49 protein-coding genes (2 of these 49 cut by a window edge) are annotated in these 57671 nt (G+C 43.3%); 25 read left to right on the top strand and 24 right to left on the bottom strand.

Features of this window, described 5'->3' with window-relative positions; genetic code table 11:
* The 6 genes from ACAM39_RS04260 to leuA form a co-directional block, all read right to left on the bottom strand.
* Positions 1 to 72, bottom strand: the beginning of a protein-coding gene (locus ACAM39_RS04260) for a vWA domain-containing protein (RefSeq protein WP_369628329.1). It extends 1116 nt beyond the left edge of the window; only the first 72 of its 1188 coding nucleotides appear in the window; its start codon is at positions 70 to 72; the stop codon falls past the left edge of the window.
* A gap of 9 nt (positions 73 to 81) precedes the next feature.
* Positions 82 to 411: a hypothetical protein gene (locus ACAM39_RS04255; protein WP_369628328.1), complete on the bottom strand. Its 330-nt coding sequence runs from the start codon at positions 409 to 411 to the stop codon at positions 82 to 84.
* A 52-nt stretch (positions 412 to 463) separates the two neighbouring features.
* Positions 464 to 1366, bottom strand: coding sequence for an AAA family ATPase (locus tag ACAM39_RS04250; RefSeq protein WP_369628327.1), 903 nt, complete (start codon positions 1364 to 1366; stop codon positions 464 to 466).
* Between the two features lie 148 nt (positions 1367 to 1514).
* A complete protein-coding gene (locus ACAM39_RS04245; RefSeq protein ID WP_369628326.1) occupies positions 1515 to 1970 on the bottom strand; it encodes a resolvase in 456 nt (151 codons plus the stop codon).
* Positions 1971 to 2036: 66 nt separating this feature from the next.
* Complete coding sequence (locus tag ACAM39_RS04240; protein ID WP_128678142.1) at positions 2037 to 2357, bottom strand: YcgL domain-containing protein; 321 nt, start codon at positions 2355 to 2357, stop codon at positions 2037 to 2039.
* 190 nt (positions 2358 to 2547) lie between these two features.
* A complete protein-coding gene (gene leuA / locus ACAM39_RS04235) occupies positions 2548 to 4278 on the bottom strand; it encodes a 2-isopropylmalate synthase (RefSeq protein WP_369628325.1) in 1731 nt (576 codons plus the stop codon).
* Between the two features lie 164 nt (positions 4279 to 4442).
* Here leuA and ACAM39_RS04230 point away from each other — a divergent pair, with 164 nt between their 5' ends.
* Positions 4443 to 4913 carry an Lrp/AsnC family transcriptional regulator gene (locus ACAM39_RS04230; protein WP_036601597.1) on the top strand — a complete coding sequence of 157 codons (471 nt, stop codon included), beginning with the start codon at positions 4443 to 4445 and terminating at the stop codon, positions 4911 to 4913.
* A gap of 65 nt (positions 4914 to 4978) precedes the next feature.
* Here ACAM39_RS04230 and ACAM39_RS04225 read toward each other — a convergent pair whose 3' ends face one another.
* On the bottom strand, positions 4979 to 5788 hold the full coding sequence (locus ACAM39_RS04225) for a hypothetical protein (RefSeq protein WP_369628324.1): 810 nt from the start codon (positions 5786 to 5788) through the stop codon (positions 4979 to 4981).
* A 477-nt stretch (positions 5789 to 6265) separates the two neighbouring features.
* Here ACAM39_RS04225 and ahcY point away from each other — a divergent pair, with 477 nt between their 5' ends.
* The gene (gene ahcY, locus ACAM39_RS04220) at positions 6266 to 7654 is read left to right on the top strand and encodes an adenosylhomocysteinase (RefSeq protein WP_369628572.1); all 1389 of its coding nucleotides are present in this window, start codon (positions 6266 to 6268) and stop codon (positions 7652 to 7654) included.
* Positions 7655 to 7820: 166 nt separating this feature from the next.
* Positions 7821 to 8663: a methylenetetrahydrofolate reductase [NAD(P)H] gene (gene metF / locus ACAM39_RS04215; RefSeq protein WP_036590585.1), complete on the top strand. Its 843-nt coding sequence runs from the start codon at positions 7821 to 7823 to the stop codon at positions 8661 to 8663.
* A gap of 227 nt (positions 8664 to 8890) precedes the next feature.
* On the opposite strand, the gene dld is transcribed toward metF, so the two are convergent.
* From dld to mdh, 4 genes are all read right to left on the bottom strand, one after another.
* Positions 8891 to 10594, bottom strand: coding sequence for a D-lactate dehydrogenase (gene dld, locus ACAM39_RS04210; protein WP_369628323.1), 1704 nt, complete (start codon positions 10592 to 10594; stop codon positions 8891 to 8893).
* 9 nt (positions 10595 to 10603) lie between these two features.
* Positions 10604 to 11623, bottom strand: coding sequence for an IS701 family transposase (locus ACAM39_RS04205; RefSeq protein ID WP_282841997.1), 1020 nt, complete (start codon positions 11621 to 11623; stop codon positions 10604 to 10606).
* Between the two features lie 236 nt (positions 11624 to 11859).
* Positions 11860 to 12129, bottom strand: a complete 270-nt coding sequence (locus ACAM39_RS04200) for a hypothetical protein (protein WP_369628322.1) — start codon at positions 12127 to 12129, stop codon at positions 11860 to 11862.
* 140 nt (positions 12130 to 12269) lie between these two features.
* On the bottom strand, positions 12270 to 13442 hold the full coding sequence (gene mdh / locus ACAM39_RS04195; RefSeq protein WP_369628321.1) for an iron-dependent methanol dehydrogenase: 1173 nt from the start codon (positions 13440 to 13442) through the stop codon (positions 12270 to 12272).
* A 520-nt stretch (positions 13443 to 13962) separates the two neighbouring features.
* Here mdh and lldP point away from each other — a divergent pair.
* The 3 genes from lldP (at position 13963) to lldD (ending at position 17715) form a co-directional block, all read left to right on the top strand.
* Positions 13963 to 15669 carry an L-lactate permease gene (gene lldP / locus ACAM39_RS04190; protein ID WP_369628320.1) on the top strand — a complete coding sequence of 569 codons (1707 nt, stop codon included), beginning with the start codon at positions 13963 to 13965 and terminating at the stop codon, positions 15667 to 15669.
* Between the two features lie 13 nt (positions 15670 to 15682).
* On the top strand, positions 15683 to 16456 hold the full coding sequence (locus tag ACAM39_RS04185) for an FCD domain-containing protein (protein WP_369628319.1): 774 nt from the start codon (positions 15683 to 15685) through the stop codon (positions 16454 to 16456).
* 110 nt (positions 16457 to 16566) lie between these two features.
* On the top strand, positions 16567 to 17715 hold the full coding sequence (gene lldD / locus ACAM39_RS04180; RefSeq protein WP_128678054.1) for an FMN-dependent L-lactate dehydrogenase LldD: 1149 nt from the start codon (positions 16567 to 16569) through the stop codon (positions 17713 to 17715).
* A gap of 253 nt (positions 17716 to 17968) precedes the next feature.
* Here lldD and exaC read toward each other — a convergent pair whose 3' ends face one another.
* Positions 17969 to 19480 carry an acetaldehyde dehydrogenase ExaC gene (exaC, locus tag ACAM39_RS04175; RefSeq protein WP_369628318.1) on the bottom strand — a complete coding sequence of 504 codons (1512 nt, stop codon included), beginning with the start codon at positions 19478 to 19480 and terminating at the stop codon, positions 17969 to 17971.
* A 193-nt stretch (positions 19481 to 19673) separates the two neighbouring features.
* Between exaC and ACAM39_RS04170 the strand changes: the two genes are divergently transcribed.
* The 6 genes from ACAM39_RS04170 to ACAM39_RS04145 all read left to right on the top strand — a co-directional run bounded on the left by ACAM39_RS04170 (position 19674) and on the right by ACAM39_RS04145 (position 29463).
* Positions 19674 to 20849: a helix-turn-helix domain-containing protein gene (locus ACAM39_RS04170; protein WP_369628317.1), complete on the top strand. Its 1176-nt coding sequence runs from the start codon at positions 19674 to 19676 to the stop codon at positions 20847 to 20849.
* A 401-nt stretch (positions 20850 to 21250) separates the two neighbouring features.
* Positions 21251 to 22618 carry an adenosylmethionine--8-amino-7-oxononanoate transaminase gene (bioA, locus tag ACAM39_RS04165; RefSeq protein ID WP_369628316.1) on the top strand — a complete coding sequence of 456 codons (1368 nt, stop codon included), beginning with the start codon at positions 21251 to 21253 and terminating at the stop codon, positions 22616 to 22618.
* Positions 22619 to 22882: 264 nt separating this feature from the next.
* Entirely contained in the window at positions 22883 to 23743 is an 861-nt protein-coding gene (locus ACAM39_RS04160) for a 16S rRNA (uracil(1498)-N(3))-methyltransferase (protein WP_369628315.1), read from the top strand.
* A 2-nt stretch (positions 23744 to 23745) separates the two neighbouring features.
* Positions 23746 to 25590: a putative bifunctional diguanylate cyclase/phosphodiesterase gene (locus tag ACAM39_RS04155; RefSeq protein WP_369628314.1), complete on the top strand. Its 1845-nt coding sequence runs from the start codon at positions 23746 to 23748 to the stop codon at positions 25588 to 25590.
* 150 nt (positions 25591 to 25740) lie between these two features.
* On the top strand, positions 25741 to 27534 hold the full coding sequence (locus tag ACAM39_RS04150; protein ID WP_128678062.1) for an acyl-CoA dehydrogenase C-terminal domain-containing protein: 1794 nt from the start codon (positions 25741 to 25743) through the stop codon (positions 27532 to 27534).
* A gap of 144 nt (positions 27535 to 27678) precedes the next feature.
* On the top strand, positions 27679 to 29463 hold the full coding sequence (locus ACAM39_RS04145; protein ID WP_369628313.1) for an acyl-CoA dehydrogenase C-terminal domain-containing protein: 1785 nt from the start codon (positions 27679 to 27681) through the stop codon (positions 29461 to 29463).
* A gap of 59 nt (positions 29464 to 29522) precedes the next feature.
* Here the strand turns inward: ACAM39_RS04145 and ACAM39_RS04140 are convergent, their stop codons facing one another.
* The 3 genes from ACAM39_RS04140 to clpB all read right to left on the bottom strand — a co-directional run bounded on the left by ACAM39_RS04140 (position 29523) and on the right by clpB (position 33244).
* Entirely contained in the window at positions 29523 to 29765 is a 243-nt protein-coding gene (locus ACAM39_RS04140) for a hypothetical protein (RefSeq protein ID WP_007116248.1), read from the bottom strand.
* Positions 29766 to 29965: 200 nt separating this feature from the next.
* Entirely contained in the window at positions 29966 to 30541 is a 576-nt protein-coding gene (gene dcd, locus ACAM39_RS04135; RefSeq protein ID WP_007116249.1) for a dCTP deaminase, read from the bottom strand.
* A gap of 105 nt (positions 30542 to 30646) precedes the next feature.
* Complete coding sequence (gene clpB / locus ACAM39_RS04130) at positions 30647 to 33244, bottom strand: ATP-dependent chaperone ClpB (RefSeq protein ID WP_369628312.1); 2598 nt, start codon at positions 33242 to 33244, stop codon at positions 30647 to 30649.
* Positions 33245 to 33935: 691 nt separating this feature from the next.
* Between clpB and ACAM39_RS04125 the strand changes: the two genes are divergently transcribed.
* The 8 genes from ACAM39_RS04125 (at position 33936) to ACAM39_RS04090 (ending at position 41232) form a co-directional block, all read left to right on the top strand.
* Positions 33936 to 35099, top strand: coding sequence for a zinc-dependent alcohol dehydrogenase (locus ACAM39_RS04125; RefSeq protein WP_369628311.1), 1164 nt, complete (start codon positions 33936 to 33938; stop codon positions 35097 to 35099).
* Positions 35100 to 35148: 49 nt separating this feature from the next.
* Complete coding sequence (gene otsB / locus ACAM39_RS04120; RefSeq protein ID WP_369628310.1) at positions 35149 to 35982, top strand: trehalose-phosphatase; 834 nt, start codon at positions 35149 to 35151, stop codon at positions 35980 to 35982.
* Positions 35970 to 37385, top strand: coding sequence for an alpha,alpha-trehalose-phosphate synthase (UDP-forming) (locus tag ACAM39_RS04115; RefSeq protein ID WP_369628309.1), 1416 nt, complete (start codon positions 35970 to 35972; stop codon positions 37383 to 37385). Before otsB ends, ACAM39_RS04115 begins: the two co-directional genes overlap by 13 nt.
* 54 nt (positions 37386 to 37439) lie before the next feature.
* A complete protein-coding gene (locus ACAM39_RS04110; protein ID WP_369628308.1) occupies positions 37440 to 38537 on the top strand; it encodes an acyl-CoA dehydrogenase in 1098 nt (365 codons plus the stop codon).
* Entirely contained in the window at positions 38525 to 39346 is an 822-nt protein-coding gene (locus tag ACAM39_RS04105; protein WP_369628307.1) for a PIG-L deacetylase family protein, read from the top strand. The genes ACAM39_RS04110 and ACAM39_RS04105 overlap by 13 nt, the downstream gene beginning before the upstream one ends.
* Positions 39339 to 39941: a class I SAM-dependent DNA methyltransferase gene (locus ACAM39_RS04100; protein ID WP_060994691.1), complete on the top strand. Its 603-nt coding sequence runs from the start codon at positions 39339 to 39341 to the stop codon at positions 39939 to 39941. Before ACAM39_RS04105 ends, ACAM39_RS04100 begins: the two co-directional genes overlap by 8 nt.
* 14 nt (positions 39942 to 39955) lie before the next feature.
* A complete protein-coding gene (locus ACAM39_RS04095) occupies positions 39956 to 40675 on the top strand; it encodes a glycosyltransferase family 2 protein (RefSeq protein WP_369628306.1) in 720 nt (239 codons plus the stop codon).
* Between the two features lie 344 nt (positions 40676 to 41019).
* The gene (locus ACAM39_RS04090) at positions 41020 to 41232 is read left to right on the top strand and encodes a cold-shock protein (RefSeq protein ID WP_050324216.1); all 213 of its coding nucleotides are present in this window, start codon (positions 41020 to 41022) and stop codon (positions 41230 to 41232) included.
* A 208-nt stretch (positions 41233 to 41440) separates the two neighbouring features.
* On the opposite strand, the gene ACAM39_RS04085 is transcribed toward ACAM39_RS04090, so the two are convergent.
* Positions 41441 to 42001 (bottom strand): response regulator transcription factor, encoded by a 561-nt coding sequence (locus ACAM39_RS04085; protein WP_369628305.1) that lies wholly within the window; start codon positions 41999 to 42001, stop codon positions 41441 to 41443.
* A 9-nt stretch (positions 42002 to 42010) separates the two neighbouring features.
* Entirely contained in the window at positions 42011 to 43318 is a 1308-nt protein-coding gene (locus ACAM39_RS04080) for a sensor histidine kinase (protein ID WP_369628304.1), read from the bottom strand.
* Between the two features lie 239 nt (positions 43319 to 43557).
* On the opposite strand from ACAM39_RS04080, the gene msrAB reads away from it, so the two are divergent.
* Complete coding sequence (gene msrAB / locus ACAM39_RS04075) at positions 43558 to 45369, top strand: bifunctional peptide-methionine (S)-S-oxide reductase MsrA/peptide-methionine (R)-S-oxide reductase MsrB (RefSeq protein WP_369628303.1); 1812 nt, start codon at positions 43558 to 43560, stop codon at positions 45367 to 45369.
* A 129-nt stretch (positions 45370 to 45498) separates the two neighbouring features.
* Here msrAB and ACAM39_RS04070 read toward each other — a convergent pair whose 3' ends face one another.
* The 5 genes from ACAM39_RS04070 to ACAM39_RS04050 all read right to left on the bottom strand — a co-directional run bounded on the left by ACAM39_RS04070 (position 45499) and on the right by ACAM39_RS04050 (position 50848).
* On the bottom strand, positions 45499 to 46311 hold the full coding sequence (locus ACAM39_RS04070; protein ID WP_369628571.1) for an SDR family oxidoreductase: 813 nt from the start codon (positions 46309 to 46311) through the stop codon (positions 45499 to 45501).
* A 413-nt stretch (positions 46312 to 46724) separates the two neighbouring features.
* Positions 46725 to 47528: an SDR family oxidoreductase gene (locus ACAM39_RS04065; RefSeq protein WP_369628570.1), complete on the bottom strand. Its 804-nt coding sequence runs from the start codon at positions 47526 to 47528 to the stop codon at positions 46725 to 46727.
* Positions 47529 to 47628: 100 nt separating this feature from the next.
* Positions 47629 to 48405: a histidine phosphatase family protein gene (locus tag ACAM39_RS04060; protein WP_369628302.1), complete on the bottom strand. Its 777-nt coding sequence runs from the start codon at positions 48403 to 48405 to the stop codon at positions 47629 to 47631.
* An 8-nt stretch (positions 48406 to 48413) separates the two neighbouring features.
* Positions 48414 to 49481 (bottom strand): phosphotransferase family protein, encoded by a 1068-nt coding sequence (locus tag ACAM39_RS04055; protein ID WP_369628301.1) that lies wholly within the window; start codon positions 49479 to 49481, stop codon positions 48414 to 48416.
* A 128-nt stretch (positions 49482 to 49609) separates the two neighbouring features.
* Complete coding sequence (locus ACAM39_RS04050; protein ID WP_369628300.1) at positions 49610 to 50848, bottom strand: acyl-CoA dehydrogenase family protein; 1239 nt, start codon at positions 50846 to 50848, stop codon at positions 49610 to 49612.
* Between the two features lie 173 nt (positions 50849 to 51021).
* On the opposite strand from ACAM39_RS04050, the gene ACAM39_RS04045 reads away from it, so the two are divergent.
* The gene (locus ACAM39_RS04045; RefSeq protein WP_369628299.1) at positions 51022 to 51969 is read left to right on the top strand and encodes a LysR family transcriptional regulator; all 948 of its coding nucleotides are present in this window, start codon (positions 51022 to 51024) and stop codon (positions 51967 to 51969) included.
* A gap of 40 nt (positions 51970 to 52009) precedes the next feature.
* Here ACAM39_RS04045 and gmk read toward each other — a convergent pair whose 3' ends face one another.
* Entirely contained in the window at positions 52010 to 52627 is a 618-nt protein-coding gene (gmk, locus tag ACAM39_RS04040) for a guanylate kinase (RefSeq protein WP_062334573.1), read from the bottom strand.
* Positions 52628 to 52823: 196 nt separating this feature from the next.
* Between gmk and ispH the strand changes: the two genes are divergently transcribed.
* Both ispH and htpG read left to right on the top strand, forming a co-directional pair.
* A complete protein-coding gene (ispH, locus tag ACAM39_RS04035) occupies positions 52824 to 53792 on the top strand; it encodes a 4-hydroxy-3-methylbut-2-enyl diphosphate reductase (protein ID WP_369628298.1) in 969 nt (322 codons plus the stop codon).
* Positions 53793 to 54029: 237 nt separating this feature from the next.
* Positions 54030 to 55997 carry a molecular chaperone HtpG gene (htpG, locus tag ACAM39_RS04030; RefSeq protein ID WP_369628297.1) on the top strand — a complete coding sequence of 656 codons (1968 nt, stop codon included), beginning with the start codon at positions 54030 to 54032 and terminating at the stop codon, positions 55995 to 55997.
* Positions 55998 to 56133: 136 nt separating this feature from the next.
* Here the strand turns inward: htpG and ACAM39_RS04025 are convergent, their stop codons facing one another.
* A complete protein-coding gene (locus tag ACAM39_RS04025) occupies positions 56134 to 57081 on the bottom strand; it encodes a pilin (protein WP_239741893.1) in 948 nt (315 codons plus the stop codon).
* A gap of 124 nt (positions 57082 to 57205) precedes the next feature.
* Between ACAM39_RS04025 and trmB the strand changes: the two genes are divergently transcribed.
* Positions 57206 to 57671, top strand: partial view of a tRNA (guanosine(46)-N7)-methyltransferase TrmB gene (gene trmB, locus ACAM39_RS04020; RefSeq protein WP_369628296.1) — the 5' portion only. It continues 371 nt past the right edge of the window; the window shows 466 of its 837 coding nt (coding positions 1-466); it begins with the start codon at positions 57206 to 57208; the stop codon falls past the right edge of the window.

Below are 57671 nucleotides of genomic sequence, written 5' to 3'. Positions count from 1 at the left end.
AAGATCTAGCAATTCCCGGGTGGAAACTGGCACGCCATAAGTGCGTAAGGTATAAAATAAATTAAGAAACACTTTTTTTACTCAATTTTTAATTTTCTGTTTGCTTTCTTTCATCGCTTGTAAAATATTATCTATAAATTCTTCTCGTCTTTGATTAACATCATTCTGCACTATTTGCTTTAGTAAACTTAATAAAATAGATTCTTCTAAAAACTCTGGTTGGCTAAACCAAGTTGGGTTTCTACCTTGATTTGGATAGCCAACATAATTTTTATCTCCATTCCAACGAATTGCCAACTCTCTAAAATTATTACTTTCTCTTCTGCCCCAAATGGCTGAAAAATCTCCATTGTCGAATAAATCTAAAACGTCTTCCCAAATTTTGGGTCTTACTTCTGAAACGCTTGGCATAGTCAAAATCCTATTTTAATCAAATTTATTTAAATTTTTTAAGATAATACAATCAGCGATTTAACCGAAGCATAAAGCCTATACGTTCAAGTAAGCTCAAGTCATTTTCATTTTTGAGTAACGCCCCCGCCATGGGTGGTAAGTTATCGCTTGGATTTTTCAACCGCTCAATCGCATTTTGACTGCCCGCTTGCAACTCATCTGCCATGAGCAAACTAATCCAATCTACCAATTCAGAAGTGGATGGCGGTTTTTTTAAGCCTTTGACTTCTCGTAGACCGTAGAACACCTTGAGCGCTTCATCTACCAATTCTGTTTGTAGATTGGGGAAATGCACATCCACAATTTCGCGCATGGTTGCTTGGTCAGGAAAATCAATATAATGAAAAAAGCAACGACGCAAGAAGGCATCAGGCAGTTCTTTTTCATTGTTTGATGTGATAATAACGACGGGACGATGATCGGCGGTAATCGTTTCGCCAGTTTCATACACATAAAACGACATTTTATCAAGCTCATGCAGCAAGTCGTTGGGGAACTCGATATCTGCTTTATCAATCTCATCAATGAGCAGTACCACACGCTCAGGACTGGTAAATGCTTGCCATAGCTTGCCTGCCTTGATGTAGTTGGCAATATCATACACGCGGTCATCACCCAATTGACTATCGCGCAAGCGTGATACCGCATCGTACTCATACAAGCCTTGTTCGGCTTTGGTGGTTGATTTGATGTGCCAAGTTAAAAGTGGCATACCTAAACTTTTTGCCACTTCTTCAGCCAGTAGCGTTTTACCCGTGCCAGGTTCCCCTTTGATGAGTAACGGTTTTTGCAATTGAATCGCAGCGTTGACGGCAAGCTTTAAGTTGTCAGTGGCGATATAACTATCGGTGCTTTTAAAACTGCTTTGGGTCACGCTATTTTGGATGGCAGCATTTGGCTGATGGTCAGACATAAAAAAACCTATGATAATCGTCAAAAATGAGTTTCAGACTATCATAAGTTTTAGCGAAAGTTAAGCTATAAGTAAAAGGTTAAGCGGTAAAAGATTAAGCTATAAAAATTCAAGCCGTAACAGCTTGTTGGCTTATCACTATCATAACTTAGCGGCTAGGCTGGCTGATATTGGCGTTATTTAGCGCATTTTTTTTGTTGGTTTTATCGATGCCCATTCGAAGAATTTGCCAAATAAAACCCAAAATACAGCCCACTGTAATGACAACCATAATTGGTAGCAACCCATTAAAGATAATTGCTGGATCTTTGAGTAAAATCCCATAAATCACTGAAATACTCGCTGGTGCGATGTCAGGCGGGGTGCCAAGGGAAGTGGTTGGCGTGAGCAAAATCGCAAATAGAATAATCCAACTCAAACCTGCAAGCGTTTTTGGCAAAATCCGTACCACTAAAATCCAAAGCAGTAATACGACAATGGAAAATCCTACATAGGCATATAGGGGTAATTTGTCTGGCGGCACACCTTGAACCAGCTGCGCCCACCAAATGATGATTTCGCCTAGCACATTACCGATTTGGTCGAGTGATAAAAATGCAAACATAATTTTGCCTTGCCAAAAATAGATAGATTATTTTAGCATGATTCAAATCATTTGGTTAAAATTTTGCTACTGCCACTTGTTCTGCTGCGCTTCTGCCATATTCAATTTTGCTTGGCGTAACAGCACATCTTCAGGCGGCATTTGCACAAAATATCCCTGACTTTGCAGTTTTTCTAACACTTCTGCTTTATTAACTCGTGCAAGCTTTGGCGTATTCGCCAAATCCAAATGCATCAAAAAGGTTTCGCGCCCAATCGCTTGACGAAAATCCTTAGGCAGCACTGACAACCAGTCACGAATCTCATCCGTGTCGTTGGGATAATCTGGGCGAGCAATGTACACATACAGGTCATCTTTTTTGCTAAATTTATAAATATCGCAATGCATCATACAACTCTATTCTTACTGTAAAATTTAAAGTGCCTCTATCATACCATAAAATAGTATGTCTGGAATTGCACTCCTTTTGCTATTAGCTTGGGCATGTTAGATGTAGCTCATAAAAAAAAGAGCAACTAGGATAATTGCTCTTTTGGTGATAAAAGCTACTGATAAATTTACTCTTTATAAAAGCTAATTAATGATGTTCAGTATCGGCAATCTGCGCTTGTGCCAACGCAGATAAGGCGGCTTTTAACATCGCTGATACGGTGCTTGAGCAAGTGCCAATACCTGAATAAATCTCACCTTCAATATTCAACTGTAAGTAAGCAACGGCATTGGCATCACTGTTGTTTTGGGTGAGCGGGCTTTGACTTTCAACCGTTAACGCATGCTCTGCATAGTTGATAACGTGAATATTTTTGTTCAATTTGGCAGAGATGGCATTGATAAAGGCAGACAACGGGCCATTACCATTACCGACGACCTCTATAATATCATCCCCCATGCGCACAGAGCCTGTAAAGCTTACTGAGCCAGCGGTGTTTTTGATTTCATAATCTTGCAATGCCAAAGTAGATTGGTTTAAATAGGTGTTTTCAAACACGCTAATAACATCATCTGATGTCAATTCTGTCTGGCGGCTCTCGGCCTCCTGCTGAATGACACGGCTAAAGTCAATTTGCGTCCAACGTGGCAAATGAAAACCAAAGTCACGTTGCAAGATATAAGCAACACCGCCTTTACCTGACTGGCTATTGATACGCACGACATCCTGATAGCCGCGTCCGATATGAGCAGGGTCAATCGGCAAATATGCCACATCCCATAAGCCTTGGGTGGTTTCGGCATTTTGCTCGTTATAATCTAACGATTTTTTAATGGCATCTTGGTGCGAGCCACTAAAAGCGGTAAATACCAATTCGCCCACATAAGGATGGCGTGGATGAATCGGCAACTGATTGCACTCACTCACTACTTGGGCGATTTCGCTCATGTTACTAAAATCAAGCTGTGGGTCTACGCCTTGGCTATACATATTCATCGCCATAACCATGATGTCCATGTTGCCTGTGCGCTCGCCATTGCCAAAAAGCGTGCCTTCAATACGGTCAGCCCCTGCCATCAAACCCAACTCACTGGCAGCCACGGCACAGCCACGGTCATTGTGGGTGTGAAGACTCACAATCACATGCTCACGCATGGGTAAGTTTTGGCAAAAATATTCAATCTGATCGGCATAAATATTGGGTGTTGAGCTTTCTACGGTTGATGGCAAGTTAAAGATTACCTTCTGACCTAAGTCCGGGCGCCAAACTTTACACACCTCATCACAGATTTTGACCGAAAAATCGACCTCGGTTTGTGAGAAACTTTCAGGAGAATATTCAAAAATCCATTCGGTTTCAGGGTAATCTTTCGCCAAATCACGCAACAATGTCGCGCCTTCAACCGCAATCGCAATGATGTCATCATAATCTTTTTGATACACTTTTTCGCGTTGCACTTTTGAGGTTGAGTTATACACGTGGACGATGGCACGTTTGGCACCCTTTAACGACTCAAAGGTACGGCGAATCAAATGCTCGCGTGCCTGCACCAATACTTGCAAGGTCACATCGTCGGGTACGTGTCCGCCTTCGATCAATTTGCGGGTAAAGTCATACTCGACCTGCGCCGCTGAGGGAAAACCAATCTCAATTTCTTTGAAACCCACTTGCACCAACAAATCAAAGAAGCGCATTTTTTGTTCAATGCTCATCGGCTCAATCAAGGCTTGGTTACCATCTCGCAAATCCACCGACGTCCATATGGGCGCTTTGGTGATCGTTTTATCGGGCCAAGTACGCTGGGTCATCTTTGGTGCAAACGCAAAGGGTTGGTATTTTTTATGATTAAAAGCCGCGTTTTTGGGTTGTATCGACATGCTAATGCTCCACATTTAATTTTGCTTAAAATTCTATAATAAAATTATACCCATTTTTTTGTAGTTGAAGTAACTAAATTTTGCTATAAAAAACATAGAATTTGATATTTATGGCTACTATAATTATAGTATTTAGTTAAAATCACTAATTTTGAGAGTTTACCATGGCTTCATTAGATAAAATAGACAGACAAATTTTAGCGCTATTAAGAGAAAATGCCCGCATGAGTAACCTTGAATTGGCAGAAAGCGTAAACTTAAGCCCTACCCCCTGTGCGCGCAGAGTCAAGCAATTAGAAGATGCCGGTGTTATCACGGGTTATAGTGTCACCACCGACCCTAGAAAATTAGGTTATCAACTGTCAGTCTATATTGCCATTAGCATGGATAAACATACGGCAGAACGCTTTAGCAATTTTGAAAAAAAACTACGAGAATTTCCTGAAGTGGTAAGCTGTAGTATTGTGACAGGGCGCAGCGAAGACTATCTTATCAAAGCTTTGGTCAAAGATATGGCGCATTATGAAGAATTTTTATTGCATCGTCTAAACCGTATCGAAGGTATCGCACAAGTGCATACCAGTTTTGAATTACGAGAGGTATTCTCTCTTCCCATTATCACAGATACTATATGATGCTGTATTTAGCGTATAAAAAAAGATACCCACGAAGGAGTATCTTTTTTAGTAATTGACTGAAGTTAGAAACGGTAAGTTGCACCGATTTTAGCGATTGGGTACCATTTTGAATAATTTGAATCATCCAAATCTTGTTGTAAATCAGATTTTAAACGATTATTGTCAAATTTTGCAATTTCTTCACCATTGGCATTTAGAACTCGTGTGTTAGCATCAGTAACTTTTAAGCCACCAGTATAAGCTGCACCGATTTCGCCAAATACACCAAAGTTATTAGTGATATTAGGACGGAAACCAATAGTTAAGTATGGGTTCATAGTGTTTTTGTTTTCAGCTGACGCTTCAATGTTACCATAGTAAGTGTTACCATTGATGTTAACTGGTTTGGTTTCAGTCGCTTGTTTTTTCAAGGTGATTTCGTTGTCACCAAAAATCGTACCAACACCAACAGTGAACCAATTTCCAGCTGGGCGTAAATTTACACCAATATATGGGTTGCTTGAATCTGTTTCTAAGTCATATTCAACATCTTCAATTTCGATGGTGTCTTTTAAATCACCAATATCGCCGCCAGCCCAACCAACTACAAGCTCAGTTTTATCATTTAAACCCCAACCAATATTGGCACCATAACCTAAGGTACCTACTTCGGCACTGATAGCAGCAGGATGTGTTACGGTATCAAAAAACGTTCTAGTACCAGTAACCAATTGAGTTGTTGTGTTTTTTACTACACCTAAGTTTGGATCGTAGGTGGTAGTAGATACGGCAACAGGCTGTGCAACAATTTGTTGATCAACAACGACAGTTTCAGCAAAAGCAGAAGTTGCGATTAAAGCAGCAGGAATAGCAGCTAGTTTCAAAACTTTCATATAAATCTCCTAAGGACAGGATAAGGTAAATTTACCATTTCTCTTAAAAATCTAAAAGACTTTCAAGCGATGAATGACATATAAAGAAAAAGTAAATTAGTTGACATATTTTGTTACGTTTCTCTTAGGTATATTAAAACGTAATTTTTCAGCAATGTCTTTTAATTTTGTATAACTTTTCTATATGTTTATGTAATTACATAGGATGAAGTGTAATATTTTATCAAAAATGTTGCTTTTTTAAAAGACTTAAGTTGATGTTGCAATTAACAGAATGACTTTTATGTTAATTTTTTTTACAATACGCCTATCGAGAGATGCTGCAGCTCAAGGTTCGCTTAATTTATATTTGCTTGCCTGCGCTAGGCTCGTTTTTTGTATTTTAACCAAAATAAATCCAAAATAAATAACCGCATCTGCGTTTTTACTTTAACTTTTTTTACTAGTTATTAAGGAGTGGACGCAGTGTCCCTGTCTATCAATTCTACCGATTCAAATTTTTCTGATTATAAAGTTGCCGATATTAGCCTTGCCGACTACGGTCGCAAAGAAATCAAACTGGCGGAAACTGAAATGCCTGCTTTGATTGGCTTACGCCAACGCTACCAAGCCGAGCAGCCTTTAAAAGGCGCCAAGATTGTGGGCTGTATCCACATGACCATCCAAACTGCTGTCCTCATTGAAACGCTCGTGGCGCTGGGTGCTGAAGTACGCTGGACTTCTTGTAATATTTTTTCAACCCAAGACCATGCTGCTGCCGCTATCGCAGCAGCCGGTATTCCTGTATTTGCTTGGAAAGGCGAAACTGAGGAAGAATACGAATGGTGTCTTCGCCAGCAGATTTTTGAAGGCGGTGAAGCCACGGGCAAGCTGTGGGATGCCAATATTATTTTAGATGATGGCGGTGACTTGACGGCGCTGATTCATAGCGACTACCCGCAAATGCTCGACAACATTCACGGTATCTCAGAAGAGACAACAACAGGGGTACATCGTCTAATTGAAATGCTCAATGCACGCACGCTAAAAGTACCCGCCATTAATGTCAATGACGCAGTGACCAAATCAAAAAATGATAACAAATATGGCTGTCGCCATAGCCTAAACGATGCCATCAAACGTGGTACCGATATGCTTTTAGCAGGTCGTCGTGCACTTGTTATCGGTTATGGCGATGTGGGTAAAGGTTCTGCGCAAAGCCTACGGCAAGAAGGCATGGTAGTACGAGTGACGGAAGCTGATCCAATTTGTGGTATGCAAGCTTGTATGGATGGCTATGAATTGGTCTCGCCATTTGTGGAAGGTGACCCTGCCAAAGGTGTCAACAACACCCTTATGCAAGATACTGACTTGGTGGTCACTACCACTGGTAACTACCATGTCTGTAATAGCGATATGCTAAAAGCCTTAAAAGCCACCGCAGTGGTTTGTAATATTGGTCACTTTGATACTGAGATTGATACCCAGTTTATGCGTGACAACTGGAAATGGGTGGAAGTGAAGCCTCAAGTACACCAAGTGTATCGATCAGACGATGAAAACGATTACTTGCTTTTATTGTCGGAAGGTCGTTTGGTGAATTTGGGCAATGCCACAGGTCATCCCTCACGTATTATGGATGGTTCTTTTGCCAACCAAGTATTGGCGCAAATGCACTTATTTAAAGAAAAATTTGCTGATTTGCCGGCGGACAAAAAAGCGGATAATTTATATGTCAAAGTATTGCCCAAAAAACTTGATGAAGAAGTGGCAGCAGCCATGGTCGCAGGCTTTAACGGGGTACTGACTAAATTGACGCAGCAACAAGCCGATTATATCGGTGTGCCAGTTGAAGGTCCATTCAAACCTGATAGCTATAAATACTAATAGCTATAACTACTATTTGTTAAAGGTTTAATCAAAGTCATGCCCATGTGCATGACTTTTTTATGCAGTTTAACTCAATATTTATGCCAAAAAATTCAATTTTTTTACTGTTATACCCGTTATAATGGTGCTATTTTTTATCATTTTGGATACTTTTATGACCACCATGACAACGCCGTTTTCTTTTGAATTTTTTCCCACCAAGACCGATGACGGTCAAACCAAATTATTGGCAACCTTTGATGAATTAAATGCTTTAAAACCTCAATATTTTAGCGTGACTTATGGCGCAGGTGGGTCAACCCGTGAGCGCACCTTAGGTATCGTTAAGGCACTGAGTGAAAAAAGTGATACGCCTATCACCCCGCATTTATCCTGTATTGGCGATGATAAAGCCAAAATTGGCGAGTTATTGGATTATTATAAATCGTTAGGTATTAATCGCTTGGTGGCGCTGCGCGGTGATTTGCCATCGGGTATGGTGGGTCTTGGCGAGCTGCCGTTTGCTGTCGATTTGGTTAAATACATACGTGAGCATAGCGGTGATTATTTTCGTATCAAAGTCGCTGCTTATCCAGAAATGCACCCGCAAGCCAAAAGCTTTGATGCCGATATCCAAAACTTGCTCAATAAATACCACGCAGGCGCGACTGAAGCGATTACCCAGTTTTTCTACAACGCTGACAGCTATCTATATCTGCGGGATGCCCTTGCCAAAAAAGGGGTGACTCAAGATGAGTTCCCGATCATTGCAGGCATTATGCCTATCACCAATGCGTCAAATTTGATTCGATTTGCCGATGGCTGCGGGGCAGATATTCCACGTTTTATCCGTAAACAGCTTGCCGACTATGGCGATGACAAAAAAGCCATTCGTCAATTTGGGTTTGAAGTGATGGTCAATCTATGTGAGCGTTTGATTGCCGAAGGCGTGCCGTCAATGCATTTTTACAGCATGAACCAAGTCAGCCCAAATAAACAACTGATTGAAGCGCTCGGATTGGTTTAATTGAGGATAGACCTTACGCACTATCTGAGAGCAAACAAAAAATGAGCATGACGATGTTAAACTGTCTGTTCAACATCGTAAAATTGGGGCATCGCAAAATAACGCTTATCTTAAACATTTTATCTGGAACAGTTTATCTTGAGCAGCTACTGTTCGGTAAAATTTTATCATGCGATTGCCCTGATGGTCGGATGCTTACCTAATTATACTTACCTAGTTAAATGTCGTCATGCGTTAGGTTTGCGCCAGTATTTTAACTTTGAAGTGTGACCAATCCCCACATTAAAGGTGTTGGTAGGATCTAGCTTTCGATAAAAATTGGCTAATGCTGGCTTAGCAACATATAAATGACCCACATTGTGTTCTGCGGGATATTCTGCCCTACGCTCGTCTAGCAGCTGCCACATCTGATGCTCAATATCCAGTGGATTAGTGCCTTTCTTGACAATGTAATCTTGGTGAAATACATGACAAAAAAAGTGCCCATAATATAATTTATGCAACATATGTTGTTCGAGATCGGCGGGGATTTTTTCCACCCATTCTCTATCATTACGTCGTAACGCAATATCCAATGCCACAATATCCTCAACCTCGGCTCGATGGGTATCACGATATCGTATCGCCGCCCCGGCAACAGCAAAACGGTGTAAGAAAGCTTTGCGACCTTCTTCCTCCGTACAAGCAAAATACGAGCCAGTAGAATGTACGGCAAAATACTCATTTAAAAACTGCTGTGTCTGTTCTGCGCTTTGCTCGTCCACTCGTAGAATCAAATGATGCTCAAAACGCTGATGAAACGCTAGCATGCGCTGCGGTAAATGACTGGGTAAGAAAAACGTGATAGCTTGTAAAATTTGATCAGTCAGACCCCGTATCTTGATTTTCTCTAACCACCCATCAATGCGATCTTTGAGGGCTAATGCTCTGGGTATATTCACCGTGCCAAAACGCTCAATAAACAAGAAAGTGTCTTTGCCATACTTTGCGCCAATACTAAAGGCATCCCGATGAATATATTCTCCAGCAATCGGCAAGCTGGGTAACGATGTCAGCAAATAACGACGTATTGCCGTTAAGTCATTATGGTCATTTGAGCCGATATAAAAAACCCTACTCTCAACTTTTTCAAAGGTGTCGAGTCGTACCGCAAACACACAGACTTTACCCGCTGAACCCGATGCTTCATATAATCGTGTCGGATCTGCATTAAATCTAGCAGGACTATCTGCATCGACTTGTTTAACGTCATGCGCATAACGATTGTCTGATGCCAGCTGAGTGGTTTGCGTGGTTACCTGACCGGTTTCATAGTCTTGTTTTTGCAGTCTGGTGAGTATTTCTTCGGCCGTGTTGCCCAAATCAATACCTAGATGATTAATCAATTGTAATTCACCCGATTCATTGACACGGGCATACAACGCCATTTCAGTATAAGCAGGTCCACGACGTACCAGTGCGCCCCCTGAGTTGTTGCACACCCCACCTAAAACTGAAGCGCCAATACAGGATGACCCAATCACAGAATGTGGTTCACGATTATAAGGTTTTAAAGTACGCTCAAGATTATCCAAAGTAGCGCCAGGTAAACACACGACTTGTTTGCCATCTAAAATCACTTGAATGCCTTGTAGACGCCGAGTGCTCATAATAATAACTGGACGATCATATTCATCCCCATAAGGTGTAGAGCCGCCTGTCAATCCTGTATTGGCAGCTTGCATAATTACCACACAATCTGCCTCAATAATTGTTTGTAGCGCCTGCCACTGCTCAAGTAAAGTACCGGGGCATACCACAGCCAACACTTTTCCCTCACCAAAACGTATACCTTGTCGATAATGACGGGTATCTTGTTCATCGATGAGTACATAAGACTTCCCTACGATCTTCGTTAATTTATCGAGTGTCGGCTTATACTGTTTTAACATGATTAGGGCTTACGCAAAGACGACCGAAGGCGAGCGTAACTGCTCACGCAAATAATCACTGAGTAAACCCCTTTTAACCTGATATAAAGATTGTTTTAACCGTTTAGCTTGTCTGGCTAACTGCAGCCAAACCAGCATACAACAACAAATATGATTCCGCTGAATACGAGCCTTACGACACTGATTAGCTTCAATACCAGTGAGTTGTTTAAGTTCTCGGTGAAACTGCTCAATCTTCCAGCGGATGGCACACACCAATCGTGTGCCATCTGATGAATCCTGATTGGTGTCATTGGTGACAATCCAGTCCGTGCGGTTTTCATTAACCACTACTCGGAACAGTTGCACTTTGTAATCTTTAGGAAAGGCATGTATTTTAATCAGTTTGCCATTTTGTTGCTCTTGGTCAGTCCAAGTTAATTCGTTGACTGCTTTGTAAGGGTTTACTCCTTTTGAATCATCGACTTTGCGATTGGATTTTAAAGGACAATAATAGATTTTTTGTAAGTTATCAATATACAGCATAATGTCTTTGGTGGCATACCATGTATCCATGAGCACATATTTGAATTTAATTTGTTTGTGTTCAATACTGTGCTGTAGCATGTCTTTTAGATGGTCAAGTTTGCTTTTGCCATCGGTGGTTTTGTCATAAATACGGTAATCAATGAGCCAGTATTGTTCGGTCTTTGGATTGACATAGATACAGTTAACGATGCAGATGCCTTTAATAATGCGATGGGCGTTGCCACTGTATTGGCGATTAACCAATTCGATTTTGTGACTATGATTTTTATCGAGTATGCTGTCATCAAAGATAAGATAGCCATCGTCGTCTAATACGATGTCGTCTTTGACTTTTTCCCATACGAGCTTGGGTTTTAGTTTGTCATGACGTAGGTATCGATTGATGCGGTCATGACTAATTGATTCAGGATGATGTTCTGCGTAGTTGGTAAGGGTGTAATTGGTTTGGCTTACCAGTAAATATTGACAGTAGTCTAGGCGGGTGATAGCTTTTTTCTTCATCTCTTTATGCTATAGTGAAAACTGAATTATATCGAACAGGGTCGTTCGTGGTAGGCCTGTCGAACCATAACGACCGTTACCCTTAGACAAGCTCAGGGCAAACGGTGCTTACTATAATTTAGGATTGACTATACTATATTTTTATCCGCTTTCGCAAAATTTTATGCTTTTTGCGTAAGTCCTAATGATAAATATCCTTATTGATTAAACTTATTGTTTAAATGCGCCATGAGGTTTTATTGGCGATTGTATTGAATTTTCGATAGTGGAACTGGTCTGGTTTTATCAAAGATAGGATTATGTTCGATAGTAGGGCTAAGCATAGCGTTAAGATGGTCAAGTGTGCGTTTACCATCGGTGGCTCGATTGTAGATGCGGTTATCACTGATTTGTGCTACCAGATTTTGTGTTAGATGAGGCTTGGCATAGTGGCTAAGTGGGTAGCTTACTTGGGTTAACCGTAAGTATTGGCAGTGGTCTAAGCGAGTGATGAGTTTTTGTTTCATCTCTGTATGCTACTATATTTTAATCAATTGACGCAAAATTTATGCGCTTTGTATCAGCGCTTAATGTAAAAGGAGACTATTAAAGTCCCCTTTTTCACTGCTGTGAGTCTGTTTTAGTTTGATGTTAGATTGTTACAATGTTACATGGCAGCTGCGAAGATTGCTACGACCTGTTCATGATTTGCCTTGCGTGGGTTGGTGAGCATACAAGCATCGTTTTGGGCATTGGTTGCCATGATGGCAAGGTCTTCTTGTTTGACACCAAGTTCAGTGAGTCCTGTAGGAATACCTACTGCTTGGGATAGCTCACGAATTGCATTGATGCCTGCTTTACCTGCTTCTGCTCGAGTCATGTCTTTGATGTCGATGCCCATAAATTGTGCAATATCTGCATAACGCTCAGGTGTTGAAATCAGGTTAAATTCACAGACGTGCGGTAACAAAATCGCATTACAAACACCATGTGGCAGATTGTAGAACCCACCTAACTGGTGCGCCATCGCATGGACATAACCTAGCGAGGCATTATTAAACGCCATGCCTGCTAAGTATTGGGCGTAGCTCATAGCCTCACGCGCTTCAATATTTTCGCCATTTGCTACTGCTTGACGCAGCCATTGTTGAATCATTCGTATGGCTTTTTCAGCACAAGCGTCTGTAATCGGATTTGCAGCAGTCGATACATACGCCTCTACCGCATGGGTTAGCGCATCCATACCTGTTGCCGCAGTTAAAGATGCGGGTTTGGCAGTCATGAGTCGAGGGTCATCAATAGCAATGAGTGGGGTACAACGCCAATCTACAATCGCCATTTTGACGTGGGTATCGGTATTGGTGATAATACAAAAACGTGTCATCTCTGATGCTGTACCTGCCGTGGTATTGATAGCAATCAATGGCGTCATTGGCACTTTACTTTTATCAATACCTTCATAGTCACGGATATGACCACCGCCTGCGGTCACTAGACCAATCCCTTTTGCACAGTCATGTGACGAACCACCACCCAATGAGATGATAAAATCACAGCCGTTATCCTGATACGCTGTGACGCCATCGTGGACATTTTTGTCAGTTGGGTTTGGCTCTGCACCTGCAAATACGTAGCTATCAATACCTTGTTCGCTTAAATGTTTAATGATAATGTCTGGAACACCTGCTTTGTTCAGCCCTTGGTCAGTTACAATAAGCGCTTTTTTAGCGCCTAGGTCTTTGGCTTTTGAGCCCACTTCTTTGACACAGCCAGGTCCAAATAATGATACGCAGGGAATAAAAAAACCACTGGTTTGATCGGAGATTTGCTTATAAGCCATGATTAAATTCCTTTTAATCTTTTATGGTTAGGGTATATAGTAATTTTATTCGTACGCCTAGTTTTTTGTCATCATTACAAATAGATAAGATGTACTAATATATTTTTATAAAATCACTATGACTTGATTGTAGTTAAGTCATCCAATGCTCTCTACCTACTATTAACCTACCTTAGTCAAAAAGTTACTTTACTTGATGTCTTTTGAAAAAATAAAGCACGCTACTTGCGTCCCTCATGGCTTGTGCTGTCAACCATACAGCAAAACACTGGGTAGTTTTCATCACGCAGCCCGATAGCAAAAACTTGAACCTCTGCTGACTTCAATACCAAGCTTTTTTGTATCCGTTCACACAATAAATCATATTACCATCAAAATTGGTATTACCAATTTACAAAAAACCTTATAAATATCACTGTTTTTTTGAAATTTGATTGAATTAAAGCGTAATTTTCTTTATTATTTAACCAATTATTGATACTCAGACTATTTTGGTAATACCAATTATTTCATGGAGGAAATGATGCAACATTGGCAACAGATTTACGATCCCATGGGCAATATTTGGCTTTCAAGTGCCATTGCCCTCATCCCAATTATCTTCTTTTTTCTAGCCTTGGCGGTATTCCGTTTAAAAGGTAGTGTCGCAGGCACCATTACCGTTGTTTTGGCGCTGCTTGTTGCCCTATTTTTATATCAAATGCCGGTGACCTTAGCGCTATCATCCGCGATTTATGGATTCTTCTATGGGCTTTGGCCTATCGCCTGGATTATTATCGGGGCAGTATTTTTATACAAAGTCACGGTAAAAACAGGGCAATTTGATATTATCCGCTCCAGTATTTTATCACTGACCGAAGACCAACGGTTACAGATGTTACTGGTCGGGTTTGCCTTTGGTACTTTTTTGGAAGGCGCAGCAGGTTTTGGTGCACCTGTAGCTATCACAGCAGCGTTATTGGTCGGATTAGGGTTTAAACCTTTGTATGCCGCTGGACTTTGCCTAATCGTCAATACGGCCCCGGTTGCCTTTGGCGCGATGGGGATTCCAATCATCGTAGCAGGACAAGTCTCTGGGGTAGAAACCCATGCCATCAGCCAAATGGTTGGACGCCAGTTGCCTTTTATTGTGCCCATTGTGTTAGTCTGGATTATGGCGATTATGGACGGGTGGCGAGGGGTTCGTGAAACCTTCCCAGCGATTGTAGTCGGTGGTGGGTCATTTGCCATTGCGCAGTTTTTGACCTCAAACTACATTGGACCTGAGTTGCCTGATATTACCGCTGCTATTGCCTCGTTAGTCAGTTTGACGTTGCTATTTAAAGTGTGGCAGCCCAAGCACATATTCCGTTTTGAAAATCAAGTCGATGGCGAAAATCAGAGGGATGATACCACAAGCGTATCGGCACCGTTGCCAACCCCCCATTACTCACCCGCTCAAATCATCAAAGCTTGGATGCCGTTTGTGATTTTGACAGCAATGGTATCGTTATGGAGCATCAAGCCGTTTAAAGATTTGTTTGTTAAAGGCAAAGATGGTCATCCTGATGGGGCGTTGGTCGATATGGTGATGAGTATCAATGTGCCGTATTTGCACAATGCCGTACAAAAACTGCCCCCAGTCGTCACCAAAATTACCGACTATGCGGCCATTTATAAATTTGATTGGTTCTCAGCAACAGGTACTGCCATCATGTTAGCGGCGATTATCTCCATCGTGATGCTAAAAATGCGTCCCAAACAAGCGTTATCGACGTTTGGCGAAACCATTAATGAGCTACGCACCCCGATTTATTCTATTGGTATGGTGTTGGCATTTGCGTTTATCGCCAATTATTCGGGGTTGTCTGCTACCTTAGCATTAGCATTGGCACACACGGGTAAAGCTTTTACCTTCTTTTCACCATTTTTGGGTTGGTTAGGGGTATTTTTGACAGGCTCAGACACGTCAGCCAATGCGTTGTTTGCTGCCCTTCAAGCCACCACCGCTCGGCAAATTGGTGTGCCTGAGGTGTTGTTAGTGGCAGCCAATACCTCGGGTGGGGTGACCGGTAAAATGATTTCCCCGCAATCCATTGCCATTGCCTGTGCCGCTACAGGTTTAGTGGGTAAAGAGTCAGATTTGTTCAGATTTACCGTCAAACATAGTATTATTTTTACCATTATGATGGGCGCACTCATCACGCTACAAGCGTATGTCGTGCCTTGGATGATTCCACACGGATAATGATGGGTAAGGTATGAAGGTTGCAACGCAGGTCATTGAACAATTAATTTCGCTAATAGACCGTGAAGGGCTAAAAAATGGCGATAGATTGCCTGCCGAGCGCCATTTGTGTGAGCGATTAGGCGTATCTCGTACCGCACTGCGTGAAGCGATACAGCAGATGAATAGTGTCGGTATTACCGAAAGTCGTATTGGGTCGGGAACGTTTGTCAAAGATGTACAAAGAACCAAACAGAACCAACCCCTTGTGGCGCTGTCTGATAATCTGATATTACAGACACTAACGCCCTTATTGGATGCCGATCCCCTGTATCGTCTAGATGTGCAAGAAGCAAGAATTGTACTAGAAGGCGGTACAGCCTGGTACGCTGCCCAAAGAGCCAGCAAGCAAGACATTGAAAAAATCCGCTTTTACTACGAGCAGTTAGCAAACAGTCAGGCTCATGGCGATACCGAACAAGCCGCTATTGCCGATGCCAATTTTCATTTAGCGATTGCTGAAGCCTCCCAAAATGCGGTATTGTTGCAGATGATGAAAAATGTTTTTCACCTAATGAGACATAACGTGGTATTGGCTCGGCGAAAAATTTACACCGAGCATTATGGCTTTGAAACTTTACACACGCAGCACATGGCGATGATGAATGCGATTATTGCGCGTGATAGTGAATTAGCTCGTAAAGCCGTGGGTGAGCATATTGAGTTTGTGATAAAACAGGTTGCCAAAATTGATGAGGCAACGGCTCGCAGACAGCGAGTTTCCCGATTGGCCACTGATGCCTTTTAGTACAGATGCCTGTTAATACAGGCGCATTTTATAAACGTATGTTAGTGTAAACAGGTTTGAATGCACGTGGCTATTTCTACCATTAATAACATAGTTAAGATAGGGATATTATGATTATTTCCTCTGCCAATGATTACCGAGAAGCGGCGCGACGCCGTTTACCCCCCTTTTTATTCCACTACATTGATGGTGGGGCGTATGCAGAATACACCCTAAAACGTAATGTTGAAGATTTATCGAGTATTGCCTTACGTCAGCGGGTACTAAAAGACATGACGCAGCTTGATTTATCCACTGAGATTTTTGGTGAACAGCTGTCTTTACCTGTGGCGCTCTCTCCAGTGGGTTTGACAGGTATGTATGCTCGTCGTGGTGAAGTCCAAGCAGCCATGGCTGCCGACAAAAAAGGCATTCCATTTACCATGTCAACGGTATCAGTCTGCCCTATCGAAGAAGTCACCCCAAAAATCAATCGCCCTATGTGGTTTCAGCTGTATGTGTTGCGTGACCGTAAGTTTATGCAAAATGTGCTAGAGCGCGCCAAAGCGGCAGGCTGCTCAACGCTGGTGTTTACCGTCGATATGCCTGTCCCAGGGGCGAGATATCGCGATGCGCACTCTGGCATGAGTGGACCCAATGCTGCCATGCGTCGCTATCTACAAGCCTGCACCCATCCGCAATGGGCAATGGACGTGGGGTTACTGGGTAGACCGCATGACTTGGGTAATGTTTCTAAATATCTTGGTAAAGCGATTGGCTTAGAAGATTATATCGGTTGGCTCGGTAATAACTTTGATCCCTCGATTTCTTGGAAAGACTTAGAATGGATTCGTGATTTTTGGGATGGCGCTATGGTCATCAAAGGTATTCTTGACCCGCAAGACGCCAAAGATGCGGTACGTTTTGGCGCTGATGGTATCGTGGTTTCGAATCATGGTGGACGTCAGCTTGATGGAGTAATGTCAACCGCCACTGCCCTACCCAAAATTGCCGATGCTGTTAAAGGTGATATCAAAATCTTGGTCGATTCGGGTATCCGTAATGGCTTAGATGTGGTAAGAATGCTGGCATTGGGAGCGGATTTATGTATGTTAGGACGTGCATTTATCTATGCGTTAGCCGCCGATGGTGAGGCTGGGGTGACCAATTTACTCAACTTGATAGACAAAGAAATGCGCGTGGCAATGACATTGACCAGTGCAAACCGAATTCAAGATATCAATCGAGACTGTTTAGTAGATTTTAGTAATTTGACTTAATAGACTGACAGTAAATAGTCAACCTTAGCGTCTTTATGGGAATTTTTGATTTCGACAACTATTAAGATTTAATGGTTGAACTATAAGTTCTTTAAACTAAGTTCAATAAATTTATAAACTTCATGGCGCAATAACCGCTTATTGTGAGTGGTTGATTGAGCGATGGTAAATAAATTTAATATTGATATTTTTTATTTTCGATAAAAAAACCGCCCTATGAGAGCGGTTTTTGTCGTTTATGACCTACCAAATTCTAGAAAAAGCCCATCGGTTTTTCAGAATAGCTAACCAGTAAATTTTTGGTATTTTGGTAATGCTCTAACATCATTTTGTGGTTTTCACGCCCGATGCCTGATTTCTTGTAACCACCAAATGCGGCATGGGCTGGATAAATGTGGTAACAGTTTGTCCATACTCGCCCAGCTTGAATAGCACGCCCCGCACGGTAAGCAGTATTACCACTACGTGCCCACACGCCAGCACCTAGCCCAAACATGGTATCATTGGCAATACGCATGGCATCATCAAAGTCTTTGAAGGTTGTCACAGACAATACCGGTCCAAAAATCTCTTCTTGGAAGATTTTCATATCATTATTGCCTTTAAAAATCGTCGGCTCGATATAATAGCCTTCACCCACCTCATGTCTTGCATTACCACCGGTTAAAAGCTCGGCGCCTTCTTGTTTGCCTGTAGCAATACAGCCTAAGATTTTGTCCTGTTGTTCCTGTGAGGCTTGCGCACCAATCATGGTTTCTGTGTCCAATGGATGACCTGTTTTAATACGTTTTACCCGTTCCACGGCTTTCGCCAAGAAGGCATCGGCGATACTTTCATGCACTAAGGCTCTCGAAGGACAGGTACATATTTCACCTTGATTGAGCGCAAACATAGCAAAACCTTCAAGCGCTTTTTCTAGGTAATCATCTTCTTTATCCATGACATCAGCAAAGAAAATATTGGGTGATTTACCGCCTAATTCTAAAGTAACTGGAATGATATTCTCTGTCGCATACTTCATAATAAGCTGGCCGACAGGGGTTGAGCCAGTAAAGGCAATTTTTGAGATGCGTGGGCTTCTAGCTAAATGACTACCCACCTCTTCCCCATACCCATTCACGATATTTAAAATACCTGCTGGTAGCAAATCTTGAATCAATTCAACAAGCACCAATAAGCTCACAGGCGTCTGTTCGGCGGGTTTTAAGACGATGCAGTTACCCGCGGCTAGTGCAGGCGCTATTTTCCAGGCAGCCATTAAAATTGGAAAGTTCCAAGGAATGATTTGTCCAACCACGCCTAAAGGTTCATGAAAATGATAAGCGACAGTGTCATTATCAATGGGTGAAACGCCGCCTTCTTGCGCGCGGATCGCACCGGCAAAGTAGCGAAAATGGTCAATGGCAAGTGGTATATCCGCAGCTAAGGTTTCACGGATGGGTTTACCGTTCTCCCATGTTTCAGCTACCGCTAATAACTCAATATTTTGCTCAAGGCGATCTGCGATTTTTAATAATAGATTAGAGCGCTCTGTGGGTGAAGCCGCATTCCACTTAGTTTTAGCGGCATGGGCGGCATCAAGTGCAAGTTCAATGTCTTCTGGACTTGATTTGGCGACTTTGGCGAAGGGCTTGCCGTTGACGGGTGAGATATTATCAAAGTACTCACCTTTAACCGGCGCAACCCATTGGCCGCCAATAAAGTTGTCATACTTTTCTTTAAAATTGATTTTAGCACCGTCAGTATTAGGGTCAGCATAACGCATAATGACATTTCCTTTTGTCAGTTGGTAGATAAACTGCTTCGTGCAGTTGGGGTTTACAAATTCATATTATTACAGAAACGGTAGGTAAAAGGTAGGTTAATTATCCTTTACAATAAGGGATGTACATTATACTATTGAGGATAGCTTATTTTAAAAACCAAGGATTGGTTAGTGCATTAGGATATTTTAAAATATGAATAAAAATAGACTGTTAGAGCTAAGGCATCGGATTGATAAGAGGCGTTTTAACATTACCTTCACCGATAATAATGCAGACCTTATCCAGCAAAGTATTGTCCAGTCATGGCACCGCTCAGACAGTGCTAACATTCCAAAAGAGCGCCAACAAGCACCCATTAACGCTACCAAAAGCGATCAATCGTACTATCTAAAAAAAGCCTTAGACTATTGTCAAAATCAATTACAACATATCACCTTGCAATCCTCCATGGTGATGGCTGTGGCTGATATCGGTAGTACGATTATTTGGACGACTGCCAGCAAGTCTATGCAAAAAGCAGCCGAAGCGGTTAACTTCATCGAAGGCGGATGCTGGGGGGAAAGCCAAGTTGGCACAAATGCGCTTGCATTATCACTAAAAACGCAGCAATCAACTTGCGTTTTTTCCAATGAACATTATATGCCTTCGGTTCACGAATGGGTCTGTTACGCCACGCCTATCATTGAACCGCATACCAAGCAGGTCATTGGCGTACTGGATTTATCGACCACTTGGCAGAATCACAATAATTTTGGCATATTTGCTGCTGAACGCTGTGCCAGTATTTTACAATCCGCTTTGAATGAGTGCCAAAGACACTATCTGTATATTCAAGGATTTAATGAACCCAGCGTCATATTCAATGGCAAAACCTTGCGGTTGACCCCTCGGCAAGTCGAGATATTGACAGTGTTAGCACTTTGTCCCCAAGGCATGAGCTTAGATGCCTTACACCAAGCCATCTACGGTGAGCGTAAAGTGTCACAAGGTACGCTAAAGACTGAAATGTCACAGTTACGTGATACGCTTACTGGTTTATTGGGTTCTCGTCCGTACCGCCTATTAATGCCTATTGATGGTGATTTTTTACGGGTTGAACAATCATTAAATGCAGGTTATTTAGAAGCGGCCATCAAATTATATACCGGCATATTTTTTAGCAAAACTGAAAGCCCTTTTTTATGCACTTGGCGCACCTGTTTAGAAGCTCGCTTGAGCCAAGCCATTTATCATTCAGATCAGGTTGACTTATTACTCATGCATTTGTCAAACTGCCCCGATGCTAGCGATGCGATAGAAAGGTTGATTGAATTAATGCCAGATAACCTCTCGATTCACCAACATTTAGAGGTGCTGTCAAATCGGTAACCATCAATTTTTGCTTCACCATCAATTTTCCCCTAATCATGCACTTTTCGTTGAAAAAGCCGCTGCAAGGCTTTTTCGATATGGGTGATACCTTCACCAAACCGTTGATTGTGTTTTATTCTTGACTTCCCGCCCTTACTACCCTGTCTAGTTGCTATGCGTGCAAGCATTTCTAAAATATCATCGACCTGTCAAGATAGATAAAAGATAGCATGCCTCTATGCACTTTTGGGTGGTAATGCTTGTGTATTTTTTATCGAAAATTTATCGTACGTAAATTCTGTGATAATTACCGTTCCTATTATTACCATTATCGCTTATAGCATTAGAAGGCTTGCGATTTCAAGCGTTTTTTCTTGGGTCAAAAGTGCTACAATGTGACAAAAAATTTTGAGATCCTTATGAATAACGCGTTATGGCTTCCTTGCACACAGATGCAAGCCCTTGAAAACAATCCCCCACTCCACCTCGTCAAAGCTCAAGGCAATCAATTATATGATCAGCACGGTAACGCCTATTACGATATGATTAGCTCATGGTGGGTCAATTTACATGGACATTGCCATCCCTTTATCAACGAAAAAATAAAGCAGCAGCTCGATACGCTTGAGCATACTTTAATCGCTAGTGTCACTCACCCGCCGATTTTGACGCTTGCAGAAAAATTGGTTGCCATCACGCCCAAACCACTAACCAAAGCTTTTTTTGCCGACAGTGGCTCAGGGGCGGTGGAAGTCGCGCTTAAGATGAGTTTGCAGTACTGGCAGCAATCAGGGCAAACGCAAAAAACCAAATTTATCTCATTGGAACACGGTTATCACGGTGAAACCGTTGGCAGTCTTGCGGTGACAGATATCCCGCTGTTTAGTAAGCAATATAAAGATTTGATTGTCAGTCAAATTCGTATTCCTTCCCCCGCGCATATTTTCAGCCCTGACGCTATCGCAGCGCAGCTGCATGAGCAAAAAAGCCTGGATGCACTAGAACGTATCTTGGCAGAAAAATCCCGCGATATCTGCGCCATTATCCTTGAACCTTTGGTACAAGGGGCGGCTGGCATGGCGATGTATTCTGCTAATTATTTGCTTGGCGTTGCCAAACTTGCGCACCATTATCACATCCACGTTATATATGATGAGATTGCCGTGGGTTTTGGTCGTACAGGTACTATGTTTGCGGTAGAGCAAATGCTAGCCTTGGCAGATGCGGATAAACAAGACGATTATTGCCCTGACTTTATCTGTCTGTCAAAAGGTCTAACGGCAGGCTATCTGCCAATGTCTTGCGTCATGACAACCGATGATGTTTATCAAGCATTTTATGATGACAAAGTGGAAAAAGGTTTTTTACATTCGCATAGTTTTACTGGCAACCCACTGGCTTGTAGCGCGGCTTTGGCGTCGCTTGAACTGTTTGAGCGCGATAATGTCTTGCTACATAACCAATACCTTATCCAAGCGCTGGCGCATGGCTTGCAGCAACTATCTGATGCCAATTTGCCCATAAAATCTGTACGTCAAACCGGCATGATTGCGGCTTTCACCTTGGATTTTTCTCAAAATGTGGGCAAAGCCTTTGCCAATTTATGCCTTGATCAAGGCGTGATGATTCGCCCGATTGGCAACCATGTTTATCTTATTCCGCCTTATTGCACGACCCCGGCAGAAATTCAGCAAATCTTTGGCATATTAAATCATTGTTTGCAAAAGCTTTGTGACAATCTCCCAAAAATACCTAAAGGCTCGTCTCAGGCCATTGATTTACCTTAAGCCTTTGCTAAAGCCTCATGAAATTTACTAACTAATTAATTGTATAAATGTTTATTATTATCATCTCTCGTCAAAAGTTAGTATTCATTACAAACATTCAATTCTTACAGTATTATAAAAAATTGTATTAAAATTCAAAACTTATGCCTACATTTCTCATATTTAACGTATAATCCATGTGATTATCGTCAAAAAATATTTAACTTTTGTGGGTTCTTTAACCCACTTAACTTAACTCAATCGTGAAACTTACTTAGATGATTTATGCGTAGATTTTTTTATAACCAACCAAATTCGCTAAAAGTTGGCAGCACCGTGCCTTTGACCGAAGAGATTTTTCATCATTGGTGTAAAGTGTTAAGAGCAAGTATGGGTGAACAAGCGTTGTTTTTTGATGGTCAAGGTGGTGAATATACCGTCACTTTAACGGATATCACTAAAAAACAAGCGCTCGTTACCATCAACGATTTTAATTCGATCAATCGAGCTTTGCCATTTACTGTGAACATTGCCTTGGTTATGAGCCGTGGCGAGCGCATGGATTATGCGATTCAAAAAGCCACAGAGCTTGGGGTGTCATCGATTCAACTGCTCACAAGCCAACATGGCGAAGTACGCCTAAAAGCAGACCAAACCGATAAAAAACTTGCCCATTGGCAGCAGGTTGCGGTATCGGCTTGTGAGCAATGTGGGCTTAATATCGTGCCAAACTTACTGGCTCCAAAAGCTTTTAGCGACTGGATTGATGAGCCAGCAGGCGTGCCCACTTCTAGCAACGTGACCAAATTAATTTTAGCCGTTCCTCCTGATGACAGTGGCGTAGTGCCACCTTGTAATCAAATTGAAGGTAACGACATTGAGCATAACGATATTGAACCCATCACGCCCTATACCAACCCACTACCTCATATAACAAACCAGTTTAGACAGTGTACTTTAGCCCAATTTTGGTTACTAATTGGGGCAGAAGGTGGGTTTTCAGAGCAAGAAATAACGCAAGCTATCGAGCGAGATTTTATGCCTTGGCAAATTGGCGAGCGTGTGCTACGAACTGAGACAGCCCCTGTCGTCGCATTGTCTTCATTGTTGACGCTACATCAAACTTTGACTGTTGCACAGGAATAATGATGTCACCGAATAACAAATCAGTCATGCCAATAGACCCTCGTGATTGCTTTACGGGTGCTAACAAGTCTTGTCATGATGAGTTAAGTCAGTATGGGTTTATTGTCGATAGCCATTTTTTTGATCAACAAATTTCGCTTGAACATCAAAATGCGGTGTTTGCCTCAGTTTTTTCAAAAATCCATGATGGCATTTTTATGCTTGATGAACGGCTACGTTTTATCTGTGTCAATCAGCAATTTTTAAACATTACTGCCTTGCCACGCGATCAGGTGATAGGTAGCCCGTTTTATTTTTATCCGTATAAGACCTACGCCCTACACTTACAGCAAGCGATTGCTGCCATTATTACCAAACTGGATAACCGACAACCGATTTCGACCAATTTAGTGCTTTCTTATCACCATTCACTTGAAGTGGCGGTTTGGCTAGATATCTGCGTGTGTGAAGTCGATGATAATCAGGTGATGTATGTCGGCCTACTTACCAATTTAACAAAAAAAGATGCGCAGCTTAGCCACACCTTACATCTCTACAATTATGATGAATTAACGGGTCTGCCCAATTACGATACTTTTTATGACAAATTAAAAAGCTGTATTGACTACTACCAGGCAGCCGATAATCAGCGCGAGTGTATGGGGGTATTGCTACGCATCAATATTGATAAATTGCAGTCTTTTAACATCAGCCTTGGCATTGAAAATACCAATATGCTGATTCAAGGGTTTGTCAAACGGGTAAAGTCCTTAAAAATTTCGGGTGCCAGTTTAGTCACTTTTTCGCGGTTTGGTGGTGATAGTTTTGCTGCGATGATTTCGGTACAACACCTTGATGCCGCGCATCACTATGTGGCAGCGCTCAAACAGTTATTTGACTTACCTTTTATCATTGACAACCAGTCAATGTATTTAAGGTTGTCGATTGGCGCTTCGGTTTTCCCCACTCATACCCAAGATGCTCAGACATTGTTATTACAAGCAGACACGGCGTTAAAACATGCGCGGCTCATCAGTGATGAAGATTGTGTTTGGTATGATGCCAACCAGCAAAAAAGTAATTTTAAAGACATTCATTTACTCAGTGCGTTTAAAAATGCGTTATTAAAACAGCAAATTTTGCCCTACTTTCAGCCTAAGTTAGAGTTTGCACAGCCCGACTTGCCGATGTTTGAAGCGCTGGTGCGCTGGGAGCATCCCACCCTTGGACTCCTCTATCCCAAAGATTTTTTGGATGAGGTGCTCGATAAGTCATCGCAGCCGCTATTTGAAAAAATCGTGTTAGTTTGTATTGAGCAGATTTTGACATGGCGTGAGATGGGCTATAACTGCCTCATCTGTATCAATATTGATACTCGCCAATTGATTAGTGACAAATTTATTGAGTTTATTGAAGGGACGATACAGCAATATAGTTGGCTTGCGCAACTAATCAGTTTTGAAATCACCGAAGTCTGCAAAATTCATGATGAAGTAAAAGCGCAGGTGATGCTATCAAAACTGCGTCAGTATGGTTTTAGTATATCGATTGATGACTTTGGTACAGGCTTTGCCGCGATGCAATATTTGATTAAATATCCGATTGATGTGCTCAAAATTGACCGCTTATTTATCACGGATATTTTACAAGAGCCAAAAAAACAAGTGATTGTGAAATCAGTGATTGATATGGCGCATTCGCTATCCATGCAAGCCTTGGCTGAGGGCGTCTCTAACCGTGAAGAAATCGAATATTTGCGTAGCCTAGGTTGTGATTTGATTCAAGGCTTTGGTTTTGGTGTACCCATGTCTAGCAAAGACACCACCGATTGGCTCAAAGCCAACTATAAACCAAACTATTTGCTATAAGTTTAAATTAGACTAATTAGATTTTTTTATGACCCTATAGTCATGTTAGCACCTTGTCACCTTTGTCAAATTTTCCTATCTTAGAGATATAAAACCTTAGTATTGGGGTAGGTTTTTTTGTCTTTTTAAAACACTAATCAAGGATATCGTATGCAATATAAAGCACCGCTTCGTGATATGAAATTTGTCATGCATGAATTATTAAAATTTGAAGATCACTACAAAACCATTCCTAGCTATGCCCATACAGACAAAGAAACGATTGATAGTTTCATAGAAGCAGGTGCAAGCTTCTCAGAAGCAGAATTGTCACCCCTTAACCGTTCAGGCGATGAAGAAGGCTGTCGTTTTGAAAATGGTAATGTATATACGCCAAAAGGCTTTAAAGAAGCTTATAAACAATACTGTGAATTAGGCTTTCCTTCTTTATGTGCTGATGAAGAATTTGGCGGTCAAGGCATGCCATTGTCATTGGGTTCAGCGGTCAATGAAATGGTAGGTACGGCTAACTGGTCTTTCTCAATGTACCCAGGTCTATCTGAAGGTGCTATCCGTACGCTAGAACACCACGGTACCGATGAACAAAAACAAAAATATTTATTGAAACTCGTCAGCGGTGAGTGGACAGGTACCATGTGTCTGACCGAAGCGCATGCAGGTTCTGACCTAGGTATTATCCGCAGCAAAGCTGAACCCAATGAAGACGGTTCATACGCTATCACCGGTCAAAAAATCTTTATCTCAGCGGGCGAACACGACATGGCAGACAACATTGTCCATATCGTACTAGCGCGTTTACCCGGTGCGCCAGCAGGTACCAAAGGTATCTCATTGTTCATCGTACCAAAATTCAATGTCAACGAGGATGGCTCTATCGGTGAGCGTAACACCGTTACCTGTGGTTCGATTGAACACAAAATGGGTATTAAAGCCTCTGCAACTGCGGTACTAAACTTTGATAAAGCCAAAGGTTACTTGATTGGACCTGAAAACAAAGGTCTAAACTGTATGTTTACCTTTATGAATACTGCCCGTATTGGTACTGCAATTCAAGGTCTAACTGCAGCGGAATTGGCTTTCCAAGGTGGCTTAAGCTACGCTAAAGAACGTCTTGCGATGCGCGCATTAAGCGGTGCAAAAGCGCCAGAACAAGCGGCAGACCCAATCATCGTCCATCCAGCAGTGCGCAACATGGTATTAACTTGTAAAGCGTTTGCTGAAGGTGGCCGTGCCCTCGTCTACTATCTATCGCAATTCTCTGATGTAGTAACTAAAGGCGAAGGCGAAACACAAGCTTACGCTGACCAGATGTTGTCTTTTTTAACCCCAATTGCCAAAGCCTTCTTAACTGAAACAGGTTATGAAGCAGCCAATCACGGTGTGCAAGTGTATGGTGGTCACGGCTTTATCCGTGAATGGGGCATGGAACAAAACGTACGTGATACGCGTATTGCTTGTTTATATGAAGGTACCACTGAAATCCAATCACTTGACTTGTTAGGTCGTAAAGTATTGGGTTCACAAGGTAAAATGCTAGCTAACTTTAGCAAAGTCATTTATCAATTCTGTGAAGAAAACAAAGACAACGACGCAATGGGTGAATTCATTCGTCCACTGGCACGTCTAAATAAAGAATGGGGCGATTTGACTGCTCGCATTGGTATGCAAGCCACTGAAAATCCTGATGCAGTGGGTGGAGCGGCGGTTGACTACATGTACTATAGTGGCTACATCACCCTAGCTTACCTATGGGCTCGTATGGCGTTAGTCGCTCAGCAAGCGCTCCAAGGCGACACCACTGAGACCAAATTCTATCAAGCGAAAATCAAAACCGCTCAGTTCTACTTTGCAAAACTATTGCCTCGCACCTTAACTTACGTCAAACGTATTGATACAGGGCTTGAGCCATACATGAGTATGGAAGTTGACGAATTCCAATTCTAATTTTTTGCTAAGCTATCTAGTGTAGTAATAAAATTATGATAGAATCATTGATAGTTTAATTTTTTATTCAATCCTTAGGTAGCAAAAGCTGTCTAAGGATTTGTCTCATTTCGAATTACGAGCTAACCCATAAAAGGAAATAATATGCCTATTTATAATGCGCCAATTCAAGACATGAAATTCATTTTGAATGATGTATTCAATGCAGCTGATTTTTGGCAAAAAAATGAACAGTTAGCCCATGTTGACAGTGATACGGTCAATATGATTTTAGAAGAAATGTCAAAATTTGCTAAAAACACGTTACTGCCCATCAACCGCTCAGGCGATGAAGAAGGGGCACAATATCTGGGTGAAGGCAAAGTAAAAACCCCAACTGGTTTTAAAGCAGCATTTGACGAATATGCACAAGGCGGCTGGATTGGTCTAGGCGGCGATCCAAATCATGGCGGTCAAGGCATGCCAAAAATGGTGACTATGCTCGCTGAAGAGATGGTATTTACCGCCAACCAATCATTTGCGCTCTATCCAAACCTATCGGGTGGTGCGTGTATGTGTATCTACAACGCAGGCTCTGAAGAACAAAAACAAACCTACCTAGAAAAAATCTACTCAGGTGAATGGACAGGTACGATGTGTTTGACCGAACCGCACGCAGGTACGGATTTGGGTATCATCAAAACCAAAGCCGTGCCAAACCAAGACGGTAGCTACAATATTACAGGTACCAAAATCTTTATCACCGCAGGTGAACATGACTTAGCGGACAACATCATCCATTTGGTATTGGCAAAAACCCCCGATGCCCCAGCAGGCTCAAAAGGGATTTCATTGTTTATCGTACCCAAATTCCATGTGAATGCGGATGGCTCATTGGGCGAGCGTAACGCGGTAAGCTGTGGCTCTATCGAGCACAAAATGGGTATCAAAGCGTCAGCGACTTGCGTCATGAACTTTGATGGTGCCAAAGGCTTTATGGTAGGCGCGGAAAATACCGGTCTTGCGTCTATGTTTATCATGATGAACTATGAGCGTTTGACCATGGGGTTACAAGGTATCGGTGGCGCTGAGTTAGCTTATCAAAACGCCACAGCTTATACCCTTGACCGTATCCAAGGTCGCGCCGATAGCGGTATCCAAGAGCCAAGCAAAGCCGCTGACCCAATCGTATTTCATGCCGACGTTCGCCGTATGCTGTTAAATGCCAAAACCATCAGTGAAGCTTCACGCTGCTTTGCGATGTATGTTGCCAAAGAACTTGATACCAACAAATATACCGATGATGATGCAGCAAGAAAAGCCGCTGATGACCGCGTTGCTCTTTTGACGCCAGTTGCTAAAGCATTCTTAACCGACCGTGGTCTTGAAGCGTCAATTGATGCACAGCAATGCTTTGGTGGTCATGGCTATATCCGTGAATGGGGTATGGAACAAATCGTACGTGACACCCGTATCTCACAAATTTATGAAGGGACCAATGGTATCCAATCACTTGACTTGTTGGGTCGTAAAGTGGTGAAAAACGGCGGTGCGTTTGTGACAACGTATGTGCAAGAAATGCGTGATTTTGCCAATAACATGAACGCAGACCATGCCATCAAACAAGCGATTTTAACATCAGCGGATAAACTTGAAGACTTAACCAAAGCGGTGATAGCGGCGGCAGCGGTCAACAAAGACGAAATCAATGGCTGTGCGGTTGATTACTTACAAGCCTTTGGTTATGTCAGCTTTGCTTATATGTTTGGCCTGATGGTTGAAGCCGCAAATGGCAAGGAAGGCGACTTCTATGCCAACAAAGCAAAATTAGCAGACTACTATGTCGGTCGTATGTTGCCACGCTTAGATGCGCATATTGCGATGGTAAAAGCAACAAGCCAACCCATCACAGCGTTTGACCGCGATTATTTTGCGGCAACCATTGCTTAATCCCTACTTAAATACAAAAAAATCGGCGCTAGTAGCCGATTTTTTTATGGATTAATAGGTTAGCGAAGCATATCGTCATCGTCATCTGCTAACGATTCATCCTCATCAAAATCAAAGTCTTCATATTCATAATCCGCTGAGTCGTTTTCTTCAACGACAGCAACGCACTCTTCATATAACTCAAAAATATATTCTTTGATATCACTTTCTTGCTGGTGTTTATTTGGCGTGAGCTTGGCTTCTTCTTCATAGATGAATTTTGCCAAATTTAGGGCGACATAGTTATTACTTAGTTCAATCATGGTGTTATCCTTCTTATATGCGATATTATTATTTTAAAACGGTAGCGATAGCGCATCGTTAGTATGACATATTCAACAATAGAAAGCTTAAAGCAGTTGTAAGCTAGTGTAAAATTTGAGCGTTTAACAATTTGTCGCCATAAAATATAAAACCCACCGAAGTGGGTCTATATGACTGCTTACTGCTTATCGTCTGCCATTTACGCTTTGGGTAAAGTCACGCCCATTTGACCTTGGTATTTACCGCCACGGTCTTTGTAGGAAGTTTCGCACACATCATCAGCATCACTTTGGAAAAATAGCATTTGCGCCACGCCCTCTCCAGCATAGATACGCGCCGGTAAGTTGGTGGTATTACTAAATTCCAAGGTCACATGCCCTTCCCATTCTGGCTCAAGCGGCGTGACATTGACGATAATACCGCAGCGTGCATAGGTAGATTTTCCCAAACAAATCGTCAATACATCGCGGGGAATACGAAAATACTCGACAGTACGAGCCAAGGCAAATGAGTTGGGTGGGATGATACATTCATCGCCCACGATATCAATAAAGCTACGCTCATCAAAGTTTTTTGGGTCAACGATGGCAGAATGTACATTGGTAAACACTTTAAATTCGCGCGCGCAGCGGACATCATAACCATAGCTTGAGGTGCCGTAGCTGACCAATTTTTGTCCCTGCTCGCCCACACGTACTTGACCGGCTTCAAATGGTTCAATCATGCCATGCTCTTGTGCCATTTGGCGTATCCAGCGGTCGGATTTAATCGACATTGTGTTTCCTCAAATTTCATATTTAGGCAGAATTATACTGTAATTTGCTACATATAGGCGAAAAAAAACGGCTTTCGAGTGAGAGCCGTTTTTTCGGTGAGAAAATTAACTCATACGTAATTTATCAAAGGTCAATTTATCTTGGGCATCGACATCCACTTTGATGGTGTCACCCGCCACAAACTCACCCGATAACAATTTGACGGATAGCGGATTTTCGATTTCTTGCTGGATGGCGCGTTTTAGCGGTCTTGCACCATACACAGGATCATAACCCACAGCGACCAATTGGGTCATGGCTTCATCTGACAATACAATATTCATGTCACGCTCTTGGAGACGTTTGCGTAAGCGTGAGAGTTGAATATCTGCAATACCTGCCATTTGCTCTTGCCCAAGTGGATGGAATACCACGATTTCATCAATACGGTTGACAAACTCTGGGCGGAAATGCTGATTGACTGAATTCATCACTGCCGCTTTGATTTCTTCGTAGCTATCGCCTGCCATTTCTTGGATTTTATGTGACCCAAGGTTTGAGGTCATGATAATGACGGTGTTTTTAAAGTCCACAACGCGGCCTTGGCTGTCGGTCAAACGACCATCGTCTAGCACTTGCAGTAGGATGTTAAACACATCAGGATGCGCTTTTTCTACTTCATCAAACAATACCACACTGTAGGGTCGGCGGCGTACGGCTTCAGTCAATACCCCACCTTCTTCATAACCCACGTAGCCTGGGGGTGCGCCGACAAGACGGCTGACACTGTGTTTTTCCATAAATTCAGACATATCAATACGAATCATGGCATTTTCATCATCAAACAAAAAGCTTGCCAACGCTTTGGTCAACTCAGTTTTACCCACGCCTGTCGGACCTAGGAACAAGAACGAACCGCTAGGACGATTGGGGTCAGACAGCCCTGCACGACTACGGCGCACTGCATTGGCGACTGCTTGTACTGCTTCATCTTGACCGACTACACGCTCATGCAGTTTTTCTTCCATATGCAGCATTTTTTCACGTTCGCCTTGCATCATTTTGGTGACAGGGATGCCCGTTGCAGCGGCAACGACTTCAGCGATTTCGTTTTCGGTGACTTTATTACGTAGCAGCTTCACGCTTGGCGCTTCCCCTGCTTGCTCTTTTTGCTCAGCCAAGTCAGAGTCTTTAATACGTTTTTCCAGTTGTGGAATGGTTTCGTATTGCAGTTTTGACATGGTCTCGTAGTCACCTTCACGCTGGGCTTTTTCATAGGCGATACGCGCTTTATCAAGCTCATCTTTGAGCTGTTGGCTACCTTTAACAAGGGCTTTTTCTGCTTGCCAAATTTCATTTAAATCTGCGTATTCTTTTTCAAGCTCGCTGATTTGAGTGTCAAGCAGTTTTAGCTGTGATTTCGCGCCTTCATCATCCTCATGCTTTAAGGTTTCACGTTGCATTTTGAGCTGAATCAAACGGCTGTCTAATTTGCCCAAGGCTTCTGGTTTACTATCAAGCTCCATCTTTAGACGGCTAGCTGCTTCATCCACCAAGTCAATGGCTTTGTCAGGTAGCATACGGTCGGTGATGTAGCGGTTACTCATCCGCGCGGCGGCAATAATCGCGCTGTCTTGGATATCGACCCCGTGATGCAGTTCATAACGCTCTTTTAGGCCACGCAAAATGGCAATGGTATCTTCCACGGTAGGCTCATCAACCAATACTTTTTGAAAACGACGCTCAAGGGCGGCATCTTTTTCGATATATTGGCGGTATTCATCAAGGGTAGTCGCGCCCACGCAGTGCAACTCACCACGCGCCAACGCAGGTTTGAGCATATTTCCCGCATCCATCGCGCCATCGGCTTTACCCGCACCGACCATGGTATGGATTTCATCAATAAATAAAATAACTTGCCCTTCGCTTTTTGCTAGGTCATTAAGTACCGCTTTTAGGCGTTCTTCAAACTCACCACGGAATTTTGCCCCTGCAATCAGTGCGCCCAAATCAAGCGACAATACGCGTTTGTTGCGCAAGCCTTCTGGCACGTCACCATTGACGATTTTTTGTGCCAATCCTTCGACAATGGCAGTTTTACCCACACCCGGCTCACCAATGAGCACAGGGTTGTTTTTGGTACGGCGTGACAATACTTGAATGGTACGGCGGATTTCGTCATCGCGCCCAATCACGGGGTCAAGTTTGCCCGATTCGGCGCGTGCGGTTAAATCGATGGTATATTTATTTAAGGCATCACGTTGGTCTTCGCTATTTTGTGTATCCACTTTATCACCCCCACGAATAAAATTAATGACTTGTCTTAGTTTTGGTTCATTGACCCCTGCTTTTGCAAGCAGTTTTGCGGTACCCCCCGTCTCTGCTAAGGCAACCAACACCCAATCGGTGGATAAAAACTGATCGCCTACTTTTTGCGCATGACGTTCGGCTAGATTTAAAATCTTAACCGTATTTGGGCTCAGATTGACATCACCTGTGGGTGTGCCAATCACCGCTTGGTTGTTGAGCGATTGTTGCACCTCTGTTTTTAACTGATTTAAGTTTGCGCCTGCTTGTTCATACACATTGGCATTACTCGGTTCATTGAGTAGCACTGACAACAAATGAATCGGCTCAATCGCGGTATGATCACGAGTAACAGCGAGCGTTTGTGCCTGCTGAACCGCGTTTTGTAAGGCATTGGTAAATTTATCAAATTGCATTATTATTTTTCCTTTTGGCTTTTAACTAATTAGCTTTGAACTAAAATTGATATGGCGTTTTGATAAATCGTTTCAATGTCCACCTTTAAAATTTTTTAATTGTCAATTTTTTTTGATGATTGATGATGGCTGTATTCTCAATTATCACTTGGGTCAATAGCTTGCAAAATTCAACGTGTTACCTATCAAAAATTGACAATAAAAATGTAGATAAATTCATAAATCAACAAATTTTGGCTTAATGTATAACTTCCAAAGGGGTACACCTAATCAGTTTTACTGACTGAATTTAATGACTGAGTTTTTTTTTGTTGGCTGATATGCGTTTCCTTTTAATAGTTAATAGCAAATTAGTAGCATAGGAGCACCTTAGTTCTTTATCAGCCGCCTTGACCGTTATTTTTAAAAAATTACGTGAACTAAAGTTTAAGCCATAGCTAAAAATTGATACTAAAATTTTATGGACAATTATTAAAATTATATAATATTTTCAATGGTTTATTATAAGATGGCTTACATTACATTAACCTATCTACTACATGAATAGACAACAACCGTGCATGGCGCATGCTACTCTGCACAACATCGAATGAAAACGCCCCATAACATATCAGTTCGGTAGCGCTACTTTATTTGGTCAAATAACAGTCAAAAAACAACAACAGCAAAACAACAATTAGGAGTTATACCCATGCGCGCATTAACCTACCATGGTGCCAAAGATGTTCGAGTCGACAATGTGCCCGACCCAAAATTACAAGCTAAAGATGATATTATCTTAAAAGTTACCGCTACTGCCATTTGTGGCTCGGATTTACATTTATACCGTGGCAAAATCCCTGCGACCGAAGAAGGCGATATTTTTGGTCATGAATTTATGGGGGTTGTCGAAGAAGTGGGCGCTGACGTCACGGCGGTAAAAAAAGGCGATCGCGTGGTGATACCCTTTGTAATTGCCTGTGGTAGCTGCTTTTTTTGTCAAAATGATTTGATGGCAGCCTGTGAGACCACCAATGAGGGTCCAGGCGCGGCGATGAACAAAAAGCTTATTCCACCACCTTCGGCATTATTTGGTTTTAGTCATTTATATGGCGGTGTGCCGGGTGGGCAAGCAGAATATGTGCGTGTCCCAAAAGCCAATTTTGGTCCTTTTAAAGTCCCAGGCTCGCTGGCTGATGAAAAAGTGTTGTTCTTATCGGATATTTTGCCAACTGCATGGCAAGCGGTGACGAATGCCAATGTCACCAAAGGTTCGACTTTGGCTATCTATGGTGCAGGACCTGTGGGCTTGCTATCAGCCGCCTGCGCCAAAATGTTAGGTGCTGCACAAATATTTATCGTTGACCACAATGACTATCGTTTGCAATATGCACAAGATACGTATGGCGCGATTCCTGTTAATTTTGACAAAGTTGATGCCGCAGAAGCCATTATTGAGCAAACTGCGGGGCATCGTGGTGTCGATGCGGTGATTGATGCTGTTGGTTTTGAATCAAAAGGTAGCATAGTTGAAACGGTATTAACCACGCTTAAGCTTGAAGGCTCAAGTGGTGCGGCATTACGTCAGTGTATGGCAGCGGTACGCCGTGGTGGTACAGTCAGTATTCCTGGGGTGTATGCAGGTCCGATTCATGGTTTCTTGATGGGTGATGCGTTTGACAAAGGATTAACATTTAAAATGGGTCAAACCCATGTACATAAATACTTGCCACAACTGCTTGAACATATTGAAAATGGGGATTTATCGCCTGAAGCGATTATTACCCATCGTATGAATCTATCGGATGCAGCAAAAGGTTATGAAATCTTTGAAAAACGTGAAGAAGAGTGTCGAAAAGTGATTTTGACACCGTAATGTAACCTCATCATGGATAGATTTAGCATGGTTAATTTAGAATGATAAAATGAGCGTTAATCAGCTTGATACCATGATTAAGCATTCCATCACTAGCCCCTCACAACTTTTAGCCAATAATTTAGCCAAAGTTGTGCAAGGGGTTGGTGATTTTTTGCTATTGTTAGATATTGATGGGACGCTTAGTGAATTTCACCCCGATCCCCAACAAAGTTTTATCAGCCATGATAATTTAGCAATTTTAGCGCAGTTACAAAATCATTTACCCATTTGGCTGGTAACAGGGCGGTCGGTTGCCGACGCTAGACGTTTGACAGCGCCGTTAAAACTGCCTGTGATTGGTAGTCACGGTTTGCAATGCGATACTCTAATAAATAGCTATTCTTTGGTGGACATCGATTTAGCGCAGCTACAACAAATTATTCAAAGCGTCATTAACGCTACTGGTAATCATCCCCACTGGCGCATTGAGCAAAAACCTTTTGGTGTGGCACTGCATTTTCGTGAGCATCCCGAACTTGCCGATAAAGCTTTAACTATCATGCAAGCTATTGGGCATGATTTTAATGATTGGCAACTTAAAGCAGGCAAATGTGTGTATGAGCTATTGCCACAAGGGGTCGATAAAGGCAGTGCCATTAACCATGTTTTAAAACACTATCATCCTCATTGCCGTCCGATATTTATCGGCGATGATGTGACCGATGAAGCAGGATTTATTGCCGTACAAAGTTATGGTGATACCTCAAATAAGAAAGGTAGTGATATTAAAGGATTTGGTATCAAAGTCGGTTGTGAACCCACCCATGCACATTATTATGTGAGCGACATCTCAGCGGTTACCGCGTTACTTCAAGGATTATTAACCCTATGTCAAAGTTGATTGTGTTATCCAATCGGGTTAATTTACCTAATAAACAGTCACCTAAAGCTGTGGCAGGCGGGTTGGCAGTAGCACTTCAAGAAGCCCTTGCCAAAGATGGCGGTATTTGGGTCGGTTGGAATGGTCAAGTAGTGACAAATATCAGCGATAAGCCCGATACCGTCAACCAATTTGCGACTGAGCAGCACGACAAAGTCACCTATGTCACAACGGCTTTTTCACCCATGCAATATGAAAAATATTATTGTGGTTACGCCAATAATCGACTTTGGGCGGGGATGCATGACCGCACGGATTTGATTGTATCGAGTAGTGAAGATTTTAGCGTTTATCAAGCTGTCAATCGTATGTTTGCCAAACAGCTACAACAAATCGCGCAGCCTGACGATATGATTTGGATACAAGATTATCATTTTTTTGCGGTAGCAAGGCATTGCCGTGACTTAGGCATGAAACAGCGCATTGGCTTTTTTTTGCATATTCCATTTCCCCAGTTATGGGTATGGGATTTTTTGACTTATGGTCAAACGTTAATCCATCAATTACTCGATTACGATGTGGTTGGATTACAAACCCAACAAGATGCTCAAAATTGTGTCGCGGTGATTGAGCAGTTACTCCCCCACGCCATCCAAATTACCCAAACAAATGGGCGTACACTCATTACCCATGGCAATCATACCACCTTAATAAAAGCCTATCCGATTGGTATCAATCCTGTCCATATTCGCCATCTTGCCAGTCAACCGCTGTCAGACAAAGCCGTGTTAAAAAATCTCACTTCAACCATCACCACGATTTTAGCGGTGGAACGACTGGATTACACCAAAGGTATTCCCGAACGCTTACAAGCTTTTGCTGCCTTTTTGCAGCGTTATCCACAATATCTTGAGCGAATTCAGCTGTATCAAATTGCTTGCCCGTCCCGTCTTGATATTGAGACTTATCAACAGTTACGACAACAAGTGCATACCCTAGTTGAGCAAATCAATAGCCAATTTGCTACTGCCAGTTGGCAACCGATTATCTATCAAGAAGACCCCGTCAGTCATGACAATTTAATGCCGTTATTTAGGCAATGCCAAATTTGTTGGGTTAACTCGCTAAAAGATGGTATGAATTTGGTGGCAAAAGAATATATTGCCGCACAGGATGAACAAAACGCAGGGATTTTGATTTTGTCTAAAAATGCGGGGGCAGCGCATCAACTTCTGCAAGCTATCTTGGTCGACCCTACGACCAACGACAGCATGATAGAAGGCTTATATCAAGCGTTGACCATCACCAAACAACAACGGGAGCAACGTCACCAATCGCTACTACAGGGCATTTATGATACCGATATTGACACGTGGCGAGCGCATTTTTTGGCAGATTTAACCCACATGGATAAAACTCCATAACCCAATCACAGAGACAATAAAATAGACAACAAAACAGCCAATGAGAAACTCACAATGACACCAGTGTTGGATCATGCTTTACCTGCCGACTATCACCAATCGGACTTGAGTAAATTAATCACCGCTATTTTGCAAGACTTTCGCAGAACGATTGATACATCACCTAAACTAAGCGATACCGCTTATGTCACACAATTAAAGCAAACTTTGTCACAGTTGGTGCTTTTGTCCGCTCAAATTGCCTTGCCTGCTGACGGTCATACTTTACAGCGCTGGCAAGTATTGGCACAGGTTGCCGCTTGTGACTTGAACTTGGTCAAATTTTTTGAGTCGCATCTTGATGCGTTGGCGATTTTGGCAGAATTGGGCGTGGACGATATCGCTGAAGGCCTATGGGCAGTATGGGCAGCAGAAGGCGGTGATGAGCCACTGCGTTTTGATGGCGAAACATGCACGGGACAAAAACTGTGGTGTTCGGGTGCGACTTTTGTCGATCATGGCTTGGTTAGTTTCCGAGATGCCCAAAATAACGCCCAATTGCTGATGTTAACCATGAAGCAACCGCAAGTGACCATTGATGACAGCGGTTGGTATGCGGTAGGTATGCCCTACACGGCGACAGCCACGCTCCATCTAAAAGGCGCTAACGCCACCCAAGTCATGTCAAATGCGATTGCCAAAGGTAGCAGCCCTTATCTTGACCGCCCAGGGTTTTGGCAGGGTGCAGCAGGGGTAGCGGCTTGTTGGTATGGCGCGGCAGCCCAGTTGGCACAGTTTTTATTGGACAGTTATCAGCAAAAACCCCAAACCTTTAAAGCACTTTATCTTGGCGAAGTGTCGCAAGCACTCAGTGTCACCCAAGCGTACTTTCATCAGGTTGCGCAATTAATCGACAGTGAGCCTAGCCAAAATCATACACTCCCCATCCGTATCTTAAGAGCGCAAGTGGAGACTACCGCCATGCTAGTGCTTGAAAAAGTTGGTAAAGCCTTGGGCGCAACGCCTTATTGCAAAAACGCCCATTTTGCACGGCTATCGGCAGATTTATCGGTATTTATTCGTCAAACCCATGGTGCATTTGACAGTGAAGCGATTGGCAAATTGACTGCCGAACAGCTAAGTGATTTAGCAGGAGGAGTATGGCAACTGTAAATTCTCAATATGCCCCACTGCATCCGATTGTGGGTGACCGTTTAATTGCAGGCGACGGCACCTCTGCACAAGACTGGCAAGCCTGGCAGGGGTTAGATAGTCTCACCAGACTGGATATATCGACCCATTTCCCTACCCATCGGCGCGTGTGTATTTTTGCGCCGCACCCAGATGATGAGATTTTGGGCTGTGGGGGACTGCTGCAAGCGTTGGTGGCTCAAGGCAATCAGGTATTGATTGTTAGTGTTACCCAGGGCGAGAAAAGCCACCCTAACTCACCGCTGTATCCGACTGACAAACTGGCAAAAATCCGAGCACTTGAAAGCCAGCTTGCACTTGAAACGCTGGGTAGCAGTTTGGATTTGCCCAATGTGTCGATGATAAGCTTGAATTTTCCTGATGGCGAAATTTTTGGGCGGCAAGCGGATTTTTTTGACAAATTAACATCGCTGATTCAGCCCGATGATATTTTAATTACCCCATTTGCGTACGATGGTCATCCCGACCATGAAGGCACTGGGCAAGTGGTACAGCGTTTTGCCCATGAGTTTAAAAGCCGCCTAAATTTGACCTGCTATCAAGTGCTGATTTGGGCATGGCATTGGGCAAAGCCCGGCGATAGCCGTATTCTCTGGCACAAGGCATGGCGATTTGATTTAAGCGAATTACAGGCGCAGCGAAAAAGTTATGCCATGCGCTGTTTTAGCAGTCAAATCTATGCTGACCCAACAACGGGAACAGCGCCTATTTTGTCAGATACCACGTTAACTAGGCTTAGCCAACCATTTGAGGTATATCTTCATGACTGATGTGTCAGCGTATTTTGCCCGAATTTATGCCGATAGTAGCGACCCTTGGCAATATGAAAAACGCTGGTATGAAGTACGAAAACGCGCGATTTGCTTGTCATTATTGCCCTATCCGCATTTTGCCAAGGCGATTGAACTTGGCTGTAGCAATGGCGTATTTAGTGAGCAGTTAGCCCAGCGCTGCGATTATTTGAGGTGTGTGGATGGGCAACTTGAGGCAGTCAAACTTGCCAGTGAGCGTCTGCAAGAAAAGGCGCATGTGCAAGTTGTGCAAGGTTTGATACCGCAGGATTTGCCCAGTGAGCGATTTGATTTGATTGTGGTCAGTGAGATTTTATACTACTTGGCGCCTGACGCACTGACCGAAGTCATTGCTTGGCTCAACACCGCATTAACCGACAATGGCGTGATTTTAGCTTGTCATTGGCGCTATCCGATTGACGGGTTTCAACTGACAGGCGAAACAGTCCACGACAATTTGCAACAACAGCTGCACTACCGTCAGCAAAGTCATGTAATTGACCAAGATTTTTTGTTGACCATTTGGCAAGCCAATCACCAAAGCCTTGCCAAGCAAGAAAATCTAGTGGAATAACTGAGAAAAACATCATGGCAAATACTCCAATCTCACAGCGGCTACCCAAAAAAATCGGCATAGTCATCCCTGCCCATAATGAAGCCGATAGTATCAGCGCGTGTTTGGATGCGATAAAACAGGCGATTGCTCAGCTATCAAGCGACATAGCGGTACAAACGGTGGTCGTGCTAGATAGCTGTGATGATGATACCTTATCAAAAGTGCAAAATGCTCACGTAGATTGGCTGCGCTGTGAGTTTCGCTGTGTGGGTAAAGTCAGGGATTTGGGCGTGCGCTACTTGATTGAGCAAGGGGCGGATTGGATTGCTTGCACCGATGCCGATAGTATGGTGGAAGCTGATTGGTTAATGGCACAAATCAAACACCTAAAAGCCGAACCCACAGCTATGCCCACAGCCATGATATGTGGCGTAGTGAGTATCGATTGTTGGGATGCGTTGTCAGAGCTTACCAAACAGCAATACCTCGCCCATTATCAAGATTGTATGAATCATCGCCATATTCATGGGGCAAATTTGAGCTTTGCCAGTCAAGATTATCTGGCGGTGGGTGGTTTTGATGAATTAACTTGCCATGAAGATGTTCGTTTGGTCAAAAAATTTGAGCAAGCCAATTTACCCATTATTTGGAGTAATTTGGTACGCGTGGTGACTAGCAGTCGCCTTGATGCTCGTGCTGAAGAAGGGTTTGCCCATTTTTTAAGGGGTCTAGAGAATCAGCCCTTGTTTTAAATGAGAATCAGCCTTCAGCTTAAATGAAAACCAGCCTTTGAATGAAATAAAGGTAAAAATTTGGGTTTAACACCGTTCACTTACAAAACTCTTGTGATATTCCTTGCTATCTGCCGGTATTACTATATACTGGACAACAGCTAGAAAGCAGTCAGAAGTTTCAATCGCATTACATTAAGTCTATTCTAAGTTCGTTTCCATTACGCTTGTGTCCTAGATTTTAAGTGAATCGTGTATCAAAACTGCCGCAATTCTTTCATACCGAATAGAATCGTGTTGTGGCTTAGTTCCAGCTTTAGGGTCAGATGACCACTTTTAAAATCTATCTAATCAAGGACAATCCTATGTCAAATACTGTAAACGGCACCGTAAAATGGTTTAACGAATCAAAAGGCTTTGGCTTTATCGAACAAGACAATGGCGGCAAAGACGTTTTCGCACATTATAGCCAAATCGCAAGCTCAGGTTTCAAAACCTTAGCGGAAGGTCAACGTGTATCTTTCGTTGTGACCCAAGGTCAAAAAGGCGACCAAGCTAGCAATATCGTTGCTATCTAAGGTTAGCTAAGACTACTATCGTAAATAGTTTGATATCATGACTGCGTGAATAACGCTTTATTGATTAGCCATTTGCATCGATATCAAAAAAATAGATATCAAAAAAGCGCTTATTTATTATAAGCGCTTTTTTTGTGTTTTGTGCTCACCCAACTCTTTGGCTAACTCGGCTGACCATTTGTGGGCTGCTATGTACGGTTAAAAAAGGTTATGGTGCATCCACTTTACGTTTTTTTTGTAGTTTGCGCTGTAGTGTGCGCCGGTGCATTTTTAGCACCCTCGCGGCTTCACTGATATTGCCTTGGCATTCATCTAATACTTGGTGGATGTATTCCCATTCGTGATGTTCAAGTGACAAACGTTCATCTGTTGTACTACTTAGTGACTTTGTAGGGGCTACTACGATGTCCAATACTTTATAGATTTCATCCAGGCTGCACGGCTTAGGCAAATAATGATACGCGCCCAATTTGACCGCACTGACGGCGGTAGCAATACTGGCATAGCCGGTAAGCATTAGAATTTTGGCGGTGGGAGTAATAGCGAGTAATGGCTCAATCAGATGAATGCCGTTGTCATCACCGATATTGAGATCCAATATAATAAACTTGGGTAACTGCTTCTTTGCCAGTTGTAGCGCGCTATTGGCATTGGTGGCAGTCAATACCTGATTGCCCTGCTTTTCCAATGACTTTTTTAAAATACGGCAAAACACCTCATCATCATCAATGATAAGCCATGTCTCTGCTAACAGGGGTGGGTGTTGCAACCTAGTCTCCTACAATAAACTGGCGGGCGCATGAATTACTGGTAACGTTATCTTCACGCACGTACCTGAATCATTTAATCTTTTTTTCGGGGGTGAATTTTGCTTATTGGTCATCTCAAGGTGTCCGCCAACATATTCTATAACTGTTTTGGCAATCGTCAAGCCAAGCCCTAAGCCATGATCAGATTCGATAGCAGTTTGGTGTTGGATACGCTGTATCATGTTACTGTCTATACCCTGTCCGTTGTCTTCAATAATAATCATCACGTTTTGAGCAAGCTGTACGCTAATATCAACCCCTGTGGCTTGTGCCTGCATGGCATTATTGAGCATATTCATCACAATAGAATACAGCTGTTCTTCACTCAAGGGGACAGCTATCGGTTGTGGTGGTACATTAAGCAATACTTCAACATGGCGGTTGATAAATTGCCAATCATTGACGACTTTGGGCAGTAACATTTGTAAATTTGATGACGTTACCCATGCCAATGGCTGAGATTGCGCTGGCGGCAGCGCATTGGATTGGATGTGGGATTTGAGCTTGTGCAGCGATTGGCGGCAGACGTCGATTTGTGACTGTAACAGTTTAATGTCATCCAATAACTCATCGTCTTCATCTAATTGCTGGGCAATGTCATCGCTCAGTAATTGCATCGACGCAATCGGCGTGCTCATCTCATGGGCGATATTGGCAGCAAGACTACTGATAGCAAGCAACCGACGTTGTTGGTGAATGGCTTGCTGTGCTTGCTCAAGCGCCTGATAACTGTGGCTCATCGCTTGTTTAAAATAAACCGTTAAGGCAGTTAACATGATTGCCGCGAAAATAAACACCCCAAACATACCCAGTAAATGGAGTTTTTGACCCACCCCATGATCATGGTGGCTAAGGGTCAGCGGCACATAACAATACCATAACAGCGTATATAGCCCAACTGACAGCACCGACAAGCTGATGATGTGCACGGTTCGCATCACCATAGACGCCACGGCAATCACCGTCAAAAATAAGGTAATCAACGGATTGGCTGCACCACCTGAATAATAAATAAAGGCTGACCATGCCAGTAAATCCCCGATAAAACCCGCCAACATGAGCCAAGAGTGTTGGGGGTTAAAGTGTCGAATAACCAATAGGCGTCTAGTCAGCTCAACGCTGACCCCATAAATAATGGTAATCGTGAGCAGATGATTGATTTGCTGTTTGGCAACGCCCCATTGGTCGGCACAAATCAGGGCGGCGACCATAATAGCTAACCAGGTATAGCGAGCAATCATGGGGGCTTTTGCGACGTTCTTGATGGCTTGATGCATGGACAAACTTTTGACGTACCATAAAACAAGATTTTAGCATGAAGCAGCCGCACTTTGAGCAAACTTTGAGCGAATTAACGTGTCAAAAATAAATCTCAATACTAGGATAACCATCAATGCACCAAAAGTTTTCTCTTTAAACCCTATGGATGATGGCATAATTTTTTTAATGTTAATTTTTAAAACTTTAAAGTGTGCTTATTTGCTGATTCAGTTACAATCAGATAAAGGCTCACTTTATGTTTGTAATCAAAAATTTATTTGAGTGCCAACTCACAGCTATCTTTGACGCTTTACAAATAGATGAGAAATGTGCCGTGGTCAATTTTCCTCAAAGTGCTAAGAATTTAACCGTTACCCTATTAATCAGTAGCCTGCTGTTGCTAGGTTGTCAAAAAATGAATGCCAAAGAAAACGCTAGCTCTGCGCGTGATGCTAGCAAAGCGGATGTATTGCCGACTGATACGTTAGCGACCTTAGAAGGTTTGAGCCAAATCAATCCCAAATTAGGCAAAATGGGTCGTCATGTGATTGACCCCAACAAGCCAACTGTGGTGAAATTTTGGGCAAGCTGGTGCCCGCTGTGTTTGGCAACGCTCCAAGAAAGCGACGCATGGGCAAAGCAGTATCCCAATATGAATGTCGTCAGCGTGGTCAGTCCAGGTCATTTGAGTGAAAAATCCCCCAAAGATTTTCAAACTTGGTACACAGTGCTTGCCAAACACTATGCTAACCTACCGGTGCTTATGGATAACAATGGAAAGCTGATTAAACAATTTGGCGTGCAAGTCTATCCCAGTTTTGCGATTTTGGATAAACAAGGTAATTTATTAAAACTGGTCAAAGGCAATCTTACCCCCGCACAAATACAAGCCTTGTCAGACAATGCTAGCAACGACTTTGCAGAGCTAAAAGCCCTGAATCAAGCAAAAATTCCGCCTAGCCAGACTGACCAAGCTGATGAGCAGGCTAATAACCAAACTAACAAACAAGTTGCTAGCATCAAGGCTTTAGCACCGATTAACCATAACGGTGTGTATTATCAAGCAGATGGTAAAACCCCGATTCGCACGCGTACTATCTATCTGGCGGGGGGCTGTTTTTGGGGGCTAGAGGCCTATATGGAGCGCGTGGATGGCGTGGTTGATGCGATATCAGGTTATGCCAATGGCAATAGCGCCAGCCCCAGCTATGAGCAGGTAATAGCAGGCTCAGGACACGCAGAAACCGTCAAAGTTATCTATGATATCGATAAAACCAATCTTGCGACCCTCTTGGCGTACTATGTGCGAGTGATTGACCCGACCAGTCTCAACAAACAAGGCAATGATCGCGGGGCGCAATATCGTACCGGCATTTATTATACCGATGCCAATGATAAGCCAATCATTGATAAAACCCTTGCCGATTTGGCAAAAAAATATCCGCAAAAAATCGTGGTAGAAAATAAACCCTTGGCGAATTTTTATGACGCAGAAAATTATCACCAAGATTATCTGAGCAAAAACCCCAATGGCTACTGCCATATTGATATTAGCCTTGCCAATCAAAAAATCCCCGTTATCAAAGCCTTAGCGCCTGCCACGACAGTCACCGAGGCGCTCAATCCTACCCGCTATCAAAACTACGATAAAAATGTAAAAAGTCGGTTAACTCAAGCGCAGTATGACGTCACCCAAAACGCAGCTACAGAGCGCGCTTTTAGCCATCAATATGACCATTTGTTTGCTAAAGGTGTATATGTGGATATCGTCAGTGGCGAGCCTTTGTTTTTATCCACGGATAAATATGATTCGGGGTGTGGCTGGCCGAGTTTTACCAAACCCATTAGCGCAAACGTCATTACCACCTCAACCGATAGCAGTTTTAACATGACACGAACGGAAGTGCGCTCACGGGTCGCCAACTCACATTTGGGGCATGTGTTTGATGATGGTCCCAAGGATAAAGGCGGATTACGCTATTGCATCAATGGCGATGCGCTACAGTTTATCGCGTTGGCAGACATGCAAGCCGCAGGCTATGGTGCACTTATGCCTTTGGTCAAATAGCCAGTCAACTAGGCAGCACGTTGACTGGTAACGGTATTAAAACGCTTTGACAAGCCATCAGCTGCCAAGGCGTTTTTAATAAGGCGTTTTTGATTATGCTGAGAGTTTAAAATTTTTTTAAAAATGCGCTTATAAAAATTTGGTCATCACCCTGAGCGGCAATATTTTCATACCAATCCCAATCGGTAGCCAAGGCCATGCCGGGACAAAGGCTTCATCCACTTTGGCTTCAATTGCTTCGACAATCGCTTCGACGCCCTCTTCTTCTGTACTTTCAAACGGCAAATATTTGGCACCGATATTAAGCTCAGTACGGATATACCCAGGGTAAATCGTGGTGACAGTAATCGGACGTTTTTCCTGCATCATATCAGCGCGAATGCCTTCGGCTAAATTTGCCAGTCCCGCTTTGGCAGCGGCATAGGTGGTAAGATGACGGGGCAAACCGCGCACCGCTGACATACTTGAGATGACCACCAACTGACCGCTGTTTTGCTGGCGAAAAATCTTCATCGCCGCCTCACACTGGGCAATCGCCGCGATAAAATTGACTTCAGCGGTATGGCGATTGGTCTCAAAGCGTCCATGACCAATGACGCGGCTATCGCCCACCCCTGCATTGACGATAACTTTATCAATCGTTTTACCTCGGGTTTTGCAGTCACTCACAAAGCTATCAAATACCGTAAAAATCTGATTATAATCGGTTACATCCAAAGTTTTGACAGAGACTTTGACAGGGTACTTGCTTTCAATGTCTTGCTTTAACGCATTTAATCGCTCTTCTCGTCTGGCGCAAATTGCCAAATCATAGCCTAGATAAGCAAATCGGCGTGCCATCATCGCCCCAATCCCTGAGCTGGCACCGGTAATCAATACGGTTTTGCCTTGACCGATACCTTGTAGCTCTGCTAATGAACGGCGATTGACCAGTTTGTTCATCACAAATTGACCGTACTTATCAATTTTTTGTAGCGCGTTTTCAAGTTTTTTCATCGTTTGGTTGCCTGTACCACTCAGTTATCGTAACAATAAATAAAAAATCATCAAAGAGTCGCTGATTTTATCATTACGACCCTTGTTTAGCCTACTGCAAATATCGCTATAGGCGTTAAATACATAAGATAAACAAGGATGGCGATAGGGTTAACGATGACTGACACCCTTTAGCCCTTCATACTCATTATTTTTTATAACCGCCTTCTACTCGGTGATGTCAAATCTGTCGCCAAACGCAAATATACAGGCTGGCAATGCGCTATATTAGGACGCCCTATATCAAGACACCCAATGTGAAGACAAAAAAAACCCAAATTAGCGCAAGGTCTCATCTGGGTTTTTTACGACTTTTTGGTTTATGCCAAACCATTGACCCATGTCAGTGGGGCGTTTCTCATCCAATCACTCATCAGTGTCCACGGTTGTTCAGGGACGCACGCTTCATCAGGCTCACCTTCAATCGCAATTGCCAATGCTTTGGTGCCGATTTCTTCACTCACTTCAAAGGGTAACGGTTTAGCGCCTTCGTTAATCTCAGTGCGTATATACCCTGGATATATCGTTGACACTTTAATCGGTAAATCAGAGAGCAGCATATCGGCGCGAATCCCTTCAGCAAGCTGTGCAATCGCTGATTTACTTGCCGCGTACACTGACATATGTTTTGGCAGACCACGGAACGCCGACATACTTGAGATCACCACCAAATGACCGCTATTTTGGGCGCGAAAAATTTCCATCGCCGCTTCACACTGGGCAAGACCTGAGATAAAATTGATTTCGGCAGTTTTGCGATTAATCTCAAAATTACCCTTGCCAATACGGCGACCCTCGCCGACCCCTGCATTGATGATGATACGATCAAGCTTGCCAAACTCTTGGGCAAATTCATGAAACACTTTAAAAACCTGCGCATAATCAGTCACATCGAGTGCCTTGACACTGACTTTAACCGTCGGACTATCCGCTAATAGGTTGGCTTTGAGTTGTTCTAGGCGTTCGGTGCGGCGCGCACAAATTGCCAAATTATAGCCCATGCGAGCAAAATGGGTCGCCATGCCTGCCCCCAGCCCCGAGCTTGCGCCAGTAATCAAAATGGTTTTACCCTTACCCACTTGGTTATCTATAAAAGAGGATAAGTCAGTGTTGGGGGGTGTCATTGTAGTTTGAACTTGCTGCAGTAATTCCGGTAGTGTTTGCATTATTTCATCCTTAATTATTTGTTAAATTTTTTTAAACGTTAAACTGATAAGCTAAATTTTAGCGCCAAGTCACCATCTGCTCGCCTTGTTTATACAAATAGCTAAACTCATTAAAGGTCTGTAAAAAAACACCTTGCTCACTCACGCGAAATTGGTGAACACTGGCGTTGGCGATATGCCAGTTCAAATCAAAAGCTTGGACATCTGATAGTTTCATCACTTGCTGCATGATACTGGCAATCACGCCACCTGAGGTAAATACCATCGCATGTTCATGCTTGCCAGTTTGCGCCATCAAACGCTCAAAACCGTTCCAAGTGCGCTGCAAAAAGTGTTGCCAACTTTCATCATAGTCGCTGTCGTACTGACCGCTTTGCCAACGGCTCATGGCTTGGGTAAAAATCTCAGTAAAGCTAATCTCAGGGTGTGTTTGACTGGATAAATACGCCATAAAACTGGCTTTATCCGCAAATGGCAATCCCGCCTTATATAAGATTTGCTCATGATTAAACTCATTAAAACTGCTATCTTCACCGAGCAATAGCGGCATGGTCAAACTGGGATTTGCCTGATTTTTTAAAGCGTTTTGCACATGGTGGGTGATTTCGGTCAGTTCGATACCTTCACGGGTCACATAATAATGGCTTAAAAAATGTTTGAGACTGTCCTTTTGCCGCGCCATACTGCCTGACATCAGCGCGTGCACTTGCCGACCTGACTGGCGAAAACTATCACCAAGCCACTGGGTCTGAGCGATACCTTTTGGGGACAGTTGGTCATAATCGTCTGCGCCAAATGACGCTTGCCCATGACGGACAAGGCTGATGAGTTTCATGAAAACCCCTATAATTTATTGTTATTTTTTTCGATAAGTTCGACACAGCGGTCGTGCAAGGCGTTGACAATCACGCCAAAATCTTTGAACGCCGGATTATCCGTCTGCTGATGATAATAACGGTAATAAATCTGCTGCGCAATCGCTGCCAAACGAAACACCCCAAATACTTCATAAAAGCGCCAGTTGTCCACTTTCAGCCCTGTTTTTTGCAGGTAGTATTCGACCACTTCGGCACGCGTCATCATGCCTGGCAGATTGGTCGGCTGACGGCGCGTAGCTTTCATTACTGCATTGTCATCGGCTTGAATCCAGTAAGCTAACGCACAGCCCAAATCCATCAAGGGGTCGCCTATCGTTGCCATTTCCCAGTCGAGCACGCCAATGATGTTGGTTGGATTGTTTGGGTCCAAAATCACATTATCAAAACGCCAGTCATTATGAATCACGCTAGTTTTGACATCAGTTGGGGTGTTGGCTTTTAACCACTGACGCACATCGGCAAAATCAGGCACATCAGGCGTGCGGGCTTGCTCATAGCGCTTATCCCATCCCATGACCTGGCGCTCGCAGTAGCCTTCGCCTTTGCCAAGTGCCACCAAATCAGGGTTTTGGGTGTAATCGACCTTGTGTAAATCAATTAGCGCATCGACCACCTGCCTGCACAGCTCGCTGACTTGCTGTTCGTTTAACGTCAATGCTTTGGGCAAATTGGCGCGGGGAATAATGCCTTCGATGCGATCCATGACATAAAAATCGCAACCAATCACGCGGTCATCGGTACACAGCGCGACCATATTAGGTACCAGTGGGTATTGTGATTGCAGTGCTTTTTGAACTTTGTACTCACGCACCATATCATGGGCGGATTTGGCTTTGGTACCTTTGGGTGGGCGGCGTAAAATCAAATCACGGTTGGCATACTTTAGGCGGTATGTCCAATTGGATGCGCCCCCTGAAAATTGGGTGACTTCTGGCTGACCTTGCAAAGCGATGCCTTGGCTCATTAAATACTCGGTGACCGCGTCGCTGTCAATCTCTTCGCCTTTGCGTACTGGGTTTGTAGTATCAAGCATAATTTCATCCTTGTTTTTTATCTTGTTTTTTAACTTGTATTTTTAACGAGGTCAAATAACAAAATGACGTAACTCAATATTACGTCTTTTTTGTTAGCTAGCTATCTTTTTTGTTAACTAGCTATTAGTTATTTGGTCGTCGCTTGTTGGCGTTTTTTCACTTCCAGTTTGGCAATCATGCCTTTATGCACTTCGTCAGGTCCATCGGCAAGGCGTAGGCTACGGGCTTGGTTAAAGAACATCGGCAACAGCGTGTCTTGGCTCACACCCATCCCCCCATGCAGCTGAATCGCCATATCGACGACTTCTTGGAGTACCGTTGGGGCGACCACTTTAATCGCTGAGATTTCGGTCAACGCCGCTTTGGTACCGAGTTTATCCATTTTATAGGCAGCATACAGGGTTAACAGACGCGCTTGGTCAATTTTGACACGGGCATCAGCGATACGTTCACGGTTGCCCCCTAAATCAAGCAGCGGTTTGCCAAATGCACTACGGCTTAGCCCGCGATCGATGGCAAGCTCAAGCGATTTTTCTGCCGCGCCAATACAGCGCATACAATGGTGAATCCGACCCGGTCCTAAGCGCCCTTGTGCAATCGCAAATCCCTCGCCTGCCCCGCCGATGACGTTGCTAAGCGGTACACGCACGTTGTCAAAACGCATTTCGCCATGTCCATGCGGTGCATCATAATCATTAAACACTTTGAGCATACGTTCAATCTTGACGCCTTTGGCATCTATAGGTACTAGCACCATGGTGTGCTGATGGTGACGATCTTTAGTCTCATCTGGGGTGTGTGCCATAAAAATAATAAGTTTAGCGTTTGGATCGCCCAAACCTGAAGACCACCATTTGCGACCGTTGAGCACAATTTCATCGCCTTCGACAATCGCCGTGGCTTGCATATTGGTGGCATCACTACTGGCCACTGCAGGCTCTGTCATGCCAAACACGGAGCGAATCTCGCCTGCCAATAACGGCGTTAACCATTGCTGTTTTTGGGCGTCGTTACCGTAGCGCCAAATCAATTCCATATTACCACTATCGGGCGCATTACAGTTAAACACATGGGGGGCAATAAGACTTCTGCCAGACAACTCAGCAATATGGGCGTATTCTTGAACACTTAATCCTTGACCGAGTTGCTCATCTGGCAAAAACATATTCCAAAGATTTTGCGCACGGGCTTTGGTTTTTAATTCTTCAAGTTTGGCAGGCCATTGCCAAGTCGTCCAATCGCCTGTGGGATTAAGCTTATGCGCGGCTTGCCAAAATTCTGCTTCAATCGGTTCGATTTCGGTTTGAATAAATGCTTTGGTACGGGCGATGTAATCTTTTGCTTTATCGCTAAGTTGGAATTCCATTGAGCCTTGTCCTTTTTTGACTAAAACAATGATTGAATCAGCTTAACAGATTTATTATCATGAATAAAATGATTTTAATTAGTACAATATCATGAATAAAATTCATACAACCGGGATGTCTTAGCCAAATTATTGTGCAAACAACCGCCCTCCACTTGTAAGGTATTATCCAAATGTTGCGTAAAAACCCGTTAAAGCAGCTTGATTTAAATCTGCTTAGGCTATTTATTTATATTTTTGAGCTTAAAAATCTTACCCATACCGCAGAAGCTTTGCATTTAAGCCAATCGGCCATTAGCCATGCGTTAGGTCGTCTTCGCCAATCATTGGGGGACGAACTTTTTTATCGGGAAAAAGGTGAGCTGCACCCCACGCTGTATGCCAAACGGCTTTATCCCACCGTCAAACAAAGCTTTGAAAATCTTGAACAAATATTTCAAACTAACCATTTATTGAGCGAGGGCAAACTTGGCGAGATGGCGCAGCAGAGCTTTGCCACGTTGACGATTGCCATGCACGATGAAATTGAATTGATTGTGTTTAACAAATTGGTCAGCCAAATTCATCAAGTTTTGCCCAATTGCCAAATCACCAGTAGCCGGCTCAATCGCTCAGAACTTGCGCATGAGCTAAAAGTAGGTCAAGTGGATTTTGCCATTGATGTGGCGCGGGTGGTGGATAGTGAGATTGTGCATCAACCTTTGTTGCGAGATGAGTTTGTGATGTTGTTGTATGCGCCAAATTTTGCCGCTGAATTAGCGAACGAACCGACTATCACCCAAGCTCAGTATTTTGCCAGTCAACATATAACTGTGTCATCACGGCGGCTAGGTCTGTCGATTGAAGATAGTTTATTGTCCAAAGCAGGTTGGCAGCGGCAGAGTAAAATCCGTTGTCAGCATTATGCCACTGCTTTTCAATTGCTAAAACAAGACAAACTATTGCTCACGTTGCCGCGTCAATTAGCCACCACATTTTTGCCACCCGCCCAAGGCTGGCAGATTTTGGATTTGCCGATTGATTTGACCCATATCGAGTTACACGGCTATTGGCACCAACAACAACAGGTTGACCCGCTGTATGGGTGGCTAAGACAGCAGATTTTTAGTGCGTTTTATTAGCTGGTTGCGCTTATTCAATTATTTACAGGCTATTGATGATTTATTCAGACAATAGCTGCTCAATACGGCCAGCATGGCGCTCTTGCTGTTTAGCGAGAGTCAAACGATTGGCGATGATGATTGATTTTAACTCCGCTAATGCCACGTCGAAATTGTCATTAATCACCACATAATCAAAATTCACGTATTGCGACATTTCATTGACCGAACCGGCCAGACGTTTTTCAATCACCTCTTGACTGTCTTGTCCGCGATTGGAAAGCCGCTGGCGCAGCGATTGGCGATCAGGCGGTAGGATAAAAATGGTCGTGGCATCGGGACGCAATTTTTGCACTTGCAGCGCGCCCTGCCAGTCGATTTCTAAGATGACGTCTAAGCCATTGCTCAGCATAAATTCTACTGTGGACTGGGCGGTGCCATAGTAGTTTTCAAACACTTCAGCATGCTCCAAAAACTCACCTTGCTTAATCATATCAGCAAATATCTCGCGGCTGACAAAGTGATAATGCTGCCCATCAATTTCTCCAGGACGCGGCTTGCGAGTCGAATGCGAGATACTAACCGCCAAGTCATTGGTCGTTGCAATCAGCTGTTTGACCAGCGATGTTTTGCCAGTACCGCTTGCTGCGGTGATGATAAATAATGAGCCTTTGGTCATGACATATCCTTAGGGGTTTGATGAAGTAAGTAGTAGCCATTTTTGAATCGGCTATTTTAGCAATTTTTGCTAACAATTTCTGCGTAATTTAGCCCTTGAATAGCGATTCGCTGATTTTTTACGTTTAACATATTTTGCGTGTATGAACTCATGGTAAACTAGCCACATGAATCATCAATGACTGAAGAACTGCGTTATGAAAATTTTACTCGCCAATCCTCGTGGTTTTTGTGCTGGGGTCGATAGAGCCATCGAAATCGTCAATGTCTGCCTTGAGCGCTTTGAACCGCCTATTTATGTGCGCCATGAAGTGGTACACAACAAGTTTGTGGTAGAAGACCTTGCCAATCGCGGTGCGGTATTTGTCGAAGAGTTGGATGAAGTGCCTGATGGGGCGATTGTGATTTTTTCAGCGCATGGCGTCTCCAAAGCGGTGGAAGATGAAGCCGAGCGCCGTGATTTGACGGTGTTTGATGCCACTTGCCCACTGGTTACCAAAGTCCATATCGAAGTCAATAAATTTGCCAAAACAGGCGTAGATGCGGTGTTGATTGGTCATGCAGGTCACCCAGAAGTTGAAGGCACGATGGGGCGCTTCGATCCACAATACGGTGGACGTATTCACTTAATTGAAGATGTGATGGATGTTGCCAATCTTGACCTACCGACTGATACTGATTTGGCTTTTGTCACCCAAACCACCCTATCGATGGATGACACCGCAGAAGTGATTGATGCGCTAAAAAATAAATTCCCCAAAATCCATGCGCCGCGTAAAGATGATATTTGTTATGCCACCCAAAACCGTCAAGATGCGGTCAAGGAGCTTGCGGCGCGTTGTCAAGTGGTGTTAGTGGTGGGCTCACCCAACTCATCGAACTCCAATCGCTTGCGTGAACTCGCGGAGCGCTTGGGTGCCAAAGCGCATTTGATTGATAATGCCGGCGAAATGCAAAAAGGCTGGTTTGTAGGCGTGGATACGGTAGGCGTGACTGCGGGTGCGTCGGCGCCTGAAGTATTGATTCAAGAAGTGTTAGATACCTTACAATCTTGGGGCGGCGAAAAACCTGAAGAATTATCCGGTATTTTGGAAAACGTGACCTTTAGCTTGCCCAAAGCATTGCGCTCACCCCAACTGCGTAATCCTAGTGAATCCAAGATTTAACAGAGATATAGCATCGGATAGATGGCAAGTAAAGCCGGGTATAAGTCTGCTCGGCTTTTTATTGGTCATTTCATTATTGGTTATTTAAACAATGCTTGTATCATTTTTTTCATTATTTAAAAATTAAAAAATTGTGCCGCTTGTGCTTGAAATAGTTTTAGACTCACCCTAACTATGACAACGAACCATCATAAATTGGGTTAATTATTTTTATTCTTATTTTAGGAGTTAATTATTATGGCAGATTCAAACAAACCTGAGCCAAAAAAACATAGCTTTGAAGCTGAAGTCGCGCAACTATTACATCTAGTCACCCACTCGCTTTATTCAAATGCGGATATCTTTGTGCGTGAGCTGGTCTCAAATGCCTCTGATGCCTGTGACAAGTTGCGTTTTGAAGGCAATCAAAACGACGCGCTGTATGAAGGTGACAGTGAACTACGCATTCGCATTGATATTGATAAAGATGCCAAAACCATCAGCTTTATCGACAATGGTATCGGTATGAATGAAGCCGATGCGGTAGAGCATTTAGGTACTATTGCCAAATCAGGCACCAAAGCTTTCTTAGAAAAATTATCCGATGCCCAAAAACAAGACGGCAATTTGATTGGTCAATTTGGGGTGGGTTTTTATTCAGGTTTTATCGTAGCGGACACCATCACGGTGGAATCTCGCAAAGCAGGTGAGCCTGCCAGCCAAGGCGTACGTTGGGTTTCAGACGGTACCGGTGAATTCACCACCGAAACCATCGAAAAGCCTACCCGTGGCACGACCGTGATGTTACATGTTACCGATGAACACAGCAAATACCTTGACCGCCAAAAAATCAAATCTTTAGTCAATAAATACTCTGACCATATCAGCTTGCCCATCCAAATGCGCAAAGAAGTTTGGCAAGAAGAAGAATTAACCGAAGCGCAAAAAACTGCTAATTCAGAAGCAGGCGAAACTACCAAAGGTGAGATGCCCCAAGGTCAAATGATAACCACCGATGAATGGGAAACCATCAACCAAGCCAATGCCCTATGGACGCGCTCACCTTCAGAAATTACAGACGAAGAGTATAAAGAATTTTATAAAAATCTTACCTATGACTATGATGAGCCGCTAACTTGGACGCACAACCGTGTCGAAGGACGTTTACAATATACTCAGCTGCTATATATCCCTAAAAAAGCGCCGTTTGACCTGTACCAACGTGAGCAAAAACACGGTCTAAAACTGTACGTCAAACGTGTATTTATCATGGATGATGCCGAGCAGTTATTGCCGATGTATCTGCGTTTTGTCAAAGGGGTGATTGATACCGCGGATTTACCGCTCAATGTCAGCCGTGAAATCCTGCAAGAGTCTCGCGATGTCAAATCTATCCGCGATGGTAACGCCCGCCGTATATTGACCGTGCTAGCTAGCCTAGCCAATAGCGATGAAGCCGAAAAGCAAGAAAAATATAAACAGTTTTATGCTGAATTTGGCAACGTTTTAAAAGAAGGCTTGGGTGAAGACCAAAGCAATATGGATAAAATTGCCAAATTATTGCGCTATGCCACTACCACTGATGACAATGTGGTCACCAGCTTTGACGACTATAAAGGTCGTATGAAAGACGGTCAAAAGGCGATTTATTATCTAACAGCTGAAAACCTCGCCGCCGCCAAAGCCAGTCCGCAACTTGAAGTTTTTAAGAAAAAAGGCATTGAAGTCATCTTAATGACCAACCCCGTTGATGAATGGGCAATGAACTTTATGTTTGAGTACGATAGCACACCGCTACAAAACATCGCCAAAGGCGCGGTAGACTTGGGTGATTTGACCGATGAAGCCGAAAAAGAAGAAGCCAAAAAAGCGGAAGAAACCTTCAAGCCTGTGGTAGAAAAACTCAAAGGCGTGTTAGGTAGCCGTGCTAAAGACGTGCGCGTATCAAATCGTTTGGTGGATAGCCCTGCTCTGCTCGTTACCGCTGATGGTGAACTATCGCCACAAATGATGCAAATGCTCAAACAAATGGGTCAGCCTGTACCAGAGAGCAAACCAATTTTGGAAGTCAACCCAAACCATCCGCTGATTCAAAAATTGGAAAGCGCAGAACAGTTCGATGACCTCGCGCAAGTGATTTTTGACCAAGCATTACTTGCCGAAGGCGGTCAATTAGACGACCCTGCCGCTTATCTCAAACGCGTCAATGCGTTGTTGATGAAGTAAGTTATTTTGCTGACCTCAAAATAAAACCAATAAATAAAAAAATAAAAACCGAAGCCTAGGCTGTTGCTTAGGCTTCGGTTTTTTTTGAAAACCACCGCCATCGCATTGGCTAGTGGTTGTAAGCACCACTATTTTATCAGCGCTCGGCAAGCATACACTGTTTGGGGATTTGCTTGCGATTAAGTGAGGTGATACAGCCCCAACTACCATCGACTTTGCTATCGCCAATACGGTACATGGTCAGCGTCTGACCATTGAGCCAGCGATTAGGAAACGGCACGCCTCGTACTGTCGCTTGAATCATACAATGACTGTCAGTTGGAATGCTTTCTGCTTGGGTCAGCACTTTTAACACCACTTTTTGGTTATCTGTGCTTAGCGGTGTATTGACAGGACATTGACCGGTGGCTTTGTAGATGGCATCGACCCGTCCCTGTGCGCTTTCTACGATATCAAGCACTTCAAACAGCGTGGCGTTGGCTTTTTGTTTAGCATAAATCGGCAAAAACTGCACTTGAATCACAAACAAAGAAAACGCATAAAACCCAAACGCCAGCGCCAAACCCACTAAACTTACACCGCCGTGCCTGCGGATATGAGCCAGCTGTTTTTCCTCATCCCGCGGATACATTTCAATCGCATCGGCGATTTCACGGCGCGCCATCCGATAATAATAAGCATCGCTCCAACGTGCCACCATCACCGACCAAAACAGCCATATCACAAGCCCAATGCCAATACGTAGCGGCATACGAATTGCTTCATCAAGATTGCGTATCAATAAGTACTCTATCGCCACCAAAATGATGGTAACATTGAGCTGAATAAATGACCATCCCGCCACCGAATAGACAATGCTATCTAAAAATCGCTTACGGTATAACAGCCAAGGAAACGTCATCAAAAAACCTGCCCAATGCCACTTTGCCGTCAATCGCCCTGCCTGATCAAACTGGGCAAAACGCTTGAGATAATACGCCTGTGAACGATTGCCGATAAAGGCTTTGTCATACATCAGACGCTGTTTATCAGTCAGCTGTGGCTGCCAAAATGGCGGCGGTGATGTTTTTTCAAGAAATAACATGGCGATTACGGATTATCCATTGGTTGTTTTCACTTGTTGAGGTTTTTACTTTTTGGGGTTTTCACTTATAATAGCCGAATTTTATCACAACCACCCTTTATCACACCAACTACGATTTTTGCAAATGACGACACCCCAACATACCCAAACTTCTGAGACAGTCGATGCGGCTAGCACCGATGCACCATTGCTTTCTCCCAATCTCTCCACTACCCCACAACCGAGTGATGAAAACTCTTTATCCCCGCACTATCGCGCCATTCAAACTTTTATGAAGCGCAAAACCCATGTGGGCAAAAAGGCAGAAGCTGGGTTACAGTCAGACTTTGCTCATTTTTTTGTCCAGCCCAACTTGGACGCAATTCAAGCAATGGATATCGGCGGCATAACCAATTTGCGTGAGCTATTTTCAAACCCTGATGCGCTTTTGACATTTGAAATTGGCTTTGGTATGGGCACAAGCTTGGTGGAAATGGCAAAAAATGACCCAACACGAAACTTTATCGGCATTGAAGTGCATGAAGCAGGGCTGGGTAATTGTGCATTTTTGGCAGGGGAAATCGGTCTAAATAACCTCAAACTCATCAGTG

This window comes from Moraxella sp. K02, from assembly GCF_041154755.1.
Classification (GTDB): Bacteria; Pseudomonadota; Gammaproteobacteria; order Pseudomonadales; family Moraxellaceae; genus Faucicola.
Note: the sequence above shows the minus strand (reverse complement) of the source record. Positions and strands in the feature narration are given on the sequence as shown.

What these genes read in the sequence shown, in the direction of transcription:
- clpB (WP_369628312.1), bottom strand. Translation starts at nt 33,244, where the DNA reads ATGCAATTTGATAAATTTACCAATGCCTTACAAAACGCGGTTCAGCAG.
- dld (WP_369628323.1), bottom strand. Translation starts at nt 10,594, where the DNA reads ATGTTAAAACAGTATAAGCCGACACTCGATAAATTAACGAAGATCGTA.
- ispH (WP_369628298.1), top strand. Translation starts at nt 52,824, where the DNA reads ATGAAAATTTTACTCGCCAATCCTCGTGGTTTTTGTGCTGGGGTCGAT.
- ACAM39_RS04095 (WP_369628306.1), top strand. Translation starts at nt 39,956, where the DNA reads ATGGCAAATACTCCAATCTCACAGCGGCTACCCAAAAAAATCGGCATA.
- ACAM39_RS04230 (WP_036601597.1), top strand. Translation starts at nt 4,443, where the DNA reads ATGGCTTCATTAGATAAAATAGACAGACAAATTTTAGCGCTATTAAGA.
- ACAM39_RS04145 (WP_369628313.1), top strand. Translation starts at nt 27,679, where the DNA reads ATGCCTATTTATAATGCGCCAATTCAAGACATGAAATTCATTTTGAAT.
- gmk (WP_062334573.1), bottom strand. Translation starts at nt 52,627, where the DNA reads ATGACCAAAGGCTCATTATTTATCATCACCGCAGCAAGCGGTACTGGC.
- ACAM39_RS04080 (WP_369628304.1), bottom strand. Translation starts at nt 43,318, where the DNA reads ATGCATCAAGCCATCAAGAACGTCGCAAAAGCCCCCATGATTGCTCGC.
- ACAM39_RS04060 (WP_369628302.1), bottom strand. Translation starts at nt 48,405, where the DNA reads ATGAAACTCATCAGCCTTGTCCGTCATGGGCAAGCGTCATTTGGCGCA.
- ACAM39_RS04100 (WP_060994691.1), top strand. Translation starts at nt 39,339, where the DNA reads ATGACTGATGTGTCAGCGTATTTTGCCCGAATTTATGCCGATAGTAGC.
- lldD (WP_128678054.1), top strand. Translation starts at nt 16,567, where the DNA reads ATGATTATTTCCTCTGCCAATGATTACCGAGAAGCGGCGCGACGCCGT.
- ACAM39_RS04090 (WP_050324216.1), top strand. Translation starts at nt 41,020, where the DNA reads ATGTCAAATACTGTAAACGGCACCGTAAAATGGTTTAACGAATCAAAA.
- metF (WP_036590585.1), top strand. Translation starts at nt 7,821, where the DNA reads ATGACAACGCCGTTTTCTTTTGAATTTTTTCCCACCAAGACCGATGAC.
- ACAM39_RS04205 (WP_282841997.1), bottom strand. Translation starts at nt 11,623, where the DNA reads ATGAAGAAAAAAGCTATCACCCGCCTAGACTACTGTCAATATTTACTG.
- ACAM39_RS04170 (WP_369628317.1), top strand. Translation starts at nt 19,674, where the DNA reads ATGAATAAAAATAGACTGTTAGAGCTAAGGCATCGGATTGATAAGAGG.
- ACAM39_RS04045 (WP_369628299.1), top strand. Translation starts at nt 51,022, where the DNA reads ATGTTGCGTAAAAACCCGTTAAAGCAGCTTGATTTAAATCTGCTTAGG.
- ACAM39_RS04125 (WP_369628311.1), top strand. Translation starts at nt 33,936, where the DNA reads ATGCGCGCATTAACCTACCATGGTGCCAAAGATGTTCGAGTCGACAAT.
- dcd (WP_007116249.1), bottom strand. Translation starts at nt 30,541, where the DNA reads ATGTCGATTAAATCCGACCGCTGGATACGCCAAATGGCACAAGAGCAT.
- ACAM39_RS04160 (WP_369628315.1), top strand. Translation starts at nt 22,883, where the DNA reads ATGCGTAGATTTTTTTATAACCAACCAAATTCGCTAAAAGTTGGCAGC.
- mdh (WP_369628321.1), bottom strand. Translation starts at nt 13,442, where the DNA reads ATGGCTTATAAGCAAATCTCCGATCAAACCAGTGGTTTTTTTATTCCC.
- htpG (WP_369628297.1), top strand. Translation starts at nt 54,030, where the DNA reads ATGGCAGATTCAAACAAACCTGAGCCAAAAAAACATAGCTTTGAAGCT.
- ACAM39_RS04225 (WP_369628324.1), bottom strand. Translation starts at nt 5,788, where the DNA reads ATGAAAGTTTTGAAACTAGCTGCTATTCCTGCTGCTTTAATCGCAACT.
- ACAM39_RS04150 (WP_128678062.1), top strand. Translation starts at nt 25,741, where the DNA reads ATGCAATATAAAGCACCGCTTCGTGATATGAAATTTGTCATGCATGAA.
- ACAM39_RS04025 (WP_239741893.1), bottom strand. Translation starts at nt 57,081, where the DNA reads ATGTTATTTCTTGAAAAAACATCACCGCCGCCATTTTGGCAGCCACAG.
- ACAM39_RS04200 (WP_369628322.1), bottom strand. Translation starts at nt 12,129, where the DNA reads ATGAAACAAAAACTCATCACTCGCTTAGACCACTGCCAATACTTACGG.
- ACAM39_RS04105 (WP_369628307.1), top strand. Translation starts at nt 38,525, where the DNA reads ATGGCAACTGTAAATTCTCAATATGCCCCACTGCATCCGATTGTGGGT.
- ACAM39_RS04070 (WP_369628571.1), bottom strand. Translation starts at nt 46,311, where the DNA reads ATGAACAAACTGGTCAATCGCCGTTCATTAGCAGAGCTACAAGGTATC.
- ACAM39_RS04055 (WP_369628301.1), bottom strand. Translation starts at nt 49,481, where the DNA reads ATGCTTGATACTACAAACCCAGTACGCAAAGGCGAAGAGATTGACAGC.
- ACAM39_RS04155 (WP_369628314.1), top strand. Translation starts at nt 23,746, where the DNA reads ATGTCACCGAATAACAAATCAGTCATGCCAATAGACCCTCGTGATTGC.
- ACAM39_RS04110 (WP_369628308.1), top strand. Translation starts at nt 37,440, where the DNA reads ATGACACCAGTGTTGGATCATGCTTTACCTGCCGACTATCACCAATCG.
- ACAM39_RS04115 (WP_369628309.1), top strand. Translation starts at nt 35,970, where the DNA reads ATGTCAAAGTTGATTGTGTTATCCAATCGGGTTAATTTACCTAATAAA.
- ACAM39_RS04240 (WP_128678142.1), bottom strand. Translation starts at nt 2,357, where the DNA reads ATGCATTGCGATATTTATAAATTTAGCAAAAAAGATGACCTGTATGTG.
- ACAM39_RS04140 (WP_007116248.1), bottom strand. Translation starts at nt 29,765, where the DNA reads ATGATTGAACTAAGTAATAACTATGTCGCCCTAAATTTGGCAAAATTC.
- msrAB (WP_369628303.1), top strand. Translation starts at nt 43,558, where the DNA reads ATGTTTGTAATCAAAAATTTATTTGAGTGCCAACTCACAGCTATCTTT.
- ACAM39_RS04250 (WP_369628327.1), bottom strand. Translation starts at nt 1,366, where the DNA reads ATGTCTGACCATCAGCCAAATGCTGCCATCCAAAATAGCGTGACCCAA.
- ACAM39_RS04065 (WP_369628570.1), bottom strand. Translation starts at nt 47,528, where the DNA reads ATGACACCCCCCAACACTGACTTATCCTCTTTTATAGATAACCAAGTG.
- leuA (WP_369628325.1), bottom strand. Translation starts at nt 4,278, where the DNA reads ATGTCGATACAACCCAAAAACGCGGCTTTTAATCATAAAAAATACCAA.
- bioA (WP_369628316.1), top strand. Translation starts at nt 21,251, where the DNA reads ATGAATAACGCGTTATGGCTTCCTTGCACACAGATGCAAGCCCTTGAA.
- ACAM39_RS04050 (WP_369628300.1), bottom strand. Translation starts at nt 50,848, where the DNA reads ATGGAATTCCAACTTAGCGATAAAGCAAAAGATTACATCGCCCGTACC.
- ACAM39_RS04245 (WP_369628326.1), bottom strand. Translation starts at nt 1,970, where the DNA reads ATGTTTGCATTTTTATCACTCGACCAAATCGGTAATGTGCTAGGCGAA.
- lldP (WP_369628320.1), top strand. Translation starts at nt 13,963, where the DNA reads ATGATGCAACATTGGCAACAGATTTACGATCCCATGGGCAATATTTGG.
- otsB (WP_369628310.1), top strand. Translation starts at nt 35,149, where the DNA reads ATGAGCGTTAATCAGCTTGATACCATGATTAAGCATTCCATCACTAGC.
- exaC (WP_369628318.1), bottom strand. Translation starts at nt 19,480, where the DNA reads ATGCGTTATGCTGACCCTAATACTGACGGTGCTAAAATCAATTTTAAA.
- ACAM39_RS04255 (WP_369628328.1), bottom strand. Translation starts at nt 411, where the DNA reads ATGCCAAGCGTTTCAGAAGTAAGACCCAAAATTTGGGAAGACGTTTTA.
- ACAM39_RS04185 (WP_369628319.1), top strand. Translation starts at nt 15,683, where the DNA reads ATGAAGGTTGCAACGCAGGTCATTGAACAATTAATTTCGCTAATAGAC.